The sequence below is a fragment of the Azospirillum sp. TSH64 genome (assembly GCF_003116035.1).
In the GTDB taxonomy this organism is placed as follows: Bacteria; Pseudomonadota; Alphaproteobacteria; order Azospirillales; family Azospirillaceae; genus Azospirillum.
In genome coordinates, this window is record NZ_LGQW01000015.1 from 3,532,065 (window position 1) to 3,589,735 (window position 57,671).

A 57,671-nucleotide genomic window follows, 5' to 3' on the forward strand; every position below is an offset into this window, starting at 1 on the left:
GTGACCGAGCCCGGTGCGTAGGTCGCGTAGGTCTTGCCGGTGAGGACACCCGGCGTCAGGCCGCCCAGCGTCGTGGTGGGCTGGTCGGCGGAATAGATCAGGAAGCGGCCGCTGGCGGTGCTGAGCGTTGCCGAGCCGCTGTTGTTGAAGACGCCGTTGTCGGCGGCCAGCACCAGCGCGTTGCCGGTCCCCGAGGCCGTGAGCGTGCCGCCGTTCAGCGTGATCCCGCTGTTGACGGACAGGCCCTGGTTGAGGACGCTGATCGTGCCGCCGGTGACGGTGTCCAGCGTGATGTCGCCCGACGCGCTGTTTGTCTTGCCGGCGCCCGTGCGCAGCTCGACCGACACCGCCCCGGTGCCGGCGTCGATTGCCGTGCCGCTGGCCATGGTGATGACGGCGTTGCCGGCGTCGCGCTGGGAGTCGACGACGCCATTGGCCGTCAGGTCGTTGCCGATCAGCGTCAGGGTGCCGTTGTCGGTGGTGATGTTGGCATTGACCAGGATCGAGCGCCCGGCCTGGAGCGTCAGCGCCCCGCCGTTGCCCGACGGGTTGTTCGCCGTGATCGCGCTGTTGATCGTGATGTCGTTGTTGGCCTGCAGCGTCACTGCCGTCCCGGTGTTCAGCACGCTGGTGATGCGCGACGGCGCCAGCGTCACCGTCTGGCCGGCCGCCATGGCATATCCCATCGACGACGGCGTCAGCATGACGTAGACCCGGCCGCCGATCCCGTCGCGGGGCGACGAGATGATGAGGGAGCCGTCGGCGGCGACGATGGGGCTATCGCTCCCCAGCCAGGCGCTGGCTTGGGAGCCGATGATGCTGTTGACCTCCGAGATCGTGCCGGAGAGGCCGCTCGTCCCGTTGCCCCAGGTCACAGCACCCGCGCTCGTCGCCGTGCCGTTGGCCCATTGATAGCTGGAGACGGCGTAATTTCCGTTGGCGAGCGTGGTCACCTGATAGCCGACACCGTCATAGGCGGAGGTGCCGACGAGGCTGTTGGCCGCGCTGATCGTGCCGCTCACGCCGGCCGTGCCGCTGCCCCAGGTCGCCGCACCCGCGCCGCTCGCGGTGCCGTTGGCCCAGTTGGTGGACTGGATCACGTAATTGCCGTTCGACAATGTGGTCAGGTTTGCCCCGACATAATCGCCGCTGGAGGTGCCGACGAGGCTGTTGGCGGCCGACACCGCGCCGGTGACGCCGGCCGTGCCGTTGCCCCAGGTGACGAAGCCGGCGTTGCTCGCCGTGCCGTTGTCCCAGAAGGTGCCGCGGACCACGTAATTGCCGTTGCTCAGCGGGTTGAGGATGAGGTTGAGGAAATCGCCGCTGGAGGTGCCGACGAGGCTGTTGGCGCTGGACACCGTGCCGGTCACCCCGGTCGATCCGTTGCCCCAGGTCACAGCACCTGCGCTGGTCGCGGTGCCGTTCTTCCAGGAGATGCTCTTGACCAGATAATTGCCGTTGGACAGCACGGTGATGCCGTCGCCGACCTTGTCGTTGGCGGATGTTCCGATCAGGCTGTTGGCGGCCGAGAGTGTGCCGGTCATGGCGGCGGTGCCGCTGCCCCAGGTGACCGCCCCGACATAGGTCACGGTGCCGTTCGACCAGCCGGTGGATTGCAGCACGTAGGCGCCATTGGCGAGCTGCGTCGCCTGTCCGCCCACCCCGGCGAATCTGCTGGTTCCGATCAGGCTGTTGCTGGCGGACACGACCCCGGTGACGCCGGCCGTGCCGCTGCCCCAGGCGATTGCCCCGGCAGCCATCACGGTCCCGTAATTCCAGTTGCTGGAGCCTGCCAGATAATTGCCGTTCGACAGGGTGTAGACGCTGGACCCGACACTATCGTTGGCGGAAGATCCCACCAGGCTGTTGCTGGACGAGACGCTTCCCGTCATGCCCGTCGATCCGTTGGCCCAGGTCACCGCGCCGGCATTGGTGGCCGTGCCGCTCTTCCAGAACCGGCTGATGAGCAGGTAATTGCCGTTCGCAAGGGCTTTCGCCTCGCCGATCTGATCGCCGGCACTGGTGCCGACGAAGCTGTTGGCGGCGGACACCACGCCGGTCACGCCCGCCGTGCCGCTGCTCCAGGTTGCTGCGCCCGCCGAGGTCATCGTGCCGTTGCTCCAACCATAGGCGGCGACGACGTAGTTTCCGTTGGACAGCGGGGTGATGAGCGAACCGACCTTGTCGCCGGCGGAGCTTCCCACCAAGCTGTTTGTGGCCGATACCACGCCGCTCACGCCGGCCGTGCCGTTGCCCCAGGTCACCGCCCCCGCGCTGGTCGCGGTGCCATTGCGCCAGCTCCCGGCCATCATCACGTAGTTTCCATTGGTCAGGGGCACCATGTTGGTCCCGACCCTGTCGCCGGTGGAGCTTCCCACCAGGCTGTTGGTGGCCGACACCACGCCGGTCACGCCGGCGGTGCCGCTGCCCCAGGTCGCCGCGCCCGCCGTGGCCGCCGTGCCGTTCGCCCAGCCCGTGGCCATCACGATGTAATTGCCGTTGGACAGGGTGTTTATGAGCGAACCGACGGCATCGTTGGCAGTGGTGCCGACGAGGCTGTTGGCGGCGGACACCGCGCCGGTCACGCCGGCCGTGCCGTTGCCCCATGTCACCGCACCCGCGCTGGTCGCGGTGCCGTTTGCCCAGGACGGGGACTTGACCAGGTAGTTGCCGTTGGACAGCGTTATATAGCCGATCCCGACGTAATCGCCGCTGGCGGTGCCGACGAGGCTGTTGGCGGCGGACACCGAGCCGGTGATGCCGGTGCTGCCGTTGGCCCAGGTCACCGCACCCGCGGCGGTCGCGGTGCCGTTGCTCCAGTTGTAGGACACGACCAGATAGTTGCTGTTGGACAGCGTGGTCCAGCTCGAACCGATCGAGTCGTCGGCGGCGGTGCCGACCAGGCTGTTGGCGGCGGAGATGACGCCGCTGACCCCCGTCACGCCGCTGCCCCAGGTGATGAACCCCGCCCCGCTGATCGTCCCGTTGTTCCAATAGGGATTGTTGAGGAGGAAATTGCCGTTGGCGAGCAGGGTTATGTCGGAGGGATTCTGTCCGATCCTGTCGTTGCTGTAGGCACCGGTCAGGGTGGAGATCAGCGCCCCGGTCAGGCCGTTGAACAGATAGACCGCCCCGGCGTCGGTCGCCGCGAAATCGTCCTGCGACGCGCTGACGACGATGTTGCCGGTCGACAGCGCCTTGACCACGGCGCCGAACTTGTTGCCGGCCGCCGGATTGGGGTCGTTGAGCTGGAACTGCGGGTAGCCGTTGGCGGTGCTGTCGATCACGATGTTCTTAGGATCGAGCAGCAGCGAGCCGGCGCGCCCGGCCGCCGCCGAGGCGTCGCCGGTCCCGGCGAAGGTCAATGTGTCGTGCGACGACACCTCGATCAGGCCGCCGTCCCCGCCATTCAGGCCGGCCTTGGCCGACGCGGCGCCGTAATAATCGGTCCGCGTCTCCGACCACACGATGATCCGGCCGCCGTCGCCGGCAGCGCCCGTCGCGTCGGCGCGCAGGCTGGTGGTCGGGCTGATGCGGGTGGAGCCCGCCTTCAGCATCGCGCCCGACCCCTGATAGTCGCCGCCGACCCGGATCGACCCGCCCTTGCCGCCGCCCGACGCGTCGGCCGACGCGTCCACCATCGTGACCGCGCCGGCGAACAGATCGACCGCACCGCCGGCCTGACCGCCCGTCGCATCGTGCCGGCCCGAGGTGAACAGCGTCGAGTCCGCCTGCGCGCCCGTCACCGAAACCTGCCCGCCGTCGGTCGCGCCGCGCGCCGACAGCGTCGAATTCGACGGCGCGATGTAGGTCTTGCCGAATTCAACCGCGACGCTGCCGCCCTTGCCGGCGGTGCCGTCGGCCGACAGCCGGCCCTGGTTCGACACCCGGTCGGCCTTCACCGTCACCGAACCGCCGCGGCGGCCGTTGGCCGACAGCGTGCCGGTGTGCATCGCCAGCCCGCCCGTCTTCACGGCTCCGGCCCCGGTGCCGGTGGTGACGGCGGTGGCCGCCACGCTGACGGTCCCGCCGTCGCCGGCCGCCGTCTTCGCCTCCACCGTGCCCGCCGTCGTGACGTTGCCGCCCGCCGCCGACAGCACCACCCGGCCACCGCGCGTCTCCACCCCGGTGGCGCGGACCAGCCCGCCATTGTTGCCGGCCAGCGCATAGACGTTGCCGCCGGCCGCCTTCAGCTCCGCCGTCGCCGCCTCGATCATCCCCGACGTCTCGACCTTGCCGCCGGCCGTCCCGACCCGCACCAGGACCCGCTCGCCGTCGGCCCCGCTCTCGCTGAGCAGCACCTCGGTCCCCGACGCCAGCGCCGCCGTTCCCTTCGGCGCGCTGATCCTGCCGGAATTCACCACCTCACGCGCGATCAGGACCACGTCGCCGCCGGTCGAGCTGATCTTGCCCAGGTTGGTGACCGTCGCGTTGCTGTCGCCCCGGAACACCAGGCTGCCGCCGGCCATGAAATGCTCGTTCAGCACGTCCATGGTGGAGGCGACGAAGCTGCCGCCGGTCACCACCACGCCGCTGTCGCCGATCACCACGCCCTGCGGGTTGATCAGGTAGAGCGAGCCGGTCGCCTTCAGCGTGCCCAGGATCTGCGACAGGTTGCCGCCGGTCACCCGGTTCAGCGTGGCGCCCGCGCCGTTGTTGACCTGGACGGTGGCGCCCTGGCCGATCGAGAAGTCCTTCCACTCGATGATGCCGCGCGCGGTCGTCTGGTCGACGGTCATGGTGGCGCCGGAGCGGCTGATGCCGCCGCGCCCCGCCACGAAGGCGCCCTCCACCGGCAGCATCGGCGCGGTCTGCGCCAGGACGGCGCTGGTGGGGAGGATGGCGACCGTGGAGAACAGCAGCACCCGCAGGGATCCGTAACGCATCGCACGCACCTTGTTCCAGGAAGATTTGCCGGTTGACTTGAGGGATATGAAGGCTTTGCCGGAGGTTCGGGACAGGCCCGGAACCCCGGCGCGGCGCGCCAGACCATGGCGGTCCTTTAGGGGGTGCAACCTAATGGTTGCTCATCACCATGTTCCATCGTCGAACCTTCGCCCGCAGTGGTTCCCGTGCCGCCGATCCGGTCGGGTTCCGGACGAACATCACGTGGGACTGTCGCCCTGTCTCAAAGTAATTACCTCATCCTGCTATCTTATAGAATTCGCTCAATGCCTGTGAGTCGGTAAATGAAACGAATTGCAACCTCTTGAACAGTTGGCTTTTCGTTATCTTTCACTATCTTTCACCTCCTTTCAGAAGTTTTCATCCCCCAATTAGTTGGAAGAAATTATGTTTCTTGCTCTACGTTCGATTCGTTCGACGCGGCTATGCTTCGGCTGACGAATGTCACGGTTGCGGGCGAGGGATTGCAGCACCGCTCCTCTTCCGAGGATGGCGTGTTCAATGAAGCGTTGCGGCAGCCGATTCGAGGCGGTGGCTTCCAGGAACACCACCCATGCCTCTCGAAATGAGCGCTTCCTGGCGGCAGTTATTTCAAAAGGCGGCAGCTACCAGTAATTGTCTCGAAGCGGAGTGGCCTGAGCTTTTTCCAGATCGAGCTTTCGAGCTTGCCGACGCCGGAATTCTTTTTGTTGGAGACGGGCGATAAGATCGCCCTAATATTTCATCCTGCTTTTATGTTTCACAATCTTTCATTTTCCGGCTGGCGGCTAGCCTGTATGGTGCCGATGGAAGCCAGAGTCCGGTCATCCTTGAAGGTCGAAAGCGGATCCTTATGGAGGCGAAACGGAAGGCCGCTCATCGACGGCGTGAGGCTTTCGCCGCCGGATGGCGGGAGAGAAACTCGTGGATCGGGATGTGCGGCGCGTGAAACGGCATTGGATCGCGGCGTGCAGCCTCATCGCCCTGTGCCTGAGCCTGGCCACCACCATGGTGCGGGCGGAACCCGTGCTGGTCGACGGCCGGGACCGTGTGGAGCTGTCGGATTTTTCCATGCGGCGCGATCCGGGTCGGCGACTGTCGATCGATGACCTGCGGGGAGGCGAGGCAGGCTCGTTCACGCCGTCTTCCCTCCTGTCCCAGGACTATAGCCTCGGAATCACCCGCGACGCCTTGTGGCTGCGGACCGAGATCGAGGTTCTTCCCGCGGCCGCCGGGCGCCGCATCCTCACCCTGGCGGTGCCCAACTTCGACCGGATGGAGGTGTGGGCCTCCTGGAGCGTGTCGCCGGACCCGGTCGCGGTCCTGGGCGACCGCGTTCCGCAGTCGCTGCCGGTCCGCCGCAATGCGGCCTTCATCGATCTGCCGGCGGGGCACCACACCCTGTGGTTCCGGGGGGTGACCAGCGGCTCGATGGCCGTCCCGCTCGATCTCTGGCGTCCTGGCGCCCTGATGCGGACCGAGCAGGTCGAGAACCTGATGCATACGGCGCTGATCACCATCGTCGTGCTGCTGGGGGTCGTCGCCCTGGCGCTGGCGGTGGCGCTGACCAGCGTGGCGCTGGCGTTCTACGGCGTTTCGGCTCTTGCGGCCGCCGGACACATCCTGGCGATGACCGGCCTGGACAGGCTGCTGTGGGGGCGGCACGTGCTGCCCGGTGACAACAATCCCTTCGTCTGGCTGGTCGTCTCGGGAGCGTTCGGCATCGGGTTCCTGTTCGCGGCGCTGCCGATGCGCCGCGATGTCCGGTGGATCGCCCCGATCCTGGCGACGCCGGTCCTGTTCGGTGTCCTGATGCTCGCGGTCTACGATCTGTTCATCGAGGGCGACCTGGAGCCGGACGTGATCCTGCGCCCGCGCAACCTTGCGCTGCTGATCCTGGTGACGGGTCTTGCCGCCAGCATCCAGTCCTGGCTGGCCGGCGGGCACCGGGCCGCGCGTTACATGATTGCCGGCTGGACGGTGCTCGCGGCCGGCAACGTGGTGACGGCGCTGCGCAATGCCGGCATCGTGCCGTGGGTGGAATCGACCTACTTCCTGCCGGTCTACGCGCCCATGGCCGAAATGCTGCTGTTCGGGGCGATGATGGCGGCGCAGTTGCGTCTGCTGCGGGTGGAGAAGGACAACGCCCAACGTGCCCTGGTGGTCGCCCTGCGCCGCAACGAGGCCGAACTGGCGGACCGGGTGACGCAGCGCACGGCGGCGCTCGATCACGCCAACATGGCGTTGCAGGATCGCGAAGCGCAGCTTCGCCGGACCCTGGAGGCGGTGCCGCTCGCCATCGTCATCAGCCACAGAACCCGCGTGACTCCCCTCTATGCCAACCGGCGCGCGCGGGAGTCGCTGGGGGGCAGCGATCTCTATCACGATCCCGCCGACCGCGACCGGCTGCTGACCCTGCTGGAGCGCGACGGGCGGGTGGAGAACGCCGAGATCGAGATGCTGGACGCGGCCGGGATCCGGTTCTGGGCGCTGGCATCGATGGTGCCGCTGGACTACCAGGGCCAGCCGGCCCGGCTGCTCGCCGTCAACGACATCACCAGCCGCAAGCAGCTCGAACAGGAGCTGACAAAGGCGAAGGAGATGGCCGACGCCTCCGTCGCGTTGGAACGGGCCGCCCGCGAGGCCCAGCGCCAATTCCTCGCCATGATCAGCCACGAGTTCCGGACGCCGCTGGCGGTGATCAGCACCGCTGCCCAGAACATGGCGCTGACGGCCGGGGACGAGGCCACCGTGCAGCGTGTGCAGCGGATCGAACGGTCGGTGCGCCATATGAACGGCATGATCGACGCCTGCCTGCTGGACGACCGTATCGAGGGGGCGGGCCTGATGCTGCGCTCCAACCGGTTCGATCCGGCAGCTCTGCTCCGCCGGATCGTGGAGGCGGCCGAAGGGGCGTCTCCGCATCACACCTTCGCCGTGAGGCTCGACGACGTGCCGGACCTGACCGGTGACGAACCGCTTCTGGGCATGGCGCTGGCCAACCTGATCGAGAACGCGGTGAAATATTCCGGCCCGGCCAGCGTGATCGAGGTCGGGCTGCGGCGGGAGGGGCAGGAGACCGTATTCTGCATCGCCGACCGGGGGCCGGGCATTCCGGAGGGCGAGCGTGAGCGCATTTTCGAGAAATATTACCGGGGAGCCGGCTCCGCACGTATTCCGGGAGCGGGGCTGGGGCTGCATCTGGTCCGCCATATCGTGTCGGCCCATGGCGGCACTGTCGGCATGCGGAACCGGCCGGACGGGGGGACGCTGTTCACGATCCGGCTGAACGTCCTGGAAGACCTGCCGGCGGATGGCGATGACGGATTCGGCTGGGGAAGCATCCCGGAGAGGGCGAAGAACGGAAATGGCTGAGACTGGAGGGCCCGCGGCGATGCTGGACGTGCTGGTTGTCGAAGATCATGCGGATCTGAGCGAGGAGATTGTATCCTATCTCCAGGCCCGCGGCATGACCGTGCGCGCTGCCGATTGCGGCCGGGCGATGGATCGGGCCATCGCCGAGCGTCGTCCCGACCTGATCCTGCTCGATCTCGGCCTGCCGGAGGAGGACGGCGTATCGATCGCCCAACGGTTGGCTGCCGGTGTCCGGCCCGGCGAACCCGAACTCGGCGTGGTGATGATCACGGCGCGCGGTCGTGTCGAGGACCGCATTCTGGGTTTGAATGCCGGTGCCGACATTTATCTGGTCAAGCCGCTGGACATGCGCGAACTGGAGGCTGCCATCGGCTCGGTGGTGCGTCGTCGCCGCGGTCCGGCCGGCCCCGCCGCGCTTGCCCAGCGCCCATGGCGTTTGGAAGCAACGCACTGGCGTCTGATGACGCCGGGCGGAAAGGCGGTCGCCCTCAGCGACGCCGAGGTCAAGCTTCTGGCGCCCTTCTTCGAGTTCCCCGAGCAGGTGATCCAGCGGCGCGTGCTGGCCGAGCGTCTGATGGTGGACGACCGCAGCATCGACCTGCTGATTCACCGGCTGCGCCGGAAGGTGGAGGGCGAAGCCGGGGAAAGCCTGCCGGTACGGACCTTGCGGTCTCGTGGCTATGCCTTCGCCGCACCTGTCGCACCTTGAGGAAGCGAGCAGGTCCCCATTTCCGGTTCACCCTCGCCGCCGGCGTCAGGACGAGGCAGCCGTCAAAGCGGCGCTCACTCTACCCTGGAGCAGCGGGCAGGCGGAGGGGCAGGTCAACAAGCTGAAGCTGATCAAGCGTCAGATGTACGGACGCGCCAGCTTCGATCCGCTGCGCCGTCGCGTCCCCCTTGCAGCCTGATCCACGCAAAGTGCGGGAGAACCGGAAAACGGGGACCATCTCACAGATCGGATTGGCGGCATAACCGGAACCAGAGCCAAGCTTGTTCCAGCCGCAAATCTGTCCGGGAAACCGGGACTGTCTCCCTATTCTTCGCGGAACGCTTTCCGGAAGCCGTCCTCGATGGGCTGCACGAGGTAGTGCAGCAGTGTGCGCTCCCCGGTGACGATCAGGGTTTCCACCGGCATCCCCGGCAGCAGACGGATTTCCGGGAGACGGTCGAGCTGGCCGGGATCGACGGCGACGCGGGCCTGATAATAGGGCTGTCCGGTCCGCTCGTCCGTCACCGCATCGGCAGAGACGCGGAACACCGTGCCGTCCAGCTGCGGTGTCGTGCGGCTCTTGAACGCGCTCAACACCACCTTGGCGGGCAGCCCGGTATGGACCACGTCGATGTCCGTCGGGCTGATGCGGGCGTCGACCACCAGGCGGTCATCCAGCGGCACCAGGTCCAGCACCGTCTCCCCCGGCGACACGACCGCCCCGGACGCGAAGCGGCGCAAGGCCATCACCGTGCCGGCCTCCGGTGCAAGCAGATCGCGCCGGTCCAGGCGGATGCGGGCGGCCGACAGTTTTTCCTCCGTCTCGGCACGACGGATCTGCACGTCGCGCAACTCCGCCGCCACCTCGCTCTGCCGGTCGTCGCGCAGGGTGAGGATCTCCTGCTCGGCCTGGGCGATGCCCTCGCGCGCTTGGGCAATGCGGTTCGCGAGGTCGCCCTGTCCACCTTCCAGATCGACCGCCTGCCGCATCAGGGCGAGCAGGCGCGGCTTGCGCTCCAGCCCCTTGTTGACCATGTCGGCGACGGCCTCGGTCTCTTCCCGGATCAGGGCCAGCTGCCTGAGCCCGGCCCGGCGCTGGTCCTCCAAACCGGCGATCTGCGCCTCCAGCTGCGCGATGCGCTGCCGGGTCATCAGGATGCGCCCGTCCAGGCTGGCTTTGCGGCTGGTGAAGATGCGTTCCTGCCCGGCGACGATCTCCGCCACCGCCGGATCGCCGGCGCCAAGGCGTTGCGCCAGGAGCGGGATCGGCGCAAGCGACAGGGCACCGTCGCGCTCGGCCAGCAGGCGGGCTTCCTGGGTCAGCAGGGAGCAGAGTTGCCCATCCAGCAGCGTCGCGGTGGACCGGGCCTCCAGATCGTCGAAGCGGATCAGGGGCTGTCCGGCGTTGACCCGGTCGCCGTCCCGCACCAGGATCGCCGCAATGACGCCGCCGTCCAGATGCTGCACGGCCTTGCGGTTGCTGTCCGCGGTGATCGTTCCGGACGCGACCGCGGCGCTGGCAAGCGGCGTGACGGCCGCCCAGGCACAGAAGCCGCCGAAGCCCGCCAGCGAGAGTGCCAGCCCTGCGGCGACAAGGCGCCCGACCAGCGGGCGCGCCAAGGGATCCCCGGTCATTCCGGCTCCACGCTGTGCAGTTTCGGCACCGGTGCCGCAGGAGGTCCAATCCGGTCACCCGCAGCGTCCGGTAGCGCCGGCCGGGCCGCCACCGGATGCATCGTCCGGCGTTTCAGAGCGTCCAGAACCTCGGCGCGCGGGCCGAAGGCTTCGACCCGGCCATCGCGCAAGGCCAGGATGCGGTCGACCTGGGCCAGCGTGCCGGGGCGGTGGCCGATGACGACCACGCAGGCCCCACGGTCCTTCAGGGCAGTGATCGCGCGGTTCAACGCCTGCTCGCCCTCGGCGTCCAGACTGGCGTTCGGCTCGTCCAGCACCACCAGCTTCGGAGCGCCGTACAGCGCGCGGGCCAGCGCCACCCGCTGGCGCTGGCCGCCGGACAGGAAGGCGCCGCCGTCGCCGACCTGGGTGTCGTATCCCTGCGGCAGGCGCAGGATCATGGCGTGGCAGTCGGCCTGGGTCGCAGCCTCCACCACGGCCCGGGGATCGGGGTCGCCCATCCGGGCGATGTTCTCCGCCACGCTGCCGGCGAACAGCTCCACGTCCTGCGGCAGATAGCCGATGTGCCGGCCGACGTCGTCGCGCCGCCACTGGAACAGGTCCGCCCCGTCGAGCCGCACCACCCCGGCAAGCGGCGGGTGCAATCCGACCAGCAGGCGCGCCAGCGTGGATTTGCCGGCAGCCGACGGCCCGATGACCGCCAGGGCTTCTCCCGGCCGCGCGTCGAACGAGATGTTGTGCAGCACGGCCCGCCCCGGCGTCGCGCCACCCGGTTCCCCGCCCTGTTCTCCTCCGCCGATGCGGAAGGCGACGTTGCGCACGGTGAGCTGTCCGACCGGCTCCGGCAAGGGCAGTCCGGGCACGCGCCGCCGTGGCCGCAGGAAGGCGGCGGACAGGCGCCGCCAGGCGTCCCGCCCGGCGCTGACCTGCCGCCAGCCGCCGATGGCCTGCTCCACCGGGGACAGGGCGCGCCCGACCACCAGGGAGGAGGCCATCATGGAGCCGGCGCCCATCTCGTGGCGCACCACCAGCCAAGCCCCGGTGCCGAGCAGGACCACCTGCACAAGCTGGCGCACGAACTTGGTGACGTTGAGCAAGACCGCACCGCGGCGATGGGCGCGGTCCTGCGCATCGAGGGCAAGGCTGTGGTCGCGGCCCCAGCGGCGGGCGAGCCCGGGCAGCAGATGCATGGCATCCACCACCTCGGCATTGCGCAAGGCGGCCTCGGCGGTGGCGACCGCGCGGTTGCTGGCAACCGTCGCGTCGCGCAGGCAGGTGCGGGTGACCCGGTCGTTGACCAGCGCCAGGGCGAACAGCAGCAGGGCGGAGGCCACCGCCAGATGCCCCAGCACCGGGTGGAGCGCGTAGATCAGCGCGAGGTAGACCGGGACCCACGGAACATCGAACAGGAAGGCGGCGCCGTTGCCGAGAACGCTGTGCAGCGTGCCGAGATCCTTCAGCATCGCTGTCCCGTCCCGCCGCCCGAGCAACGCCGCCTCGACCATGCGGTCCAGGACCGGTGGGGCGAGGCGGCGTTCCAGCCAATCGCCGAGCGTGCCCAGCAGACGGGCCCGCAGGAAATCGAGCGCGCTCAGCAGGGCAAGGGCGCCGGCGGTGATCAGCGACAGGAACAGCAATGTCGGCAGGCTGCCGGAGGGCAGCACACGGTCGTAGACCTGCATCATGTAGAGTGACGAGGCCAGCATCAGGATGTTGATCAGCAGGCTGAATCCCGTTGCCCAGACCAAGGGGGCCCGGCAACGGGACAGAAGGCCAGCCGTGTCCGTCACGTCGACGCCATCCGGAGGGCCGGACATGGCGGCTGTCGCACGCTCAGCCATCCTGAGGGTCGCGGGGGGCGGCCTTCTGCGAAGCCGCCGCAGTGTTGGTGCCCGTCTTCAGGGCCTGGAGCATGCTTTCGGCCGCACCGGTCGCCGACCCGGCGTCGGCCGACTCCGAGCTGTTGAACGGGCTGGCCTGCTGCGACGCCGAACGGGCGGTGAGCGCCGATTGCAGCATCGACAGGGCCGCCGCGGCGTTGGAGCGGTCGGCGGCGGGGCGCGGTTCGGCTGTGGCTGCGGCGGTTGCGGGCGTCGGCGGCGCATCGGGTTGCGAAGTGGCCTGGGGGGCGGAGTTGTGGGCGGCCTGGGAGGTCGCTTTCGCGGAGGCGGCCGGTTCGGCCCCGGCGGCATAGCGGGTAAAGGCGGACTGGTAGACCGACGCGTCGAAACCCATCGACGTCAGCTTGTCGTAAGCCTTGAACTCCTTCGACTGGGTGTCGTCGGTCGGCAGCTGATCCGCGCCCTGCTGGTCGGCGTACCGGTCCCGCCGGCTCGAAATGACGAAGCCCATGCTTTGCCCCATCTCTTCGAGGGCGTTCCCGCTGTCGGCGTATTTCGCCTGGGAGGCCTCGAACGCCTTGCCCGCCTGCCTGACCTGCACGGCATAGTCCGCGTCCGAGACCTGGCCCTTGCCGTGGGCCTGGTCGAGAGCGGACATGGCGGCAAGGGCGCGGTCGCCGGCCTGTCCCCGCTCGCCCACCTGCCGGCTCAGGTCCGCCATTTTCTGACCCGCCTGCGCTTCGCCTGCCGTCGCCGGGGATTGCGTCATGAAGCGGTCGAACCCTGCCGTCTTGGCAAGATGGTTCAGGCCGTCGACGACCTCGTCGGCACTCATCTTGCCCGAGGTCACCAGCCCTTCCAGCATCCCGCGGGCCTTCGGGTCCAGATACTGGAAGGCATCGGCCGCGGGACCTTTGAGCGCCTTGGCGAGCTTCCCCACGGACACGCTGTCGCCGGTCGGGGTGCCGGTGCCGGCCGAAACGGAGGATGGGGTGGTGGAGGGCGCCGCGTCCGCAGCGCGCCGGGTTCCACCTGCCGAAGACAACGGTGCGGGGGATCGCCCGATATGATCGATAGACATGGTCATTTCCCCGTCCTCCGGTTGATATTCTCTCCGGTCAGATTCCTTTCACAAGATTATTAGCGAAATGTTAAAATTCCATGGTTCATAATCAAATAGCATTAGGTCAAAAGAGTAGGAGAAAGAGAATAGAATTCTAATCGTTAGAATTCTAAGGAATTTTCAGTGAAACCCTTGTAACCATGCAATCTTCCGCATGAAAACGCGGGAAAAGATTTGAAACCAAACTAAGTTGATTAAAAATCTCTATATACAACCCTTTGGACGTAATTTATAAGCGTTACCACCGTCACGACATCGCGGCGCGTGCAAATGCAAGAAATTTTACTACCGGAAAGGCACCCAATGACGACGTGGTTTGGCGGTCCCGGGAACGATGTTCACGATGCTCTCCCGGATGAGACGACGCTCTATGGCGGTGCCGGTAATGACGATCTGCTTGGAACGACCAGCGCAGATCTCATCTCCGGCGACGATGGAAATGACACGCTGTATGGGTGGAGCGGAAACGACACCATCTATGGCGGAACCGGGGACGACCTTCTTTACGGCAACAATGAAAACGATCTGCTGGTGGGGGAGGCCGGAAACGACACGCTCGTCGGCGGCAACAACAACGATACGCTCTATGGCGGTGCCGGAAACGACCTGATCTACGGCGACGGCGGGGATGCGCTGGGACAGGATGTCCTGGCCGGCGGGGCCGGAAGCGACACCTTGTACGGTGGGGCTTACAACGACACCTATCTGTTCACCTTCAACGCCGATGGACAGGATTACATTTCCGACAGTTCAGGGGAGTACGACACTCTGAACATCGGCGGGGTCACGAACATCTCCGGCCTGGAGTTCCATCGGGCGACCTATTACAGCTCCAGCAACGATTCCAATGATCTCGTCGTCCAGCGGGTGGGGGACAGCGCCGTCAGCGAGTTCGTTTACATCGACAATTACTGGAGCGGGACGGCGCCGGGCGCCGGGCGCGTGGAGTATCTCTACGTTGGCGGAACCACTTACTGGTTCAACAGTGTCACGCAGAATCTTTGACCTTGCGCGCTGACGAAGCATTTCGCCGCTGACTTCGGTCCATTGGCGGTCATCGGTGCGATGGCCGCTTCAAAACATTCTCAAGGCTTGCCTGCCGCAGGAACGATCTGCCGGACAGGCCGCCGCAAAGGCAAAAAGGATTCAAAAATGAACGCCATTCTCAAGGGTGCCGTCGGCTTTGCGGTCGCGTCGTTCGTCTCGCTGGGGGCCGGCGCGGCTTCGGCGCAGTCCGCCGCGACGCTCACGCTGAAGGACAACACCGCCGTGTCCTTGACCTACCAGACCAGCAGCTGCGTCGGCACCCTCAATCAGTCCTGGCCGTCCTCGATCCTGGCCGGTTCGTTCGCCACCCGCACGGCCACAAGCTCGCTGACGTCGAACGGGTGCAGCGTCACCTATCAGCGGGCCGACAATGGCCGTTCCTGCCGCTTCGTCGCCACGCGGCTCCGCAGCTCGCTGACCGGCCCGTGGAATTACCCGACGGTCAACACGACCGCCAGCGGCAGCGGGATCACCTGCACCTACACCATCACCAGCGTCAGCTCGAACGGCGACTGGGCCGTGACGCTGAACGTGAACTGATCGTAGCCCGGGCGTCCGGCCGCATCGCGTGGCGGCCGGACGCCTCTCTTTTCCAAGGAGGGATGTTGCGATGATGATCTCCGGCCAGAGCGTGGCAAGCACCGCCGTCACGGTTAAAAGCGCGAAGGTCTCTGCGGACGCGCGCGCGAACGCGACGGCGGACGGCGGGGCCGCCACCGCCACCGCCACCGCCGGGGGGAGCGCGGTGAAGAAGGACTTCGCCACCGTCGCCAAGGACGCCCGTGCCACGCTCGATGCCGTTTACCAGCAGCGCGGCAAGGCCATGGACATGCACACGTCCGGCAAGGACTGGGAAGCCGCCTTCAAGGGCATGGACCGTCGCGCGCTCTATGCCGTCGCCAGCAATGCGGGCGGCCAGTTCAGCAAGGACGAGCAGGGCGCGGCCGACTTCCTGATGGGAAAGCAGGTGGAGCAGGCGCAGGGCATCGATTCGGCCAATCCCGCCAGCATCGCCGCCTTCCAGGGAAATCTTGCGAACGCGATGAAAGCCGGGGCCAAATTCCTCGACTCCGTCAGCGACGAGGAAAAGCAATCGGTGAACTGGGCCATGTCCCGCGCGTCGATGCAGCAGAGCCATGAAATGCTTGCGGAACGGGACGGGCAGCCGGTTGAGAACCTGGACAGCGACAATCCGCTGGTCAAGGTCATCAAGGCCGCGTTGAGCGCGGCAAAAGGCGACCCCGCCCGCGAGCGGAGCGAAGGCCGCATCGACAGTCTGGAAAGCCTGAAGAGCCAGCCCTGGGCGAAGGGCCTCGAAGCGCAGATCGACCAGGCCCACCGCGCCTCGACCAAACAGGGGGCCCTGCTTGACAGCAAGGTGTGACGGAAGGGGTGTGACGGAAAAGCCGTGACGGGACTGGGCAGGGCAGGCCGCAGGAAAGCCGCTCAGGGCGGCGCGACCACGACCCTGTCGCCCACCCGCACGCCGTCGCGGATTTCCACACCGGCCGGCGTCGCCTCGCCGAGGGTGACGGGAACCTCCTCCTCGGCACCGCTCGCCGGATCGCGCCGAAGCACCGCGGGTCCTGCGGCGGTGCGCCGCACCGCTTCGGGCGGCAGGACGATGCCGGCCGGGTTGTCGTGCAGGGTGATCGACAGGGCGGCCGACATGCCGATGCGCACGGGCGTGCGCTGCTCCTCCGTCAGCGACGGCAATTCCACCCGCAGGGCGAAAGACGCGCCCGGCGCCCCGTTCTCCGCCGGCGTCGCCTGATGCGCGACCCAGGCGAGGCGCCCATGCAGCGGGCCGCCTGGAAAAGCGTCGCCGGTCACCGTCACCGGCTGGCCGACGCGCAGGCGGTTGACGTCCATCTCGTCCACGCGCGCCGTTACCGCCACGCTTTCCAGTTCGGCGATCAGAAGCAGAATCTGGTTTCCGGTCACGCTGCTGCCGGTCTCCACGGCGGTGGCGCCCGTCTGGGCGGTTGTCGGCGGCTTCAACACCAGCCCGGATACCGGCGCCGCCACCGTGGCGCGGCCGCGCTGCTCCTGCAAATCCGCGAGCCGGGCAGTCGCGGAGGCGAGGTCCAAGTCCGCCAGGCGGCGGGCCTCCGCTCCGCCGCGGCGGAGCAGGGCGTCCAGATCCTCGCGCGCCGTCGCCAGGGCGGCGGCCTGGCCCTCCGCCTGATGGCGCAGATCCTCGTATTCCTGGCGAGGGATGATGCCCTGGTCGATCAGTGGCTTAGCGTCCCGCAGGCGCCGTTGCGCCTGGGCGGCGTCGCGTTCCGTGCCGGCGACCTGACGGCGGGCGCGGGACACCTCGGCGCCGCGGGACCAGTCGGCCAGTTCCCCGACCCGCTGCGCCGCCTTCAGCATGGTGGCTTCGGCGTCGCGCAACCGCAGATCCAACTCGAAGGAATCCATGACGAACAGCGGCTGGCCGCGCTCCACGCGCTCGCCATAGGCGAATCGCTTGTCCCGAACCATGCCGCCGAACGGCGCGATGACGTTCACCGTGCGGGCGGGCTCGATGGTGCCGACCAGGGAGAGGCGTGCCGTCACGGGCGTGGCTTGCGCGATGATGGTGGCGCCCGGCGCATGTTCCGGTGCTGCCTGTGCCACCATCGCCGGGCCGGACCTGTCCCCCCCGGGAAACAGGCCGGTGCCGGGCGAGGCGGCCCAGCCACCGAGCGCGGCCACCGCAGCCACTGCCGCCACCCCCACGACCTTCGCCATGCCGATCCTGGGCGATCCCGTCATGCCCGCAGCTTCCTTCATGGCTCACTCTCCCCGCAGGGCCTGGATTGGATCGAGGCGGGAGGCGCGCAGGGCCGGCAGGATGCCGAAGAGCAGGCCCACCAGCACCGACATGCCCAGTCCCAGCGGCAAGGCCGCGGCCGGCAGCGCGAAGGGCCAGCCGGCGGACCGCGCATAGACCGCCGCCGCCGCGATGCCGAGCGCGGTGCCGAGAATCCCGCCGCCCAGCGACAGGACGGACGCTTCGACCAGGAACATGCCCAGTATGTCGCGTGGCCGTGCGCCGAGCGCGAGACGGATGCCGATCTCCCGCCGCCGCTCCACCACGCTCATCAGCATGACGTTCATCACCCCGACGCCGCCGACGATCAGCGAAATCCCGCCGACCGCCGCGAGCAGCAGCGTATAGACCTGCATCTGCTCGGCCATGGCGGCGATCATCTGGCGGGCGCTCTGGACCACCACGGGGCGGGGATGGGGGGCATCGGCGAAATGCGCGGCCACGGCGTGCCGTGCCGACGTGTCGTCGGTGTCCGGTGCCATGCGGGCCACCAGCGCCGTCAATCCGGTGTCCGCGGCGATGCGCCGCAGGCCGGGGAGGGGAACGAGCGCTGCGCCGTTCAGGTCGACCGGAAGCAGCGGGTTGGGGAGCATTTCCTCCAGGATGCCGATGACCGTGTAGCGGTATCCGCCCAGGCGCAAATCGTCGCCGACCGCCGGACCTGCTCCATCCGGGCCATCATTCCAGCCGCCATCGCCGCCAAGCTTCCGGGCCAGCCCGCCGCCCAGCACCACGAAGCTTTGCGATCCGTCGAACGCGGACAGGAACCGCCCTTCGGCCATGCGCAGACGTGCCACCGCCGCAAGGTCGCCGGTCACCCCGGCCACGCTTGCCACCGCGCGGGCGCGTCCGTGCGCCAGTTCCATTCCGGTGACGGCGATGGGAGCGACCGCCACCAGTCCGGACCGCCCGAGCAGTGCCGAGGCGTCGCCTGGCATCAGCGGCGCCGGCCGGCCGGCCTGGGCGGTGTCCGCCTGGATCGCCAGCAGGTCGGTGCCCATCGCCCGGAACTGGCCCAGCGCCTGCCGCTTGGCGGCGTCACCGACGCCAAGCATGGCGATGACCGCCGCCGTGCCGATCCCGATGCCCAGCAGCGCCAGCAAGGATCGCTGCCGTACCGCCCGGAGGTTGCCGAGCGCGTCGGCCACCAGCGCACGCCACAGGCCGGGACCGCTGGCCTCCTCCAGCTCCGCCGCATCCGTTCCGGCAGGAAAAGAACCGGTCGTGGGCGATCCGGTCATGCGCTTGGCGTCCGGGATGCCGCGTCCTCCGGGGCGGCCACCCGGCCGTCCCGCATGAGGATGCGGCGCGGGCAGCGCGCGGCAATGGCCGGGTCGTGCGTCACCACGACGATCGTCACGCCAGTGTCGGCATTCAGTGCGGCGAACAGGTCGATGATCCGCCGGGCCGACTCGCTGTCCAGGTTGCCGGTCGGCTCGTCGGCCAGGAGCAGCCGGGGCTTGCCGACAATGGCGCGGGCGACGGCGACGCGCTGCCGCTGGCCGCCGGACATGGCATCGGGCCGATGATGCGCGCGGTCGGCCAGCCCCACCCGCTCCAGGGCCGCCATCGCCCGGTCGCGGCAGGAGCGCGGCGAAAGGCCCCGGTACAGGAAGGGCAGGGCCACATTGTCCAGGGCCGACAACCGGGGCAGCAGATGGAAGGATTGGAAGACGAAGCCGATGCAGCGGTTGCGCAGCCGGGCGCGCCGGTCCACCGATGTCGCGCCCAAATCCTCGCCGTCGAACAGGACGCGGCCGGCGTCCGGCCGATCCAGCAGCCCCAGCAGGTTGAGCAGCGTCGACTTGCCCGATCCGGACGATCCGGTGATCGCGCAAACCTCGCCCGCCCGGATGGCGAGCGACACGTCGCGCAGCACCGGGACCCGCGCCGCTCCGGTGCCATAGGTTTTGTGAACGCCCGTAAGGTCGAGCATGGGCAGGCCGTCCCGCTTCGATGCACCGCCCGGAGGCTGTGCAGCTTCTAGCCTGTACGCACATCGCTTGCAAGCATGGGTGGAGAAAACAATCGTCTTCCGTTAATCTTCCAACCCTGTTTCAAGGCGGATGGGGAAGGGCTGGGCGGTTTGGGAGCGGAGTTCGCAACGTGTGAGGGCCGTCTCGCGGCCTTGATCGCGCTGGCAGGTGCCTTGCTGGCCGCCGCCTCGCTTTGGGCCGGCACCGTCCGGGCGCAGACCGTGCCCGTGCGGTCCTATGCCCAGCCGGGCACGCCGGTGCCGGCGGTTGTTCCGGGCCCGGAGCTGCCCCTGACCCTGCCGGAAGCGGTCTATCTGGGCCTGCGCCAGAATTCGGCGGTGCGCGGCGCCTATCTGCAACGGGTCCTCGACAGGTTCAACCTGCGCGTCGCGGAATCGCTGTTCTCGCCGAAAGGCGTCCTCATCACGTCGGCGCTCATCGACCGCACCGGTTCCAGCCGGAACGGCGAACTCCGTGCGGCACCCACGGTGCAGTTGCTGACCCCGCTTGGCACCACCATCAGCTTCGGCTGGGATGTCGGCCAGCGGGCACGGCGCCAGACAGGAAACGGGCAGGTGGGCAACGGCATGCTGGCCGGCAGTTCCGACCTGACCCTGAGCGTGATCCAGCCTTTGCTGAGGGGCGCCGGCCCCGACGTGGCGACGGCGCCGCTCCGTCAGGCACGGCTTGAGGAACGCTACAACCGGCTCCGCCTGAAGAGCACCGTCGCCAACACGGTGACCGAGATCGTCGGCGCCTACCACCAGTTCCTCCAGGCCCGCCAGCAGATCGCGCTCGCCCGCACTGCGCTTGACCGCGCCCGCGGGCTGGAGACCACCAACCAGGCGCTGATCCGTGCCGGCCGCATGGCGGAGGCGGAGCTGGTCCAGGCGCAATCGACCGCGGTGAACCAGGAACTGGCGGTGTTGCAGGCCGAGAGCGGCTTCGACGCGGCGCGGCTCCGCCTGCTTGGCCTGCTGGCGCTCGACCTGAACACGCGGATCGTTCCGTCGGACCGGCTGACGGCCGAGCCTGTCCGGGTGGAGCTGGAGACCGCGCGGGCGCTCGCCTTCGAGAACCGTCCCGACTATCTGTCGCAGATCATCTCCAACGAGGCCGCCAAGATCGGGCTGGACGTCGCCCGGAACCAGCGGCTGTGGGACCTGACGGTGGTTGCAGGGGTCAGCCTGCCCGGCAGCGGCCGAACGGGGCTGCGCGCCAGCGAACGCCTGCCGAGCACCAAGACCGATCTGCGGGGCGGCATCCAGCTGAGCATCCCCATCAACAACCCGGCCATCGAGCAGCAGGAGGTGCAGGCCACCGTCGGCCTGCGCCAAGCCGAGGTGCAGCTCGACCAGTTGCGGATCCAGGTGGAGACGCAGGTGCGGGATGGCGTGCGCGACCTCGAGGCCTCCTGGCGCCGTTACACGCTGAGCCGGCGCTCACGGGACCTGGCGGAGCGGACGCTGGCGGTGGAAACGGTGAAGCTGCGGGCCGGGCGCTCCACCAACTTCCAGGTCGTGACGTTCCAGGACCAGCTGCGCGCCGCCGAGAGCGCGGAGCTGGGCACGCTGATCGCCTATCTGGACAGTCTGGTGGCTCTCGACCAACTGCTCGGCACCACGCTGGACACCTGGCGCATCGAGCTGAACGACGCCGCCCGATAAGGCCATCCCGTTGCTTTGGCCACCAGTTGCGACACCGTCAACTCGCCCCGGATCGCCTCCAGCGCCACCTTCGCCTCGAACTCCGCGGAATACCGCGTCCGTTTCCCCGTCATCGGGGCCGTTCTTCCTCGTGGCGAACCAAGCTTATCCGACTGTCCGGGAAACGGGGACCAGCTCAGGCTGCAATGAGCCCTGAGCTTCGGTAGCTTTCGATCAGCGCATCGAACACTGAGATGTCCGCTCGGCTTCGAGCAAGCAGTTGAGCTCCAGCGACGGCCGCAAAGATCGCGCGCGCCTTGGCTGCATTGGCTTCGACACGAGAGCCGTTCGCGGCGGCCAGCGTCCTTGCAAGCCAATCCACGTTGACATCGGTAAAAGCTTGGACCTCGGTCTTCACCGCATCGGGAAGATCATCGTACTCGGCGGACATGAAGCTGCAGAGGCATAGGCGGTTTTCGCGCTCCAGCGAGCGCCGGAAAATCCGGGAATAGGCCTGCAACGCCCGTGTCGGATCCCCGGTCTCGATCAAGAGCGCTTCAAGGTCGGACGCGGTGGTCTCCCAGTAGCGCTTCGCCACCGCGGCACCAAGGTCGGCCTTGCTTGGGAAATGATGATAAATGCTCGCCGCTTTGATGCCCACGGCACTGGCAAGCTCACGATAATTCATGCCGCCATAGCCATGCGCCTGCGCGATGTCGGTCGCCGCGGCGAGTATCGCCTCCCTGGAGTTCGTGCTCATCTTCGTCCCTTGGACCAATCGGCATTGTGACCTACCGGCTGTTAGTTAGGGCTTGACGGTCCAGAATGGAAGATCTAAATCTGCTACCTATCGAACGTTAGGTAGTTGCACCATGAGCGATGATGTCTTCTTTTCCGATGCCACCCGGCTTGCCGAACTGATCCGCACCCGCGAGGTCTCGCCGGTCGAGGTCGTCCAGACCCATCTCGACCGGATCGCGGCGGTAGATCCCAAAATCAACGCCATTGTCACCATTGCCGGTGGTGCACTCGATGCCGCCAAGGCAGCAGAGGCCGCGGTGCTGGCGGGCGAAGAGCTTGGCCCGCTGCATGGCGTCCCCTTCACGGCCAAGGATTCGATCGATACGGCTGGCGTAATGACGCAACGCGGCTCGCCGATCTTCAAGGGGCGCATCCCCGACATGGACGCGACCAGCGTTGCGCGGCTGAAAAAGGCGGGTGGCATTCTGCTCGCCAAAACCAACCTTCCTGAATTCTCGTATTGGATTGAAAGCGACAACCTGCTTTCCGGCCGTTCCAACAATCCCTGGGACCAGGAGCGGACGCCGGGCGGCTCAAGCGGTGGCGAGTCTGCGGCGATCGCGGCGGGCATGTCGCCGCTCGGTCTCGGCACCGACCTCGCCATCTCGGTTCGCGGCCCCGCCGCCCAGACCGGCATCGTGTCTCTCAAAGCAACGCACGGGCGCGTCCCGATGACGGGCATCTGGCCGCGTGCGCCGCGCCGTTTCTGGCACGTAGGCCCGATGGCTCGCAGCATTCGCGATCTGGCGCTCGCCTTCTCACAGCTTTCAGGCCCGGACGGTCACGACGCTTTCTCGACCAGCGCCGCCCGGTTCGACGCCGGCGTCGGTCGTCAGCCCTACCGCCAGCTGCGGGTGGGCTGGATGGTCGAGCCGGGCTTCGGGCCGGTCGATCCCGAGGTCGCTGCGACCGTCAAGGCGGCCGCCGAGGCTCTCGCGACCCTTGGCATCCATGTCGAGCAGGTACGGATCCCCGCGTTGGAGCGCGACTTCGCCCTCGACGTGTTCAACAAGCTCCATGTGATGGAGATGAAGCCCGCCTTCCGCATGGCGACGGCCGGCCGTCGCGACGACGAGCTTTACAAGATGGCCAAGACCATGCTGTCGCTGCCAGACACATCGATGGACGATTTCATCGAGGCTGAGCAGGCGGCGGAGCGCCTACGCGATGGCTACGCGGAATATTTCCGCGGGTATGACGCTCTGATCACGCACGTCCTGCCCATTCCTGCGCACAAGCATGGGCAGGACGAGTTCGTGATCAACGGCCAAAAGGTCGATGCAACCTACCTCCAGGGCGCGACCGTGCCGCTCAACATCACCGGCCTGCCTGGTATTGCGATGCGGTTCGGCACGAGCAACGAGGGCCTGCCGATCAATGTGCAGATCGTCGGAAGCTGGTTCGCGGAGTCGACGATCCTGCAACTCGCGACTCTGCTGGAGGGCGTAAGTCCCGTTCGCGGGGGCCACCCGACTCTTTGAGGTCAATCCGCACCCGGAAGCTGCATGCTTCCGGGTGAAATATTTCCGTTGATCGAGGAAAAGGAAAGCATGCGCTCCTCTTCAACGTGCAAATAGCGAGTTTTCGCATGTTGTCGGTCAAAGGGGCGATTGGCGGACACAATGAGAGGTGGTTCCCCGTTCCGGAGAACCACCTCGAAAGCGCTTCAGATCAAGCCGAGACCGGCCTGTGGGCTGGACGTCTCCTCGACCGCCGCCGGCTTGATGCGGAACCATGCCGCATAGAGAGCGGGGAGGAAGAGCAGGATCAGCACCGTGCCGACCGCCGTGCCGCCGATCAGCGTGTAGGCCATAGACCCCCAGAAGACCGAATGCGTGAGGGGGATGAAGGCCAGCACCGCGGCAAGAGCGGTCAGGATCACCGGCCGCGTCCGCTGCACCGTGGCTTCGATGACGGCGTGATAATCGTCGAGACCGGCCGCCTGGTTCTCCTTGATCTGTTCGGTCAGGATCAGTGTGTTGCGCATCAGGATGCCGGCCAGACCGATCAGCCCGAGGATGGCGTTGAAACCGAAGGGCTGGTTGAAGGCGAGCAGCATCGGCACGACGCCGACGACGCCGAGCGGTGCGGTCAGCAGGACCATGGCCATCATCGAGAAGGACCGCACCTGCAGCATGATGAAGACCAGCATGGCGGCGATCATGACCGGGAAGACCTTGCCGAGGGCGGTGTTGGCCTTGGCGGATTCCTCGATCGACCCGCCCGCTTCGATGCGATAGCCGGCCGGAAGCGAGGCGATCAGCGGCTGAAGGGCCGTCATGATCTGCTTGGAGACCTCCGGCGGCTGGGTCGCCTCGTTGTAGTCCGAGCGGATGGTGATGACGGATGTCCGGTCCCGGCGCTTCATCATCGGCTCTTCCAGCCTGATGTCGGCATGGCCGATCTGGTCGAGCGGGATTTGCTGGCCGGTGCGGCTCGTCAGCGAGAAGTCGGCAAGACGCGCCGGGTCCAGGCGTTCGCCGCCGGCGCTGCGCGCCACGATGGGAACGTTGCGGATGTCCTCGCGCACCTGGGTGACGGCGATCCCGGTCAGAAGGAACTGGAGTTGCTGGCCGACCTCGGCCGGAGAGAGACCGATGAGGTTCAGGCGATCCTGGTCGGGCGTGAAGCGGAGCACCGGCGTGCGGTTGCCCCAATCCCGGTTGGCCTGCCGGACATCCGGCACGCTCCGCATGATGGCGAGGGCCTTTTCGGAAATGTCGTAGAGCTTTGCCGGATCGGGGCCCATCACCCGGAATTCGACCGGGAACGGCGTGTAGGGGCCGAACACGAGCTGGGTGACGCGGACATAGGCCTCGGGCACCAATCCCTGCGCCACCGTCTGCCGCAGCCGGTGCTTCAGGGCCTCGCGCGTCTCGGCGTCCGGGGTGAGCACGACGATCTTGGCGAAGGCGGGATCGGGCAGTTCGGGCGACAGGGCGATGAAGAAGCGGGGAGCGCCCTGGCCGACATAGCTGGTGACGATCTTCGCCTCCGGCTGATCGGCCAGCCAGCGTTCGATCTTCTGGACCGAGGCCGTCGTCGTCTCGATGCTGGTGCCTTCCGGCAGGCGGACCTCCACCAGCACCTCGGGGCGGTCGGAGGTCGGGAAGAACTGCTGCTTCACGCCGCCCATGCCGACGATGGCGACGGCAAAGGCGAGGCCGACGACGACGCAGGTCACGATCTTGTGGCGCACGGCGAAGCCGATGATCCCCCGCAGGCGCCGGTAGTTCGGGGTGCCGTAGATCGCCTCGTGACCGCCGGCGACCGGTTTGATCGCCGGCAGCATCTTGACGCCCAGATAGGGCGTGAAGACCACCGCCACGATCCAGGAGACGATGAGGGAGAAGCCCACGACCCAGAAGATGTTGCCGGCATACTCGCCGGCGGTCGAGCGCGCGAACCCCACCGGCAGGAAGCCGGCGATCGTCACCAGCGTCCCCGACAGCATCGGCGCCGCCGTGTGGCTCCAGGCATAGGCGGCCGCCCTGATGCGGTCGACGCCCTCCTCCATCTTCACCACCATCACCTCGATGGCGATGATGGCGTCGTCCACCAGCAGGCCGAGCGACAGGATCAGCGCGCCGAGCGTGATGCGGTCAAAGAAGCGCCCGCTTTCCAGCATGATCAGGAAGACGACGGCGAGCGTCAGCGGGACGGCGGCCGCCACGACGATGCCGACGCGCCAGCCGAGGCTGAGCAGGCTGACCAGCAGCACCACGCCCAGCGCCATGGCGAATTTGATCATGAATTCGTCGACCGCCGAAGCGATGTTGACGGCCTGATCGGTCACCTTGTCGAGCGTCATCCCGAGCGGAAGCGACCGCGCGATGCCCGCCGCCCGGTCCTCCAGCGCCTTGCCGAGCGCCAGGCCGTCCCAGCCCTCCTGCATCACCGCCGCCAGCATGACGGTGGGTTCACCCTGGTGGCGGATGATGTAGGTCGGCGGATCCTCGTAGCCGCGGCGGACCTCCGCGATGTCCGACAGCTTCAGCGTCCGCCCGGCGGCGACGATCGGCGTGTCGGCGATCGCCTGCACGCCGTCATAGGCGCCGTCGATCCGGATGAAGACCTGCGGCCCCTGGGTGTCGATGGACCCTGACGGCGTGACGGTGTTCTGCCGCTGCAAGGCGGCGATGATGTCCTGGGCCGACACGCCGAGCGTCGCCAGCCTGGCATAGGAGAACTCGACGAAGATCCGTTCCGGACGCTCGCCCAGGATGTTGACCTTCTTGACGCCGGGCACATGCAGCAGGTCCTGGCGGATCGTCTCCGCCTGCCGGGCCAGCTCGCGCATCGGCAGGCCCTTGGCCTTCAGCGCATAGAGCGCGAAGCTGACGTCGGAATATTCGTCGTTGACGAAGGGGCCGAGCACGCCGGGCGGCAGGTTGCGCGTCTCGTCGCCCATCTTCTTGCGGGCCTGGTAGAACTCCTCCTGCACCTTGGCCGGCGGCGTGCTGTCCTTCAGCGTCAGGGTCATATAGGCGTAGCCGGGCCGGGTCGTCGTCTCCACCCGGTCGTACCAGCTCAGTTCCTGAAGGCGTTTCTCCAGCGGTTCGGCGACGAGATCCTGCATCTCGCGCGCGGTGGCGCCCGGCCACACGCTGGTGACGGTCAGGGTCTTGATGGTGAAGGAGGGGTCTTCCGCCCGGCCGAGCATGACGAAGGCGAAGGCGCCCCCCGCCGCCAGCAGGAGGATGAAGAACAGGGTGACGGCCCGTTCACGGACGGCGATGGCGGAAAGATTGAGGCTCATCACCGGCCTCCGCTCTCGGCGGCGGTCCTGACGCGGACCCCGTCCTGGAGAAGATGGGCGCCGAGCGACACCACCGGGTCGCCGAGGCCGAGCCCGGAGATCACGGCGGTGTCGCCGCTCACCCGGACCAGCCGGACCGGCTGGAAGCGCACCGTCGAACTGGCGCGGTCCAGGGTCCAGACACCGGTTTTCCGGCCATCGTCCAGCACGGCGCCCAGCGGCACCTGCATGTCCGCCTGACCTGTCCGATCCACTGCCCGATCCACTGCCCGATCCACTGCCCGATCCACTGCCGGATCCATTGCCCGGCCCGCCGTCCATCCGGCCAGCCTGATGGTGACCGTCGCGCCGAGCGGTGCCGAGGCGGCGTCGCCATCGAGCACGTAGCGCGCCTCGTAGGTGCGGGTCTGGGCATCGGCGGCGTCCGACAGCTGGCGCAGACGCGCACCGTAGCGCTGCCCGTCGGTGCCATAGAGGCTGGCCTCGGCCGGCGAGCCGATCTGCGGCCGGATGGTTTCGGGCAGCGCCACCACCGCCTCGCGCGGGCCGGCCTGGGCGATCCGGACGACGGTCTGGCCGGCGGCGACGACCTGTCCCGGCTCGCCCAGCGTTTCGACCACCGTGCCGTCGCTGTCGGCGACCAGGACCGAATAGGTCGCCTCGTTCTCGGCGACCCGCGCATCGGCTTCCGCACTGGCGAGCTGCGCCCTGGCGGTGTCCAGCGCGGCCTTCGCCTGTTCATGACGCTGCCGGGTGGCCCAGCCGTCATTGACCAGACTGGCGTAGCGCCGCTCGTCCGCCTGGGTCTGCACGGCCGTTGCACGCGCCGCGGCGACCGCGTTGCGCTTCGCCGTGAGGGCGAGGCGCAGGTCCGTCTCGTCGATGCGCATCAGCGGCTGGCCGGCCTTGACCGGCTGCCCGACCGTCGCCAGCCGCTCGATGATCTTGCCGGGGACGCGGAAGCCGAGATTGCTCTGCACCCTCGCCCCGACGACGCCGGTGAAGCCGCGCTCCGATCCGGCGACCGGAACCGCTGCGGCAAGCCGGACGATCGGCGCCTCCTGCCGGGGATCGCTCACCGCCGACGCCTCCTGTGTGTGCATGGACAGCGTCACGACCGCGGCAGCGCCGAGCGCCACCGTCAGAACGCCACCCGCCACGACCATGGGTCTCTTTTTCATGCCCGCCGCCTCGATCAAATTAGATTGCGTACGACATCTATATTGATTATAGAGGTCGAACGCAATCTAAATGACAGGGCACTCTTGCATGGCGGCACCGCCATCGGGGCGCTTCCGGGGCCCACCCCGACACGAGGAAGAAAGAGAGACATCGATGGCAAAGATCGAACGTGGCATCGCGCTGGTGACGGGCGCATCGTCCGGCATCGGCCACGCGGCGGCCAAGGCCCTGCAGGCCGCAGGATTCGATGTGTTCGGAACCAGCCGTCACGCGGATGCCGAAGGCCCCGAGGGCGTCACCATGCTGACCTGCGACGTCACCGACGACGCTTCCGTGGCCGCGCTGGTCGATGAGGTGCTGGACGACGCCGGCCGCATCGATCTGCTGGTCAACAATGCCGGCGTCGGGCTTTTCGGCGGTGCGGAGGAGTCCTCGCTCACCCAGGCGAAGGCGTTGTTCGACGTGAACATGTTCGGCGTCATCCGCATGACCAACGCCGTGCTGCCGATCATGCGGCGCCAGAAAAGCGGCAGGATCGTCAATCTCAGCTCGGCGCACGGATTCATTCCGGCCCCCTATTTCGCACTCTACGCGGCGACGAAACATGCGGTGGAGGGGTACTCCCAATCGCTTGACCATGAACTGCGCACGCTCGGCATCCGGGTGACGCTGGTCGAGCCCGCCTACACCCGGACCTCGTTCGACGGGAACCTCTTCAAGCCGGACCGCTCGCTCGACGCCTATGCGTCCGCGCTTGCCGGCGTGACCGTGGCCGTCGAGGACGCGATCGGGAAGGGCGACACGCCCGAGACCATCGCCGAAACCATCGTCAAGGCCGCGACGGACTCCGATCCGAAGCTGCGCTACCCGGCGGGGAAACTGGCCCGGCAGGTCAGCCTCCTGCGCCGCTTCGTCCCGGCCGCCGCCTTCGACAAGAGCCTGCGCAAGATGCTGCGGCTGCCGGTCTGATCCCGTTTTTGGGAACAAACCCGTCACATCCGCTGCAAGGAAGGAGAGACCATGACCGCCCTGTCCCGTCGGGAGGGTCCGGCGACGCCGGCGCCCACCTACAAAGTGCCGCCCGGCGTTCTCGACGGGCCGGTGGTGCCGACGATGCTCCGCCTGGCGGTCCCGACGACCCTGGTGCTGGTCGTCCAGACGCTGGTCGGGGTGGCCGAGACCTGGTTTGTCGGCTTTCTCGGGACCGATGCGCTCGCCGGAGTCGCCCTGGTCTTTCCCGTGCTCATGCTCATGCAGATGATGGCGAATGGCGGCATCGGCGGCGGCGTCTCCTCGGCCGTCGCGCGGGCCTTGGGGGCGAAACGCCACGAGGATGCCGAAGCGCTGCTCTGGCACGCGGTCGTCCTGGCCGGCGCATTCGGCCTGCTCTTCACCGTGGCGGCTCTTCTCGCCGGACCGATCCTCTATCGGGCGATGGGAGGAACCGGACCGGCGCTGACGGCGGCGCTCGCCTATTCCGGGGCCGTGTTCGCCGGCTCCATTCCGGTCTGGCTCACCGCCCTGCTGTCGTCGGCCCTTCGCGGTGCCGGGAATGTGAGGGTGCCGGCGCTCGTGATCTCGGCCGGCACCGTGCTCCTCCTCCTGCTGTCGCCGGTCCTGATCTTCGGATGGGGCCCCTTTCCCCGTCTCGGCGTTGCCGGCGGCGGGGTTGCGGTGGTCGTCTACTACCTGGTCGCGGCGCTTGCGCTGACACTGTATCTGCGCTCTTCACGGAGCCTGCTGAAGCTCAGGGCCGTTCCCCTGCGCGCCCGCCTGTTCAAGGATATCCTCGGGGTCGGCTTCCTGTCGGCGATCGGCACCGTCCAGGTCAATCTCACCGTCACCCTCGTCACCGCCGCGGTCGGCCGGTTCGGCGCCGATGCCATCGCCGGGTACGGCATCGCCTCGAGGCTCGATTACATCCAGATTCCGCTGATCTTCGGGCTCGGCACCGCCTTGGTCACCATGGTCGGCCACAACATCGGGGCCGGGCAGCCGGCGCGGGCGCGCAGCATAGCCTGGAGCGGTGCCGCCATCGCCTTCGGGATGACCGAGGCCATCGGCCTTGCCGCCACACTCTGTCCGCAAGCCTGGATCGGCCTGTTCAGTGACGAGCCCCAGGTACTGGCGATGGGCACCCTCTATCTGCGGACCGTGGCGCCGGTTTACGGCGCGGTCGGGTTGGGGCTGGCGCTCTATTTCGCCAGCCAGGGAGCCAAGCGCGTCCTGTTTCCCGTCCTGGCCGGCACCGTCCGCATGATCGTCGCCGCCGTCATCGGCTGGGCGGCGGTGATCTGGTTCGGTGCCGGACTGTCGACCCTGTTCCAGATCACCGCCCTGGCCGCGCTCTCATATGGGCTTCTGACGGCCGCCGCGATGATGGGGGGTGCCTGGGGCCGGCATCACGCGTCCCATCCGCCAGTTCGGAGACGTCCTGCGGAGTAGGTCGAGGTGGAGAATTGTGTCGGTCATCCATATCTCCTATAGATGTCAGTCGAAATCTAAATAGGAGCATACCATGCGTGTGAGTCGCGTTCAGGCTGAGGAAAACCGGCAGACCGTGATCAACGTGGCGAGCCGTCTTTTTCGGGAGCACGGTTTCGACGGCATCGGTCTCAAGGATTTGATGGAGGCGGCGGGCCTGACCCAGGGTGCCTTCTACAAGCAGTTCGCCTCTAAGGAGGATTTGGCGGCTCAGGCGTCGACGCGGGCGTTGGAGAGCGCTTACTGCCGATGGACGGCGGCGGCCACAGCAAATCCAGAGGATCCGCTTGGCCCGGTGATCGGCTTCTATCTCAGCGCCGGGCACCGCGAGGAAAAGACCGACGGTTGCCCAATCGTGGCGCTCGGTTCCGACGCCGCCAGACACGGCGCCGCGGTGAAGACGTCGTTCGAAGCCGGGATCAGGGCTCATCTCGACATCCTCGAACGGCTGATTTCGGAAACGCAGGGCGAAGAGTTCAAAAGCAAGGCGATGGCAATTCTTTCACTGATGGTCGGTGCGCTGACGCTCTCGCGTGTCGTCAACGATCCCGGCCTTGCTCAGGCCTTTCTGGATACGGCTGCTGCGCAGGTCCGAAATATTGCCGCCGCGTGACCGGGCATGACCACACCGTGAACTGGTCGATCGGAGGGTGTTTGACCATGCCAGCAGGTACATCCGCCCGGCGGACCGCAATCCTGACGATCGCCGGCAGAACCTTTCTTCGGCAGGGCTATGCCGATGCCTCGATGGATGGTATCGCCGCCGAGGTGGGCGGCTCCAAGAGCACCCTCTATCGGTATTTCCCTTCCAAAGCGGCGCTGTTCGCAGCCTATGTCGAGGAAATCGGGACGTTGACCTGGTCCGCCCTTGCCGCTGTACAGGTGGAGGAAAAGGGAACCGAGGCTGTGCTGGAGGACACGGCGCGGGCCTATCTGGACTTGATACTGTCTCCTTCAGCGCTTGCCGTGACCCGCCTCGTGATGGCTGAAACCGGTCGTTTCCCGGAGATCGGCCGCATCTTCTACGAGCGCGGAATTCGGCGCGCGGAGAGTCAGATCGCAGCCATATTGCAGCGTTTGGCAGAGCGGAGCGACAAACCCGGCTGGGACTTTCTGGCACTGCCCGGCGCTGCTGCTCATTTCCGGGCTCTCTGTGAAGCCGGTCTGCATGAGGAATGCCTGTGGGGTGTATTCGAATCGGCTTCCCCGGAGGATGTCGGCAGCGTCGCCCAGCAGGCGGTCGCCCGCTTCCTGCGAGGCTGTCTGAGACAAGTATATCTCTGATTTTCAAAATAATGAGAAGAAACGGACGGAATTTTCCCGTATATCCGTCAAAGGCTGATAGTGCGAACAGTCTGATCTGGAAAGACCGGAAAGTCGCGGAGGTGAGAGACAAGTGCCTGAAGCGGCAAGCTCGCCATCAGTCGGAAATGTGGGAGCCTACAGCCGAAATGCTCCACTTGCTCATGCCGGTTTCCGATGGTTTGGCGTCACTGAATTTACGATTGGTCATTACGTCAAAGACGACGGCAAGGTCATTGCCTGTGCTGGACTCATTTTTGAAATGAAACGGCAAAGTTCCGACACGCTAATCAATGATTTTGTGCCTTTATAGCCGTCAAAGCTTGGGACGGAACTCGCACTCTGGGTGCATAAAACACACACAGGCTGGCGGCCTGACACGAACCTGAAACAAGCTTATTCCAGCCGCCGAACTGTCCGGGAAACGGGGCCATCTCACATGAATACGGGATGTCCCATAGGTAGAACGGGCCATACACTCCTCCCCAAAATTGATGAAACCTATGCCGTCCGGATCATCCTGGCGGAGGCGATCATCGACGGCGGCTGAGCGAATGGGAGCGTCGGCAGCATGACCTGGAAGGGGTGGTTGAGCGTCATTCTGAGCACGAGCAGCTTGACCAGCCTGTTGGTCCTGAACGGCCCGCTGTCGGCGCAAACCCTTCCGACCGGCGGGGGATTCGTGGCGGGAAGCGGCGGCATCGCCACCACCGGCGCGACCATGACCGTCACCCAGCAAGGCAGCCGTGGCATCGTCAACTGGAACGGCTTTTCCATCGGCCAAGGCGCCAAGGTCGCGTTCGAGAATGGCAGCGGCGCCACCCTCAACCGGGTCGGCGGCGGCAATCCGTCGGCGATCGCCGGTTCGCTGACCGCCACCGGCTCGGTTTATCTGATCAACCCCGCCGGGGTGGTGGTCGGCCCCACCGGCACCGTGACCACCGGCGGCAGTTTCGTCGCCAGCACCCATGACGTGCCCAGCGACGATTTCATGTCGGCCAAGCCGTTGACCTTCAAGGGCGACAGCACGGCCAAGGTGGAAAATCTCGGCGCCATCTCTTCGTCCGGCGGCGACGTCCTGCTGATCGCCCGCGAGGTGTCCAACAAGGGAAGCTTGTCCGCGCCGAATGGAACCGCCGCCCTTGCCGGCGGACATGAGGTGCTGCTGACCGAAGGGGGCGACAGCCGGCGGGGACGGGTGCTGGTGCGGGCCGGAACCGGCCAGGTCGACAACCAGGGAACCGGAATCGGGCCGGACCGCCTTGCGTTGCTGTGCCACAGCCCCGATCATTTCAGTCATCTGAACAGCTATGGCGAGATCGACATCGCGCTCGATCCCATTCCCTACAACGGCACCACGACCACTTGCGAGGCGTTGTGGATGGGCGTGCCGGTGCTGACGCTCCCCGGTGATCGCCATGCCGCGCGGGTGGGCGCCAGCCTGTTGACCACCGCCGGTCTGACCGGCTGGATTGCCGCCGATGAGGAGGATTTCGTGGCCAAGGCGGTGGCTCTGGCTGCCGATCCCGATCATCTGGCGACGGTTCGCCAAGGACTGCGCGGTCGTCTGATCGCGTCGGATCTGTGCGATGCCCAACGATTTGCCGAGCGGTTCGAGGCGATGTGCCTTTCCGTGGTGCAATCTCGTTCGCAACAGGATTGAAGGGGCTGACGCTGCTCGAAGCGGAGAGGACCCGGCCGCGGACCGAGGCCGCGGCGGGCGGTTCACCCGCCGGGGCCTCTCCTTGCCCGCGTCGGGCGACGCCGGTGACCGGTCAGTTCTTCAGCTTGTAGCCCGTGCGGAAAATCCACCATACGACGGCAAGGCAGATCGCCAGCAACAGGGCGGTCATGCCGAGGCTCAATCCGACGGGCATGTCGGCGGCGCCGTAGAAGCTCCAGCGGAAGCCGCTCACCAGATAGACGACCGGATTGAATAGGGTGACCGTCTGCCAGAACGGCGGCAGCATGTTGATCGAATAGAAGCTCCCGCCCAGGAAGGCGAGCGGCGTCACGATCAGCATCGGCACGATCTGCAGCTTTTCCCAGCCGTCGGCCCAGATGCCCAGAATGAAGCCGAGCAGGCTGAAGGTCACCGATGTCAGCACGAGGAAGGCGACCATCCAGACCGGGTGGGCGATGGAGAAATCCACGAACAGCCGCGCCGTCAGCAGGATCAGCGTTCCAAGGATGAGGGACTTGGTCGCCGCCGCGCCGACATAGCCGATCACCGTCTCTAAGGCAGAGACGGGGGCCGACAGCAGCTCGTAGATCGTGCCGGAATAGCGCGGCATGTAGATGCCGAAGGACGCGTTCGACACGCTTTCCGTCAGCACCGACATCATGACGAGGCCGGGGACGAGGAACGCGCCGTAGCTGACGCCCTCGATCGATGCGAAACGCCCGCCGATCGCCGCCCCGAAGACGACGAAATACAGCGAGGTGGAGATCACCGGGCCGGCGATGCTCTGCGCCAGCGTGCGCCAGGTGCGGGCCAGCTCGAAGAGATAGATGGCCTTGATCGCATGAAGGTTCATGCCCGCTCCCTCACCAGATTGACGAAGATCTCCTCCAGGGAGCTTTCTTCGGTGCGCAGGTTCGTATAGGTGATGCCGTGGTCGCCCAGCTTGCGGAGAAGCCCGGCGATGCCGGTGCGCTCCTGTTGCGTGTCGAAGCTGTAGACCAGCTCCCGCCCGCCCTCCGACAGGGCCAGGGGATAGTCGGCGAGTTCGGCCGGGATGGCCCCCAGGGGGCTCTGCAATTGCAGGGTCAGCTGCCGCTTCCCCAGCTTCTGCATCAAGGCGGCCTTCTCTTCCACCAGGACGATCCGGCCGCCGGAGATCACGCCGATGCTGTCGGCCATCTCCTCCGCCTCCTCGATATAGTGGGTGGTCAGGATGATGGTGACGCCGCTGTCGCGCAGGCGACCGATCATCTCCCACATGCCGCGGCGAAGCTCCACATCCACGCCGGCGGTCGGCTCGTCCAGGAACAGGATGCGCGGCTCGTGCGACAGCGCCTTGGCGATCAGCACGCGCCGCTTCATGCCGCCGGACAGCGCCATGACCTTGGTGTCCTTCTTGTCCCACAGGGACAAATCCTTCAGGATCCGCTCGATCACCGCGGGGTTGGGCGGCTTGCCGAACAGGCCCCGGCTGAAGCTGACGGTCGCCCAGACGCTCTCGAACGATTCGGTCGTCAGCTCCTGGGGGACCAGGCCGATCAGCGACCGCGCGGCGCGCCAGTCGCGCCGGATGTCGTGGCCGTCCACCGTCACGCTGCCCGACGTCGCCCGGACGATGCCGCAGACGATGCTGATCAGCGTCGTCTTGCCGGCGCCGTTGGGACCGAGCAGCGCCAGGATCTCGCCGCGCCGGATGTCGAGATCGACTCCTTTCAGGGCCTGGAAGCCGGATGCGTAGGTCTTCTCCAACCCACGAATCTCAATTATAGGCTGCATATCTTTCCTCGGCTTGGGGCCAATTCCCGGCTGCGGACGCCACCAGGGCGGGGCCACCATAGCGCTCCGCGGCGCCCGGCGGAATTTTACCTGCGTGGTAGGACCCGGCGCAGGGCGACCTCGAACAGCGCGCCGCGGTCCGACGGCAGCAGGGCGATGCTTCCGCCATGGGCCTCCACCAGCCCCCGCGCGATGGTGAGACCGAGACCGGTGCCGCTGCGGTCGCGCGCGGTGGTGAAGAAGGGGACGAAGACGCGGTCGGCATTGGCCGGCGAGATGCCCGGCCCGTCGTCGGCAACCCGCAGGATCGCCCGCCCGCCCTCGGCCCGCAGGGTGACGGTCACCCGCGCGTCGGCGCCGGCATGGTGCCTCGCATTTTCGATCAGGTTCGCCAGGACGCTTTCCAGGGAGTCCTGCCCGATGGCGACCGGCAGCGAGGCCGGCAGCGACGCGTCCGCGCCATGACGCTCGGCCAGACGGGCGGCGACCGGCACGGCGTCGGTCACCGCGGCGTCGGTCACGGTCATCACGTCGGCACGGGCCAGCTCCAGTAGGCGGCGGACGAGGCGGGACAGCCGTCCGGCCTCGGCGTCCATGTTGGCGAGGAAGCGGTCGCGGTCTTCGGCCGGCATGCTGTCCATATGGTCGCGCAGCAACTCGACGGTGCCGCGGATGGTCGTCAGCGGCGTCTTGAACTCGTGCGAGACATGGGCGGCGAAGTCGCGGATATAGTCGGCCCGCTCCTCCAGCGTGCTGGCCATCCGGGTCAGCGCGTCCGACAGTTCGGCGACCTCGCGCACCACCGGGCGGGGCAGCGGGACCATCACGCCCCGTTCGCCGTCCGCCGTGCGCTTCGCCAAGCCCGTGACCGCGCGCAGCGGGCGGGCGATGGCGACCGTCCCCAGCCGCGCCAGCACCCCCACCGACACCAGCAGCAGCACCGCCAGCCCGGCGAGGTGCCAGCGCTTGCCGTAGAGGGTGTCGGCGATGCTGCGCGGCGTGCGCGACACCACCACCACGCCGACGACGCGCCCGTCGTCGAGCACCGGCTGGGCGGTGAAGACCCGCACCGACCGGCTGCGGTCCGGCACGGCCGGGCTGTCCGACCCGGACCGGTAGCTCACCCTGTCGTGACTTGTGCGTTCGCGCAGGACGCTGGCGGCCTCGCCGGCCAGGGCGCGGCGGACCTCGTCCTGCCGTTCCAGGGACAGGCCCATCTCCTCGCCGGTGCTGGCGACGACCACGCCCCGGCGGTCGGTGACCCGCATGCCGGCCAGGGTGATGCGCTGCGCCTCGCGCAGGATCGGGCCGAGCGTCGCTCCGGCCATGGCGGCGGACGGGTCGCTCGCCATCGCCGGGACCGGATCGGGGGCGGGGGGAAGGATCGGATCCTCGGCAAGGTCGAGGCTGGCGAACCGCGGCGTCCAGGGCGGATCGAAGCCCGGCGGGCGTGTCCAGGCCGGATCCACCGGGGGGCCGAGCGCCTCCGCCTGTCCGCCGGCCCGGCGCCAGGCGTCGCGGTAGAAGGCCGCCACCACCCCGGCCTGGGCGATCAGTTCGGATTCGGTCTGGCGGATCAGGGCGCTTTCGTAGAGACGCAGGATCCACAGGCCGCTCAGCGGCAGCACCAGCGCCGCCACCGTCATGACCAGCAGAACGGTTCCGATGGACGGCCGCCGCGCGGATGGCGACCTCCCGAAAGGCGACCTCATCGGCAGTCCGACAGCTTGTAGCCCAGCCCATGCACGGTCTCGACCGGAGCGCCGCCGACCGCCTGGAATTTGGCCCGGACCCGGCGGATGTGGCTGTCCACCGTGCGGTCGGCGACATAGCGTTCGGTGGCGTAGGCGCCGTCCATCAGCGCGTCGCGGCTGAACACCTTACCCGGCCGGTCGGCGAGGGTGCGCAGCAGGCCGAACTCGGTGGCGGTCAGCACCACCTCCGTCTCGTCCCAGAAGGCACGCACGCCGTCGAGGTCCAGGCGCAGGCGGTTGTGGCGGAGGACCGGTGCCGGAGCCTCGGGAGCCGGCGGCTCCGGCGGGACCATCCGGCGCAGCACCGCCTTGACCCTCGCCGTCAGCTCGCGCGGCGAGAAGGGCTTGGTGACGTAATCGTCGCCCCCCAGTTCGAGGCCGAGAATCCGGTCGATCTCGTCGTCGCGCGACGACAGGAAGATGATGGGGACCCGGCTCTCCCGGCGCAGCCGGCGGCAGACCTCGGTGCCGTCCATCTCCGGCATGCCGATGTCGAGCAGGATCAGGTCGGGGGAGTCCGCCTGGGCCAGCGCCAGCCCCCGGACGCCATCCCCGGCCTCGACCACGGCGAAGCCCTCCCGGTTCAGGGCGAAGCGGACGATGTCGCGAATGTGGGGATCGTCGTCGATCAGCAGGATCTTGGTCATGGCAGCGCAAGCCTATCCGATAATCTGCACAAGTTCTGCACGGAGATTCCTTCCCGGCTGCACAACCGCGTCATCGCCGCGGCATGCCGGGACGCCACGCTGGGGGCCTGTCTCCCTTCCCCTCGTGGAGTGTCCGAATGACCGTGCCGCCTGATTCCCCACCCAGTCCCGCGCCTGCTTCCCCACCCGCGCGCCGGAACCGCCGGTCCGTGAAGTTCCTGCAAATCGTCCTGCTTCTGGTGGTGACCCTCATCGCCGGCCTGCCGGTCTCCGGGATCATCGGCGAACGCTCCGACCGGCAGGCCGAGATGCAGGAGGAGCTGGCGCGGAGCTGGAGTCCCGAGCAGACCGTGCGGACGCCGGTGCTGGCGGTGCCCTATCTCGCCGCCGACGGCAAGACCCGCGGTTACCTGAAGATCGCGCCGGCGACCCTGGCGACGCAGGCGGCCCTGGCGCCCGAGCGCAAGAGGCGCGGCCTGTTCTCCGCGACCGTCTATACCGCGGCGCTGGAGATGACCGGCAGCTTCGCGGTCCCGTCCGCGTCCAGCCTGGAGAAGATGGTCGGGCGCGGCGGCTCCATCTCCTGGCAGGACAGCGTCTTCCTGCTCCAGCTGTCGGGGCTGGCCGGCATGACGGCCGAGGACCGCGTGGTCTGGAACGGGGAGACCATCCCCTGGCGCGGCTGCCAGGAGCTGGTCGCCCGCGCCGAGGATTGCTGGGGCGCCGCGCTCGCCGCCCGTCCGACGATGGCGGCTGCCCCCGCGGCAAGCGTGGAGATGAAGTTCCAGGCGACGGTGACCCTGCGCGGCACCGGGGCCTTCCACCAGACCCTGGACGGCCGGCAGGCGACGGCGGCCATCAGGGCGCCGTGGCCGACGCCGAGCTTCGTCGGCACCGTGCTGCCGTCCGACCCGACGGTGACCGCCGATGGCTTCGAGGCGCGGTGGACCGTCTCCGACTATTCCAGGCCGCCGCTCCGGTCCGACGCGGCGCTGCTGGACTCCGCCGAAGCCCAGTATCTCCCCTCGGTCGGCGTCGAGCTGCTGGAGGCGGTTCCCACCTACCGCATGATCAACCGTGCCTCGAAATACGCCAGTCTCTTCGTCGTGCTGTCCTTCACGGTCTATGCGCTGTTCGAGCTTCTCTCCAGCGTGCGCATCCACATCGTCCAGTATGGCCTGCTCGGGCTGTCGATGACGCTGTTCTCCCTGCTGCTGGTGTCCTTCGCCGAACCGTTCGGCTATGTCGCCGGCTATTGGATCAGCGCGGCGCTCGTCCTGGTCCAGGCGACGGCCTACACCGCGGCGGTCACCCGGCGCGCCGGTCCGACCCTGGTCTTCGCGGTGGCGCTGGCGGGCCTGTTCGCCTTCCTCCACCTCCTCATCGGGCTGGAAAACTACTCCCTGCTGGTGGGGACGGTTGCCCTGTTCCTGGTCCTGTCGGCGGTCATGGCCGTCACCCAGCGCGTGGACTGGCAGGGAGATGAGTCGTGAGGGCTTTCGTCTGGTGGGTCGGCGGCCTGCTGCTGGCTCTTGCCGGCGCCAACATCCACGATCCCTACCTGACCCCGGTCAAGGGCTGGTCGCTGCCCGTGATTGCGGCGGCCGGGCTGTGCGGCCTGCTGGTCCTGCGGCGGCCCCCGCTGCGGAAGGGCGTCGGCGGGCGGCCGGCGCTGGTACTGCTCTGGCTGGCGGTGCCGCTCTGCACGGTGGGGGCGGAGGCGGTGTTCCAGATCCGCAAGGCGCATGTCCTGGCGATGCAGGACCCGCTGGCGGCCGGGCTGGGGCGGCACTTCATCGTCGGCTACCGGGGGGTCGCGGAGGTCGAGGCGCTGGCGGCGCGCGGACTGATCGGCGGGGTGTTCGTGTCCCGGCACAATCTGGCCGGACGGTCGGCCGAGGAACTGCGCGACGAGATCGGCCATTTGCAGGAGATCCGGCGGCGGGCCGGGCTGCCGCCGCTGGTGGTGGCAGCCGACCAAGAGGGCGGCATCGTGTCCCGGCTGTCGCCCTGGCTGCCGCATCGCCCGGCCCCGGCGTCGCTGGCCGGCCTGCCCGCCGAGGAGCGCCGGGCCGCCGCGCGCGCGCTCGGGCAGGCGCATGGGCGGGACCTGCAATCGATCGGCGTGACCGTCAACCTCGCGCCGATCCTCGACCTGCGGCGCGACCGTCCGCCCGATCCGCTGGATTTCCACAGCCTCATCTCTCAGCGGGCGATTTCCGACGATCCGGAGGTGGTGGCCGAAGTCGCCGCGGCCTATGCCAGGGGCGTCACCGACGGCGGCGTCCGGCCGACGGCGAAGCATTTCCCCGGGCTGGGCCGGGCGCAGAGCGACACCCACCATTTCCGCGCCGTCATCGGCGAACCGCGCGAGGTGCTGGAGGCGACCGACTGGTTGCCCTTCCGCCGCGTGCTGGCCGGCGATCCGCAGACCCTTCTGATGGTCGGCCACGCCATCGTGGCGGCCGTCGATCCCGACCGGCCGGCCTCCCACTCGCGTCTGCTGATCGACGGGGTGATCCGCCGGGATTGGGGGTTCGACGGGCTGATCGTCACCGACGACATGGTCATGACGCCGGTCTATCAGTACGGTCTGTGCCGGGCCGTCGTCGAGGCGCTCAACGCCGGGGTCGATCTTCTGCTGTTCGCGCTCGACGGCAGCCAGTTCTACCGGGCCATGGCCTGCACCATGGACGCCGGGAAGCAGGACCGGCTGGATCGGGCCATGCTGGCGGCGAGCGGCAGTCGCCTGGAAGGCTCCGCGCTGCCCGGACCGGAGAGCCGTGATCTCGCGCTGGGCCGGTAAAGGGAATCGGCGGGGTTCTCACTGGGGAGCTTGGAGCTTGTTCGCGGCAGGCGCATCCCTGGCGGCGGGGCCGAGGCAGGCCCCGCGGCGCCAATGCCCTCTGCCGCGTCAGCGCGCCAGTTCGAAGCGGATCGGCTGCGCGCCCTGCCACAGGGTGCGCTTGCCGAGTTCCGCCAGGTTCTCCAGCCCGTCGGTGATGGTGATGAAATGGTTGCCGGCGAGCTGGCCCATCTTGCTGGAGAACTGGACGCCGCCATAGGCCAGCAGGATCTCGGTCTCGCTGATGCCGCCGGGATAGAGGATGATCTGGCCCGGCGCCGGGTGGCTGGTGTGGTTCTCGTAGCCGAGGCCGAAATCGGTGTCGCCCAGCGGAATCCAGACGCCTTCGCCGCTCCAGCGGACATGGACGATCTGGCCCTCGTAGGGCAGCAGGCTGCGGAATTTGGCGCAGGTCTTCGGCGCGGCGGCCGTCTCGAAACGGGCCCCGAAGGTGAAGGGGCCGGCGGTGATGGTCAGGGCGTCCATGCTGGATGATCCTCGCGTCTAAAATTCAAAAAATGGGCAATCGTCCTTTCAGGCGGCGCCGACCTTCGGCCGCGCCAGATCCGGGGTGTCGCAGTGCAGGAAGGCGCCGCGGCCGGGCTGCGCCACGCAGGTGCCCTTCTCCACCACCACCTCGCCGCGCGACAGCACGGTCTCCGGCCAGCCGGTCACCTCCAGCCCCTCGTAGGGGGTGTAGTCGACATTGTGGTGCAGCATGGCATTGGTGATGGTGACCTTGCGGTCCGGGTCGTAGATGACGATGTCGGCGTCGGCACCGATGGCGAGGCTGCCCTTGCGCGGGTGCAGGCCATACATCTTGGCCGGGTTGGTCGAGGACAGCTCGACGAAGCGCTGGAGGCTGATGCGGCCCTTCTTCACCCCTTCGGAAAACAGGATCGGCAGCCGCGTCTCGATGCCCGGCACGCCGTTGGGGATCCAGTTGAAGGGGGTGTCGGCGCCGTGCAGCATCTTGCCCTTGGGGTCCTGGTAGCGGAAGGGCGCATGGTCGGACGACACGATGTGGAAGGTGCCGCCGGCCAGCGCGTCCCAGACCGCCGCCTGGTTGGCCTTGTCGCGCGGCGGCGGCGAGCAGATGCACTTGGCCCCCTCCATGCCGTGGCCGTGCAGGTCATGCTCGGTCAGCACCATGTATTGCGGGCATGTCTCGGCGTAGATGCGCATGCCGCGGCCCTGCGCCCAGTGGATCTGCTCGATGGCCTCGCGGCCCGAGACATGGACGATCAGGATCGGCACGTCGGCCAGCTCGGCCATGGCGATGGCGCGGTGGGTCGCCTCGCGCTCCACCAGCATCGGCCGGGAATCGGCGTGGTAGCGCGGTGCCGTGTGGCCGGCGGCGAGCAGCTTGTCGGTCAGCCAGCCGATGAAGTCGGCATTCTCGGCATGGATCATCGCCATGGCGCCGTCGCGCCGGGCGACGCTGAGCAGCTCCAGCACCTGCCGGTCGTTCAGCTTCATGTCGTCGTAGGTCATGTAGATCTTGAACGACGTGTAGCCGTCCCGGATCAGCGCCGGCAAATCCTGGCCGAGCAGCTGGTCGGTCGGGTCGCTGACGATGAGGTGGAAGGCATAGTCGATCACCGCCTTGCCGTCGGCCCGGCGGTGGTAGTCAGTCACCGCGTCGCGCAGCGACTGGCCCTTGAACTGGCAGGCGAAGGGGATGACCGTCGTGGTGCCGCCGCAGGCCGCCGAGCGGGTGCCGGTCTCGAAATCGTCGGCCGACTGCGAGCCGTCGCTGGTCGGCTGGTCGAGGTGGCAATGGCCGTCGACGCCGCCGGGCATCACGAGTTTACCGGTCGCGTCGATCTCGCGCGCGCCCGGTCCCAGCCCGGCCCCGATGGCGGCGATGCGGCCGCCGATCACGCCGAGGTCGGCGGCGAACACGTCGGACGCGGTGGCCAGCGTGCCGTTGCGGATTACGGTGTCGAACTGCGGCATGGAACTCTCCCTCGGTCCCGAAGGACGGGTCTTGCGGTTGCCGGGATCACAAAAAAAACCGGGATTACAAAAAATAGCCTCCCGGATTGGCCTCGGCGGCGATGGCGCGGCGGGCGTCGTCCTGGAGGTTGCGCAGATGCGCCAGCATGGCGGCCTTGGCGGCGGCGGCGTCGCGCCGCTCCACCGCGTCCAGCACCGCCCGGTGCTCCGTGTCGATCTCGCCCTTGCGGTGGAAACTGCTGGAGATGCGGAACAGCCGGGCGACCACCCGCATGCGCGTGATGGTCTCGGCCAGCGTCGCGTTGCCGCTGACGCGGGCGAAGAAGCTGTGGAAATGGTTGTCGTAGAGCCAGTGCTGCATGTCGTCCTCGCCGTCCTCCAGCGCCTCGAGCCCGCGCCGCAGCTCGGCCAGATCGGCGTCGCCGACCAGCGGAACCGCGGTTTCGATGGCGTGGCACTCCAGCAGCTCGCGCATCTGCATGCATTCGAAGAACTCGCGGGCCGAGACGATGCGGACGCGGTAGCTGCGCTCGCTGGTGCGCTCCAGCAGCCCCTCGCCGACCAGCCGGACCAGCGCCTCGCGCATCGGCGTGCGCGACACGTTCAGCCGCTCGGCCAGCCGCCCCTCCGGCACCTCGGCACCGCCGGGGATCTCGCGGCTGAGGATCAGCTCGCGCAGGTGCGCGAAGGCGCGGTCGCCGAGGTTGGCGGTCCGGGAGGAGGGCGGGAGGGGAGGAGGGGGCGTTGGGGGGAGCGGAGGACTCATGGCCGAGCGCCCCTCATTGGCCGTCGACGATGGCGATGTTGCGGTAGGCGCGGCCGAAATGGCGCTCGATGCGGCGCTGGACGATGTCCCACAGCGAGGTCATCAGCAGGTAATAGAGGGCGGCCACCGTGAACAGCTCCAGCACCATGAAGCGCTCCTGGATGAGCAGCTGGGTGCTGCGCAGCAGCTCCTCCATCGAGATGACGGAGGTGACCGAGGTCGTCTTCAGCAGCCCGTTCACGCTGTTGCCGAGTGCGGGGATGATGATGCGGACGGCTTGCGGCAGCACGATGTAGGCCATCACCTGGGCCGAATTCAGGCCGAGCGCCCGGCCGGCGTTGCTCTGCCCGGCGGCGACGCCGAGGATGCCGCCGCGGATGATCTCGGCCAGATATGCCGCTTCGTTGAGGATCAGGCCGATCAGCGCGGATTCCGTGACCGACAGCTTGATGCCGATCTGCGGCAGGCCGGTGTAGATGATGATGAGCTGGACCAGCAGCGGCGTGCCGCGGAACACCCAGATGTAGGTCTGAGCCACCCGTGCCACCCAGCGGTAGGGCGACAGCCGCAGCAGCGCCAGCACGCAGCCGAGCACGAGGCCGCCGGCGATGCCCGCCAGCGTCAGCCACAGGGTGGTGATCGCTCCGCTGAACAGGTACCCGTTGAACAGGTACTCGAAGAAACCGTCCCAGTTCCAGCCACTGGTCATTCCGTCACCCTTTCACTCTGGTCCGATGCGCGGGCGGCGGCGGGAACGGGTCCCTGCCGCCGCCCGCGTTATGCGTCTCACATGCCGGGGCCGTTGACCTTGAAGGCGCCGTCGTTGGGCAGCAGGCCGTACTCGTCCATCAGCTTCTTGTAGGAGCCGTCCTTCTGCATGTCGTTGAGGACGCCGACCACGGCCTCGCTCAGCGTCTTGCTCTTCATCGCCAGGGCGACCGGGGTCGGGAACAGGCCGTGCAGGGCGCGCTCGAAATCGCCGCGCTTGGCGTATTCCGCCGCCGTCGGGTCGATGGCCACCGACGCCTCGGTCTGGCCGGCGCGCAGCGCCTGATAGGCGGTGGCGAAATTGTCGAAGGTCTTGATCTCGATGGGCTTCAGACCCTTGGCAACCACCATCTTGTCGAGTTCGCGCAGCTTGCGCTCCTCGAAGCCGCCCAGCTCGACGCCGACCGGACGGCCCGACAGATCCTCCGGCTTGGCGATCTTCAACGGGTTGCCCTTGGTCACCGAGATGCTGATCGCCTGCGATTCATAGTTGATCATCGGCATCATCTTGGCCCGCTCCTCGGTCCAGAAGATGCCGGTGTTGATCAGGTCCCAGCGGCCGGCCTGGAGGCCGGGGATCATCGCCGAGAACTCGATGCGGACATATTCCGGCGTCAGGCACAGGCGCTTGGCGATCTCGTTGCCCAGCGTGATGCGCATGCCCTTCAGCTGGCCGCTGCTGTCGACGAACTGCATCGGCGGCAGGGTCGGGTTGGTCGACATCACCAGCGTGCCGGGCTTGACCAGCTCGGAATCGGCGACCGCCGGCTTGCAGGCGGTCTGGGCTGCGGCAGGAAGAACGAACAGGGTCAGGCCGGCGGCGATCAGCAGCGTGCGAATGGTCATCGTAAACCCCTTTTCTCGTGTTCGGATCTCGGATGCGGGCGAAGCGGTCAGGCGAGGGAGTCGATCAGGCCGTAGGCCGCCAGATCGGCGCGCAGGGCCAGGGCGTCGGCCTCCGGCAGCGGCAGGCGCGGTGCGCGGGGGTCGCCGACCGGCAACCCCATCATGCCGAGCCCGGTCTTGGAGGCGGCGACGTAGCGGTGGCCGCCGACCCAGCGAACGATGGGCAGCATCTTCTTGTAGAGCGCCAGCGCCTGCTCCTTGTCGCCATGGTCGGCCACCAGCTCGAACAGGCGGGCGGAATCGCGCGGGATCAGGTTGGAGCAGACGGCGACCCAGCCCTGGGCGCCGAGCCAGAAGGATTCGTAGCCGAGGATGCCGGCGAACACCGTCATGCGGTCGCCGCACAGCTCGATGATGTCGCGGACCCGCGTCACCTCCAGCGTCGATTCCTTGATGTAGAGGACGTTGTCGATCTCGCTGAGCCGCGCGACGATGGGCGGGGTGAGGTCGACGTTGGCGGTCGCCGGGTTGTTGTAGATCATCACCGGCAGCGAGATCGCCTCGCCGATGCGGCGGTAATGCTCGAACAGTTCGTCGGGTGTCGGCGAGCTGTAATAGGGCGGGATCACCATCACCCCGTCGGCGCCCATGCTTTCCGCTTCCTTGGCCAGCGCAACGGCGTCGCGCGTCCATTCGGCGCCGGTGCCGATCAGCACGGGCACGCGGCCCGCCGCCTCTGTCACGCAGATTTCGATGACCTGCGCCCGCTCCTCCGGCGTCATCGACAGGAACTCGCCGGTGCTGCCGAGCGGGATCAGCCCGTGGATGCCCTGCTCGATCTGCCAGTTCACCAGCTTCTTCAAGGCCGGAACGTCCACAGCGCCGCCGTCGGCGGTGAAGGGGGTGATGAGGACCGTGTAGGTGCCGCGCAATGCCGTCATGGGTTCCCCCAAGCTCCTGCCTAATTTTTGACCTTGCCTAAATACTACTCGTATACTACCTGTATACAGGAATCCAGCGCTAATTGACGCAGCCTCGAAAAGCGCTTTCCACCGCACCCGGACAAAGCCGACCGCCCATGCGCCTCGAACATCCAAGCGTCCGCCGCGACGGCGCCCCCATCGAGATCACCTATGACGGCGAGCGGATTCCCGCGCTGGCCGGGGAGACGGTGGCGGCGGCCCTGGCGGCGCACGGCGTCGCCGCCTACCGCCACAGCCGCGACGGCGGCCGGCGCGGCCTCTATTGCGGCATGGGCGCCTGCTTCGAGTGCCTGGTGACGGTCGACGGCAAGGCGAGCCAGCGCGCCTGCCTGACCAAGGTGGCCGACGGCCAGACCATCCGCTCGCAGCCGCCGGCCGGCACGCCGGAGGATCCGCTGGTCGCGCTGGTGCCGCCGCCGGTGGGCGATGCGCCGGAGGAGCGGGTGGTCGATGTGCTGGTGATCGGCGCCGGGCCGGCCGGTCTGGCGGCAGCGACAGCGGCGGCGCGGCGCGTCGCGTCGGTGGTGGTGCTGGACGAGCGGCCGCAGAGCGGCGGGCAGTATTTCAAGCCGCTCGCCCCGTCGCACCGCGCCGGTCGGCCGACCGACCGCCAGTTCCGCGCCGGCCTCGCCCTGCTCGACGCGGCGAAGGCGGCGGGTGCTGCCATCGTCCAGGAGGCGACGGTGTGGGGTGCCCATGCCCCCGACGAGATTGTCGCCGTCGTCGACGGGCGCGAGACCGTCTACCGGCCGCGCCGGCTGGTGATCGCCGGCGGCGCCTATGAGCGGCCGGCGCCTTTCGAGGGCTGGACGCTGCCCGGCGTGATGACGACCGGGGCCGGCCAGACCCTGGCGCGCGCCTACCGCGTGGCGCCCGGCCGCCGGGTGGTGGTCGCCGGCAACGGTCCGCTCAACCTGCAACTGGCCTGCGAGTTGGTGGAGGGCGGCGTCGCGGTGGCCGCCGTGCTGGAAAGCGCGCCGCGCCCGTCGCCGGCCCAATGGCGGCAGATGCTGACCGCGCTGCGCGCCGCCCCCGGCCTGATCGGCGACGGCGCCCGCTATATGCTGACGCTGCGGCGCGCCGGGGTTCCGGTGCTGTGGGGGCATGGGGTGGTTGCGGCACGGGGGGAGGGCAGGCTGGAGCGGGTGCGCTACGCGCCGCTCGACGCCGATGGCGCGCCCCGCCTGAATGAGACCGTCACCGTTGCCGCCGATGCGCTGTGCCTGGGATACGGCTTCATCCCCTCGACCGAGATCGCCCGCGCGCTCGGCTGCGCCCATCGGCTGGTCGAGGACCGCCATCTCGGCTATCTCGCCACCGAGATCGCGGTGGACGGCGCCACCAGCGTGCCGGGTGTGTTCGCAGTCGGCGACGGCGTCGATCTCGGCGGGTCCAGGGTGGCGCAAGCGCGCGGGCGCCTCGCCGGCATCGCCGCCGCTGCCCAGCTCGGCCTGAGCGACAGTGACCCGGAGGAGGGCCGGCGGGCGCTGGCCGATCTGCGGCGGGCCGAGGGCTTCCAGGCGGCGCTGTGGTCGATCTACCAAGCGCCGCCGCCGCGGCTCGACATTGTGCCCGACGACGCCATGCTGTGCCGCTGCGAGGAGGTCACCTTCGGCCAAGTCCGCACCGAGATCGCCGCCGGCCATGACAGCCTCGCGGCGCTGAAGCGCAACACCCGGCTCGGCATGGGGCGCTGCCAGGGCCGCTATTGCGCCGCGACCGCCGCCCTGCTGCTGGAGCAGGCGACCGGCCGGCCGCGCTCCCCCGACCAGTATCTGGCGCCGCGCCTGCCGGCCAAGCCGACGCCGGCCGGCGCCTTCGCCTTCGAAAAGCCGGAATGGGGCGGCCACCAGCGCGCCATCACCCCCAACCTCGCCCGCCCGCTGGAGGACGGCCGGCTGCCCGACCAGGAGGCCGAGATCCTGATCGTCGGCGGCGGCGTGGTGGGATCCTGCCTCGCCTATTACCTGACCCAGGCCGGCCGCGACGTGCTGGTGGTCGAGCGCGGCGACACCAATTTGCAGGCCTCGGGCGCCAATGCCGGCAGCCTGCATGTCCAGCTGCTGTCCTTCGACTTCGGCGCCAAGGCCGAGGCGGGCGGCGGACCGGCGGCGGCGACGCTGACGCTCGGCCCGCGCTCCATCGCCTTGTGGCGGGAACTGGAGACGGCCTGCGGGGCCGATTTCGAACTGGCCGTCACCGGCGGGCTGATGGTGGCGGACAGCCCGGCCGGCATGGAGTTCCTCCGCGCCAAGGCGGCGCTGGAGCGGCGCTACGGCGTCGAGAACGCCATCATCGACGCGGCCGAGCTGCGCCGCCTCGCCCCCGCCTTGTCCGACGGGCTGATCGGCGCCGAATACGCCCCGCAGGAGGGCAAGATCAACCCGCTGCGCGCGACCTACGCCGTGCTGGAGCAGGCGCGCCGCCAGGGCGCCCGCTTCCTGCGCGGGGTGAATGTCACGGGCATCGCCGCTTTGCCGTCCGTCGAGGGCGGCGGCTGGCGGGTCGAGACCTCGCGCTGCCGCATCCGCGCCAAGCAGATCGTCAACGCCAGCGGCCCGTGGGCGCGCGAGACCGGGCGGCTGGTCGGCATTGACGTGCCGGTGCACAGCGCGCCCCTGCAGATGATCGTCACCGAGCCGGCGCCCAAGCTGGTCGGCCAGCTGGTCGCCCATGCCGACCGCCATCTCAGCCTGAAGCAGGCGGTCACCGGGGGCTTGATCATCGGTGGCGCCTGGACCGCCGTTTTCGACCCGGCGCGCCGCTTCAACACGGTGTCGCGCTCCAGCATCGAGGGCAACCTGTGGGTCGCCCGCCATGTGCTGCCGCAGATCGCCGGGCTGCATGTGGTGCGCGCCTGGGCGGCGATGAACATCAACATCGACGGCGCGCCGATCCTCGGCCCGGTGCCGGGGTTGCCGGGCTTCTTCAACACGGTGACCTCCAACGGCTTCACCCTGGCGCCGGTCGTCGCCCGCATGACCGCCGACCTGCTGGTCGACGGCCGCACCGACATCGACCCGACGCCCTTCCTGATCGACCGGTTCGGCTGAACCGTCCTCTCATCCGCCCCGCTCATCCGTCCAACGCCCCCATCGCCAAGAGAAGCCCCCATGATCGCCATCGAGAATGTCAGCAAGAGCTACGGCACCTTCCAGGTCCTGAAGGACTGCACGACCACCGTGCGCAAGGGCGAGGTGGTGGTGGTCTGCGGCCCCTCCGGGTCGGGCAAGTCGACGCTGATCAAGTGCGTCAACGGGCTGGAACCCTTCCAGTCGGGCCGCATCGAGGTGGACGGCATGGATGTCGGCGCGCCGGGCACGAAGATGTCGGCGCTGCGGGCCCGCGTCGGCATGGTGTTCCAGAATTTCGAGCTTTTCCCCCACCTGACCATCATGCAGAACCTGACCCTGTCGCAGCGCAAGGTGCTGGGCCGCCAGACGGACGAGGCCGTGGCGAAGGGCGAGGCGCTGCTGGCGCGGGTCGGGCTGGCCGCCCAGGCGCACAAGTTCCCCGGCCAGCTGTCCGGCGGCCAGCAGCAGCGCGTCGCCATCGCCCGCGCCCTGGCGATGGACCCCATCGCCATCCTGTTCGACGAGCCGACCTCGGCGCTCGACCCCGAGATGATCAACGAGGTGCTCGACGTGATGGTCGAGCTGGCGAACGAGGGCATGACGATGATCTGCGTCACCCACGAGATGGGCTTCGCCCGCAAGGTCGCCCACCGGGTGATCTTCATGGACCATGGCAGCATCATCGAGGACTGCACCAAGACCGAGTTCTTCGAGACCCGGCGCTCGGAGCGCGCCACCCAGTTCCTCGCCAAGATTTTGCAGCACTGATCCCGGTCCGGGCGCGGCACCGCCCCCCATCCTCCCGGTCAGGCCGATCAGAACCTTTGCAGGACAACGGTTCGTCTGCTTTGTTAGGGGAGAAGATCAGCGTCAGGTGGCAGGACTTGGTATGAGCATGGACATGGACGATTCCAAAGCCGCGACGCCGGCCGCAGCAGGGGCGACTCAGGCCGGTGCGACTCAGGCCGGCGTCAACCTGGCGAGCATGGCCTACCGCACCATCCTGGAGATGATCCTCGACCGCCGCATCCCCAGCGGCGAGGTGATCGTCGAAGACCGGCTGGCCACGGCACTCAGCATCTCGCGCACGCCGATCCGCGAGGCGCTGGTGCGGCTGGCGAGCGAGGGGCTGATCCGCAAGGAGTTCAACCGCCCCTACCGGGTGCGCGAGGTCTCCAACCGCGAATATTTCCAGAGCATGCGCCTGCGCGAGATCCTGGAGGGAGAGGCCATCGCCGCCGCCGCGTCCAGGGTCGATCCGGTCCGGCTGCAGGCGATGAAGGCCGAGATGCTGCGGCTGCGCGACGAGCCCAAGATCCGCTTCGAGGATCATTGGGCCGCCGACGAGGAACTGCACACCCTGATCGCCGAGGCGTCCGGCAACGCGGTGCTGGCGCAGATCATCCGCGACCTGCGGGTGACGACGCGCCTGTTCGAGCTGTCCGGCCTGCCGTCGCGCATCCGTCCCGACTGCGACGAGCATCTCGACGTCATCGCCGCACTGGAGAGCGGCGACCCGGCGGAGGCCAGGGCCGCCATGGAGCGGCACATCCGCAGCCTCGCCAAGGATGTGCTGGGCGAGATCGCCAAGAGCTGAGCGGTCCCCCTGGGCGGTTCACTCAGCCGCCAGACGCTGCGGCGTCGTGGAGCGGAACTGCGCCGGCCAGTCGCGCAAATCCATCTCCGCCTGGGCCATGGCCTTGTCCTTCACATGTCCATAGCCGCGGATGCGGTCCGGGATCCCGGCGATCCGCAAGGCCAAATCGAGCGTTTCCGGGGTGAGGCCGGCCAGCATTTCCGTGATGGCCCGTTCGTACTCCCCGATCAGTCGGCGTTCCGCCCGGCGCTCCGCGGTGCGCCCGAACGGGTCGAACGGCGTCCCGCGAAGTCCCTTGAGCCTCGCCAGCATTTTGAACACGGGCAGCATCCAGGGGCCATAGGCACTCTTCTTCAAATGGCCTGTCCGCTCGTCGCGCCCCGCAAGCAGGGGCGGAGCCAGATGGAAGCGCAGGCGGAAGCCGGCCTCGAACTGTCCGGCCAGCTGCGCGAGGAAGGCGCCGTCGGTGTAGAGGCGGGCGACTTCATACTCGTCCTTGTAGGCCATCGCCTTGTAGAAGGACCGCGCCACCGCCGCGGTCAGCCGGCTGCTGTCCGGCACCGCTGCCGCCTCGGCCCGGCGGACCCGGTCGACCAGCAGGCGGTAGCGCTCGGCATAAGCCGCATTCTGGTAGGAGGTCAGCTGTTCGACGCGCCGGGCGACCAGCCCGTCGAGATCGTCGGGTGGCGGAGCGGCCAGGCTTGAAGGCTTGGCCGGGTGCGCCGCCGCGAGCGCGCCGGGGTCGGCGGCCGCGCGGCGTCCCCAGGCGAAGGCCGACCGGTTGCCGGCAACCCCGGTGCCGTTGAGGAGGATGGCCGTGTCGATGGCCGCGGCCGACAGCGGAATCAGCCCCTTCTGCCACGCGTAGCCGAGCAGGAAGAGGTTCGCCATGATCGCGTCGCCGAACAGCGCGGTGGCGATGGCGGTGGCGTCCAGCGCATCGACCGCCGCCGGGCTGCCGCAGGCGTCGGCGACCCGGCGGACCAGCAGCGGCAGCGGCAGCCGTTCCTCCGGATTGCGGGTGAAGGCGCCGGTGACGGTCTCATGCCGGTTGAGCACCGCGCGGGTCCGGCCGGCCCGCATGCGGCTCAGCCCATCCTCGCCGGCCGCGACCAGCAGATCGCAGCCGAGCACGGCGTCGGCGCCGCCGGGGGCGATGCGGGCGGCATGGATCCGGTCGGCCCGACGCGCCAGGACGATGTGCGACATCACCGCGCCGCCCTTCTGCGCCATGCCGGTTTGGTCGAGGATCGAGCAGGCCAGCCCCTCCAGATGCGCCGCCATGCCGAGGATCGCGCCGATGGTCACCACCCCGGTGCCGCCGACCCCGGTGACGAGAAGGCGATAGGGTTGATCCAGTGGCGGTGCCACCGGGTCGGGCAATGCGTCGGGCAGGGGGGTGCCTGCATCGGGCGCCGGGGCGGCGGCGGGGCGTGCCTTGCGCAGCGTGCCGCCCTCCACCGTCACGAAGGACGGGCAGAAGCCGCTCAGGCAGGAGAAATCCTTGTTGCAGGAGGACTGGTCGATGGTCCGCTTCGTCCCGAACTCGGTGTCGACCGGCACCACCGACAGGCAGTTCGACTGGGTCGAGCAGTCGCCGCAGCCCTCGCAGACCCGCTCGTTGATGACGACGCGGCGGCCGGGGTCGGGCAGCTTGCCGCGCTTGCGGCGGCGGCGCTTCTCGGCGGCGCAGGTCTGGTCGTAGATCAGCGCCGACACGCCCGGCACCTCGCGGAACTCGCGCTGCACGGCGTCGAGATCGTCGCGGTGGTGGATGGTGACGTAGGGCGGCAGGCCGGCGGACAGGCCATACTTCTCCGGCTCGTCGCTGACCAATGCGATGCGCTGCACCCCCTCGGCGCGCACCTGCCAGGCGATGGCCTGCGGGGTGAGCTGGCCGTCGTGGGACTGGCCGCCGGTCATGGCGACGGCGTCGTTGAACAGGATCTTGTAGGTGATGTTCACCCCGCCGGCGACCGCCGCGCGGATGGCGAGCAGGCCGGAATGGAAATAGGTACCGTCGCCGATGTTCTGGAAGATGTGGCGGGTCGGCACGAAGGGCGCCAGCCCGACCCAGTTGGCGCCTTCCGCCCCCATGTGGGTGTAGGTGGCGGTGTCGCGGTCCATCGCCTGCGACATCCAGTGGCAGCCGATCCCGGCATGGGCCCGCGAACCCTCCGGCACCTTGGTCGAGCTGTTGTGCGGACAGCCGGAACAGAAATAGGGCGTGCGCTTGGCAACCGGGCCGCCCGGGCGGGCGGCGGCGGCGCCATTGCCAATGCTGTTTTCAAGGCGGGCCAGCGCGTCGGCGTCCAGCTCCACGCCGCAGCGGGCGAGCTGCTTGGCGATCGCCATGGCGATCTCGGCGACCGACAGCTCGTCGTGCGAGCGCAGCAGGGGAACGCCGGACCAGTCGTGCTTGCCGGTGACGCGCGGGCGCCGGTCCGCCGGCAGGCCGTAGAGGATGTCCTTGATCTGGCCCTCGATCAGCGGCCGTTTTTCCTCCACCACCAGGATCTCGTCGAGGCCGGCGGCGAAGCTGCGCAGGCTGTCCGGCTCCAGCGGCCAGGGCACCGCCACCTTGAAGACGGCGATGCCGAGCGCCGCCGCCCGGTCCTCGTCGATGCCGAGTTCCGCCAGCGCCTGCCGGACGTCGAGATAGGCCTTGCCGGCGGTGACGATGCCGAAGCGCGCGCCAGTACCCCCCAGGGCCACGCGGTTCAGGCCGTTGGCGCGGACATAGGCCAGCGCCGCCGGGATCTTGTGCAGGTGCAGGCGGGCCTCCTGCTCCTGCGGGCTGTCGGGCCAGCGGATGTTGAGGCCGCCGGGCGGCAGGACGAGGTCCGTCGGCTGCCGGATGACGGGCAGGGCCGGGTCGAGGGTCATCGAGACGCTGCGGTCGGTCAGGTCGGCCGTCACCTTCATGGCGGTCCAGCAGCCCGACAGGCGCGACAGCGCCCAGCCATGCAGCCCGTATTCGATCATCTCCGGGATGCCGGACGGGCTCAGGATCGGCATCATCGCATCGACCAGCGCATATTCGCTCTGGTGCGAGGTCGTCGAGGATTTGCAGGTGTGGTCGTCGCCGGCCAGGACGAGCACGCCGCCCCGCCCGGCCGAACCGGCAAGGTTGGCGTGGCGGAAGGCGTCGCCGGTGCGGTCCACCCCCGGCCCCTTGCCGTACCACAGGCCGAAGACGCCGTCCCACTCCGGCTGGTCCTGCAGATGGATCTGCTGGCTGCCCCACAGCGCGGTGGCGGCCAGATCCTCGTTGACACCGGGAATGAAGCGGATGTCGTGGGCATCCAGGAAGCCCCGCGCCCGGCCCATCTCCATGTCGATGGTGCCGAGCGGCGAGCCGCGGTAGCCGCTCACCAGCCCGGCGGTGCGCAGGCCGGCGGCGCGGTCGCGCCGTTTCTGGAGCAGCGCCATCCGCACCAGGGCCTGCGTGCCGTTCAGGAACACGCGGCCATGCTCGGCCAGATACTTGTCGTCCAGGGTCACCGCGCCCGTCATCGCCACGCCGTCCGGCATGTGCGTCCTCCCTCGGTGTCATTGTGTGTTCTGAAGTGTACACACTTTGCGGCGAGGGTCAACGCCGGTTCTGGGGCCGCTGCCGGGGGCCGCTGTCCGAGGCCGGTTCAGCTGGCCATGCGGCCCATGTAGATGCGCGCGAGCCCTTCCTTCATGGCGGACACCGCGTCGGCCACGCTGATGCCGATATGGTCCGACATGCAGGCCACCGCGCGGCCGCGGTCACGCGCCTTCAGCGCCTCGGCGATCGCCAGATGCTCGTCGAAGGTGGTGGTGCGGCGCTGGGGGTTCTCGATCTCGATGCGGCGGACGAAGCGGATCCGCGCGTTGATGCTCTCCAACATGCGGACCAGCTCGGGATTGCCGCCCATCGCGGCGATGCGGATGTGGAATTCCTCGTCGCGGCTGGTCAGCTCCTCGGCGTCCATCGCGGCGCGGCTCGCCCGCACACCGTTCCAGAAATCCATCAGTTCGGCGATGCGGACGTCGCTGGCGCGCTCGGCGGCCAGTTCGACGCTCAGCCGTTCCAGCGACGCCCGCACCTCGAACAGGCCGATGATCTGCTCGGCGTCGAAGGGGCGGCAGTAGAAGCCCTTGTTGGGCACCAGCGTGATCAGTCCCTCGATCACCAGCCGGTTCAGTGCCTCGCGCACCGGGGTCCGGCTGACGCCGAGGGTGGCGGCCAGCTCCACCTCGTTGATCCGTTGTTCCGGCCGGAATTCAAAATTCACCGCCATGCGCTGGATCGCGGCATAGACGCGGTTGACGCTGTCGGCGGCGCGCGGCGCGGGCGCCGCCCTGGGAGCTGCCTTGGGAGCCGCCTTGATGGTCTTCTTGCGCGGGGTTCCCGCCATGATCGTCCTATGTGCTTCCTGCGGTGCCGGTGGGACAACACCCGAATGCCAGTACCGGGTTCCGGCGATGGGCTGTCCGGCGACGCACCGTTGCGGCGCGCCGCGCGGGACCATAGCACCAGTGGAATATGCAGGCCAGTATACACAACTGCGACCAATTCGGCGGGACGGCGAGGATCAATGCACCGGGCCGGTTCCCAGATAGAGCTGGCCGACCGTTTCGTCCTCCAGGATCTCCCGGGCGGTGCCCTCGCGGTGGACCCGCCCCATCACCAGCACATAGGCGCGGTCGGAGACCTCAAGCGATTCCGCCGCGTTCTGCTCGACCATCAGGACCGAGACGCCCTCGCGGTCGCGGATGCGGCGGATGTGGGCGAACAGCTCGTCCATCATCAGCGGCGACAGGCCGGCCGACGGCTCGTCGAGCAGCAGGTGGCGCGGCCCCGGCATCAGCGCGCGGGCCAGCGCCAGCATCTGCCGCTCGCCGCCCGACAGGCTGTCGGCCCGCGCCCCGGCCTTGCGGCCGAGATTGGGATAATGCTCCAGCAGCTGTTCCAGCCGGGCCCTGCGGGCGGCGGGCGCGACGAACTGGCCGCCCAGCTCCAGGTTCTCGCGGATGGTCAGCGGGCCGAAGATGTTGTCGAGCTGCGGCACATAGGCGACGCCGCAGTCGCGGATCCGCCGGTGCACCGGGATGCCGGCAAGGTCGCGGCCGTCGGCGACCACCCGGCCGGCGCGCGGGCGGAGCTGGCCGACGACGGTCTTCAGCAGGGTCGATTTGCCCGACCCGTTGGGGCCGAGGATGGTGACGATCTCCCCTGGCTCTACCGTGATCGACAGGCTGTTCAGGATGTCGGCGTCCGGCACGTAGCCGGCGCGCACCTCGTGCACGGAAAGCGTCATGCTCTGGCTCCATTGGTCCTGATGTCGACCGTTCCTCCCACCGTTCCACCGGCGACGATCCGCAGCGGGACGCCGGGCCGGCGGCGGCCGAGATAGGCCTCGACCACCTGCTGGTTGCCGCTCAGCTCGTCGGGGCGGCAGTTGGCGATCACCGCCCCCTTGTCCAGGGCGAGGCAGCGGTCGCACAGGTCGCCGATGAAGCCCATGTCGTGCTCGACGATGACCAGCGCGGTGCCGCCCTCGCGGATGCGCCGCAGATGATCGGCCATCCGCCGGCGCAGCGAAGGGTTGACGCCGGCCGTCGGCTCGTCGAGCAGCAGCACCGCCGGGTCGTCCATCAGCACCGCCGCCAGCCCGAGCAGCTTCTGCTGGCCGCCCGACAGGCCGCCGGCCGGGTGGTCGGCAAGGCCGGCGAGGTCGACCTCGGCCAGCAGCCCCATCGCCTTGCCGATGAAGGCCGCCTCCTCGCGACGCACAGCTCCCGGCGTCAGCAGCGAGCGCCAGGGCGAGGCGCCGGCCGGCAGCCGTCCGCCGGCCAGCATCACCTCCAGCACCGACATGCGGGCCGGCAGCTTGGGAAGCTGGAAGCTGCGGCGCAGGCCGAGCCGGCTCGGCTGCCAAGCGCGCCGCGCGCTGACCGTGGTGCCGTCGAAGCGGATCTCGCCGCTGGTCGGGGCGAGGAAGCCGCTCAAGAGGTTGAGCAGGGTGGTCTTGCCGGAACCGTTGGGGCCGACCAGACCGACGATCTCGCGGGGCCCGATCTCCAGGCTGACATGGTTGACCGCGGTCAGCCCGCCGAAGCTGCGGGTGACGTCATGGGCGCTGAGCATGGAGCCTCCGCAGCCGTTCGGGGACCAGCCCCTGGGGTTTCAGCATCAGGACGGCCAGCACGATCGAGCCGATGGCGAAGACGCGCAGGCTGCCGGTCAGGTCGGACGGAAGGGCGACGGCATCCTTCAGGAAGGGAATGCCGGCATAGAGCGTGGTGACCAGCATGGCGCCGACCACCGCCCCCGCCACGTTGCCGAGCCCGCCGAGCACCACCATCGTCCAGATCAGGAAGGTCTCGAAGGGCAGCAGCTGGTCCGGCCCGATGAAGGCGAGGTAGAGGGTGTAGAGCCCGCCGGCCAGCCCGGCCATCGCGCCGCCGATGGCCAGAACCTTGACCTTGCAGGCGACGATGTCGTGGCCGAGTGCGGTGGCGAGGTCGGGATTCTCCCGCATCAGCCGCAGCACGCGGCCGAACTGGGTTTGCCCAAGCCGCCGCGCCATAAGCGCGGTGCCGAGCAGCAGCAGCGCCGCCAAGGCCAGGGTGGCCAGCGCGCGCGCCACGCCGTCGAGGCCGGGGAACAGTCCGACGATGCCGCCGATGCCCTGCGGACCACCGGTCAGCCAATCCTCGTTGAGGGCGACCAGCCGCACCAGCTCGGCCACCGCCAGCGTCGCCAGCGCCCAGTATTCCGCGGCGAGGTCGCGGCCGAGACGGCCGATGGCGAAGCCGCCGAGTGCCGCGGCAGCCATGCCGGCGGGCAGGGCGGCCGGCCAGGGCAGCCCGGCGCGGGTCAGGATGGCGACCGCATAGGCGCCGATGCCGAACAGGGCGATCTGGCCGAAGTTCAGCAGGCCGCCGGTGCCGGCCTGGAGGTTGAGGCTGACCGCGGCGATCCCGAAGATCGCCGACATGATCAGCACATGCAGGCAGAACTCAAGCACGGCGTCCTCCCCGGCTCAGCAGCCCTTCCGGGCGGTATACGAGGGTCACGACGATGAGCGCGAAGCCGATGCCGGTCAGGTAGCCGAGCGGCAGGTAGCGCGGCCCGTCGGCGGCGAGCAGGCCGAAATCGATGCGCATCACCAGCGTCTCGGCAAGCGCGATGGCGAAGGCGCCGATCACGGCACCCGGCAGGCTGCCGAGCCCGCCGACGATGGCGGCGGCGAAGACCGGCAGCAGAAGCATCTGACCCATGCCGATGTCGAGCTGGGTGACCAGCGCCAGCAGGATGCCACCGATGCCGGCCAGCGTGCCGCCGAGGAAGACGGTCACCAGCGTGACGCGGCGGGCGTCGATGCCCGACGCGGTGGCCAGCGCCGGATTGGCG

Annotated in this window: 44 protein-coding genes (1 of these 44 only partly in view); 18 read left to right on the top strand and 26 right to left on the bottom strand. The window is 68.4% G+C overall.

Annotated features, from left to right (window positions below; genetic code table 11):
• Positions 1–4,886: filamentous hemagglutinin N-terminal domain-containing protein (locus tag TSH64_RS35925; protein ID WP_199237588.1), on the bottom strand; the 4,886-nt coding region annotated here is incomplete at its 3' end.
• 943 nt (positions 4,887–5,829) lie between these two features.
• Between TSH64_RS35925 and TSH64_RS17475 the strand changes: the two genes are divergently transcribed.
• Complete coding sequence (locus TSH64_RS17475) at positions 5,830–8,259, top strand: sensor histidine kinase (RefSeq protein WP_158285387.1); 2,430 nt, start codon at positions 5,830–5,832, stop codon at positions 8,257–8,259.
• Between the two features lie 19 nt (positions 8,260–8,278).
• Positions 8,279–8,968: a response regulator transcription factor gene (locus tag TSH64_RS17480; protein ID WP_158285388.1), complete on the top strand. Its 690-nt coding sequence runs from the start codon at positions 8,279–8,281 to the stop codon at positions 8,966–8,968.
• A gap of 324 nt (positions 8,969–9,292) precedes the next feature.
• On the opposite strand, the gene TSH64_RS17490 is transcribed toward TSH64_RS17480, so the two are convergent.
• Genes TSH64_RS17490 through TSH64_RS17500 form a run of 3 tightly spaced genes read right to left on the bottom strand, consistent with a single transcriptional unit; the run spans position 9,293 to position 13,525 of the window.
• Positions 9,293–10,603, bottom strand: coding sequence for an HlyD family type I secretion periplasmic adaptor subunit (locus TSH64_RS17490; RefSeq protein ID WP_109446805.1), 1,311 nt, complete (start codon positions 10,601–10,603; stop codon positions 9,293–9,295).
• Complete coding sequence (locus TSH64_RS17495) at positions 10,600–12,393, bottom strand: type I secretion system permease/ATPase (protein ID WP_247873001.1); 1,794 nt, start codon at positions 12,391–12,393, stop codon at positions 10,600–10,602. Before TSH64_RS17495 ends, TSH64_RS17490 begins: the two co-directional genes overlap by 4 nt.
• A 43-nt stretch (positions 12,394–12,436) precedes the next feature.
• The gene (locus tag TSH64_RS17500) at positions 12,437–13,525 is read right to left on the bottom strand and encodes a hypothetical protein (protein WP_146208045.1); all 1,089 of its coding nucleotides are present in this window, start codon (positions 13,523–13,525) and stop codon (positions 12,437–12,439) included.
• A gap of 345 nt (positions 13,526–13,870) precedes the next feature.
• Here TSH64_RS17500 and TSH64_RS17505 point away from each other — a divergent pair, with 345 nt between their 5' ends.
• The 3 genes from TSH64_RS17505 (at position 13,871) to TSH64_RS17515 (ending at position 15,998) form a co-directional block, all read left to right on the top strand.
• Positions 13,871–14,572 carry a calcium-binding protein gene (locus TSH64_RS17505; protein ID WP_199237589.1) on the top strand — a complete coding sequence of 234 codons (702 nt, stop codon included), beginning with the start codon at positions 13,871–13,873 and terminating at the stop codon, positions 14,570–14,572.
• Between the two features lie 147 nt (positions 14,573–14,719).
• Entirely contained in the window at positions 14,720–15,154 is a 435-nt protein-coding gene (locus tag TSH64_RS17510; RefSeq protein WP_109446809.1) for a hypothetical protein, read from the top strand.
• A 70-nt stretch (positions 15,155–15,224) separates the two neighbouring features.
• Positions 15,225–15,998, top strand: coding sequence for a hypothetical protein (locus TSH64_RS17515; RefSeq protein WP_247873002.1), 774 nt, complete (start codon positions 15,225–15,227; stop codon positions 15,996–15,998).
• A gap of 62 nt (positions 15,999–16,060) precedes the next feature.
• On the opposite strand, the gene TSH64_RS17520 is transcribed toward TSH64_RS17515, so the two are convergent.
• The 3 genes from TSH64_RS17520 to TSH64_RS17530 are packed head-to-tail and all read right to left on the bottom strand — an operon-like array spanning position 16,061 to position 19,368.
• Positions 16,061–17,392: an efflux RND transporter periplasmic adaptor subunit gene (locus TSH64_RS17520; RefSeq protein WP_109446812.1), complete on the bottom strand. Its 1,332-nt coding sequence runs from the start codon at positions 17,390–17,392 to the stop codon at positions 16,061–16,063.
• Between the two features lie 3 nt (positions 17,393–17,395).
• Positions 17,396–18,673, bottom strand: coding sequence for an ABC transporter permease (locus TSH64_RS17525; RefSeq protein ID WP_109446814.1), 1,278 nt, complete (start codon positions 18,671–18,673; stop codon positions 17,396–17,398).
• Positions 18,670–19,368 (bottom strand): ABC transporter ATP-binding protein, encoded by a 699-nt coding sequence (locus tag TSH64_RS17530; protein WP_109446816.1) that lies wholly within the window; start codon positions 19,366–19,368, stop codon positions 18,670–18,672. The genes TSH64_RS17525 and TSH64_RS17530 overlap by 4 nt, the downstream gene beginning before the upstream one ends.
• 192 nt (positions 19,369–19,560) lie before the next feature.
• Here TSH64_RS17530 and TSH64_RS17535 point away from each other — a divergent pair, with 192 nt between their 5' ends.
• Complete coding sequence (locus TSH64_RS17535; protein WP_247873003.1) at positions 19,561–21,075, top strand: TolC family protein; 1,515 nt, start codon at positions 19,561–19,563, stop codon at positions 21,073–21,075.
• 175 nt (positions 21,076–21,250) lie between these two features.
• Here TSH64_RS17535 and TSH64_RS17545 read toward each other — a convergent pair whose 3' ends face one another.
• Complete coding sequence (locus TSH64_RS17545; protein ID WP_109446822.1) at positions 21,251–21,814, bottom strand: TetR/AcrR family transcriptional regulator; 564 nt, start codon at positions 21,812–21,814, stop codon at positions 21,251–21,253.
• 112 nt (positions 21,815–21,926) lie between these two features.
• Between TSH64_RS17545 and TSH64_RS17550 the strand changes: the two genes are divergently transcribed.
• A complete protein-coding gene (locus TSH64_RS17550; protein WP_109446824.1) occupies positions 21,927–23,336 on the top strand; it encodes an amidase in 1,410 nt (469 codons plus the stop codon).
• Between the two features lie 185 nt (positions 23,337–23,521).
• Here the strand turns inward: TSH64_RS17550 and TSH64_RS17555 are convergent, their stop codons facing one another.
• Complete coding sequence (locus tag TSH64_RS17555) at positions 23,522–26,614, bottom strand: efflux RND transporter permease subunit (RefSeq protein ID WP_109446826.1); 3,093 nt, start codon at positions 26,612–26,614, stop codon at positions 23,522–23,524.
• Positions 26,614–27,795 carry an efflux RND transporter periplasmic adaptor subunit gene (locus TSH64_RS17560; RefSeq protein ID WP_109452768.1) on the bottom strand — a complete coding sequence of 394 codons (1,182 nt, stop codon included), beginning with the start codon at positions 27,793–27,795 and terminating at the stop codon, positions 26,614–26,616. Before TSH64_RS17560 ends, TSH64_RS17555 begins: the two co-directional genes overlap by 1 nt.
• Positions 27,796–27,949: 154 nt before the next feature.
• Between TSH64_RS17560 and TSH64_RS17565 the strand changes: the two genes are divergently transcribed.
• The 6 genes from TSH64_RS17565 (at position 27,950) to TSH64_RS35665 (ending at position 33,245) form a co-directional block, all read left to right on the top strand.
• Positions 27,950–28,765: an oxidoreductase gene (locus TSH64_RS17565; RefSeq protein ID WP_109446828.1), complete on the top strand. Its 816-nt coding sequence runs from the start codon at positions 27,950–27,952 to the stop codon at positions 28,763–28,765.
• 51 nt (positions 28,766–28,816) lie between these two features.
• Positions 28,817–30,241, top strand: coding sequence for an MATE family efflux transporter (locus tag TSH64_RS17570; RefSeq protein WP_109446830.1), 1,425 nt, complete (start codon positions 28,817–28,819; stop codon positions 30,239–30,241).
• 73 nt (positions 30,242–30,314) lie between these two features.
• Positions 30,315–30,893 (top strand): TetR family transcriptional regulator, encoded by a 579-nt coding sequence (locus TSH64_RS17575; RefSeq protein WP_109446832.1) that lies wholly within the window; start codon positions 30,315–30,317, stop codon positions 30,891–30,893.
• 47 nt (positions 30,894–30,940) lie between these two features.
• Positions 30,941–31,564: a TetR/AcrR family transcriptional regulator gene (locus TSH64_RS17580; RefSeq protein ID WP_247873004.1), complete on the top strand. Its 624-nt coding sequence runs from the start codon at positions 30,941–30,943 to the stop codon at positions 31,562–31,564.
• 112 nt (positions 31,565–31,676) lie between these two features.
• The gene (locus tag TSH64_RS35370) at positions 31,677–31,895 is read left to right on the top strand and encodes a hypothetical protein (RefSeq protein WP_146208046.1); all 219 of its coding nucleotides are present in this window, start codon (positions 31,677–31,679) and stop codon (positions 31,893–31,895) included.
• A 276-nt stretch (positions 31,896–32,171) separates the two neighbouring features.
• Positions 32,172–33,245, top strand: coding sequence for a filamentous hemagglutinin N-terminal domain-containing protein (locus tag TSH64_RS35665; protein ID WP_199237590.1), 1,074 nt, complete (start codon positions 32,172–32,174; stop codon positions 33,243–33,245).
• A gap of 112 nt (positions 33,246–33,357) precedes the next feature.
• On the opposite strand, the gene TSH64_RS17590 is transcribed toward TSH64_RS35665, so the two are convergent.
• From TSH64_RS17590 to TSH64_RS17605, 4 genes are all read right to left on the bottom strand, one after another.
• Entirely contained in the window at positions 33,358–34,119 is a 762-nt protein-coding gene (locus tag TSH64_RS17590; RefSeq protein ID WP_109446834.1) for an ABC transporter permease, read from the bottom strand.
• The gene (locus TSH64_RS17595) at positions 34,116–35,042 is read right to left on the bottom strand and encodes an ABC transporter ATP-binding protein (RefSeq protein ID WP_109446836.1); all 927 of its coding nucleotides are present in this window, start codon (positions 35,040–35,042) and stop codon (positions 34,116–34,118) included. The genes TSH64_RS17590 and TSH64_RS17595 overlap by 4 nt, the downstream gene beginning before the upstream one ends.
• Before the next feature lie 86 nt (positions 35,043–35,128).
• Positions 35,129–36,754, bottom strand: coding sequence for a HAMP domain-containing sensor histidine kinase (locus TSH64_RS17600; RefSeq protein WP_109446838.1), 1,626 nt, complete (start codon positions 36,752–36,754; stop codon positions 35,129–35,131).
• On the bottom strand, positions 36,751–37,443 hold the full coding sequence (locus TSH64_RS17605; protein ID WP_109446840.1) for a response regulator transcription factor: 693 nt from the start codon (positions 37,441–37,443) through the stop codon (positions 36,751–36,753). Before TSH64_RS17605 ends, TSH64_RS17600 begins: the two co-directional genes overlap by 4 nt.
• A 209-nt stretch (positions 37,444–37,652) precedes the next feature.
• Between TSH64_RS17605 and creD the strand changes: the two genes are divergently transcribed.
• Both creD and TSH64_RS17615 read left to right on the top strand, forming a co-directional pair.
• Complete coding sequence (gene creD, locus TSH64_RS17610) at positions 37,653–38,936, top strand: cell envelope integrity protein CreD (RefSeq protein WP_247873005.1); 1,284 nt, start codon at positions 37,653–37,655, stop codon at positions 38,934–38,936.
• Positions 38,933–40,249: a glycoside hydrolase family 3 N-terminal domain-containing protein gene (locus TSH64_RS17615; RefSeq protein ID WP_109446844.1), complete on the top strand. Its 1,317-nt coding sequence runs from the start codon at positions 38,933–38,935 to the stop codon at positions 40,247–40,249. The genes creD and TSH64_RS17615 overlap by 4 nt, the downstream gene beginning before the upstream one ends.
• A 108-nt stretch (positions 40,250–40,357) precedes the next feature.
• On the opposite strand, the gene TSH64_RS17620 is transcribed toward TSH64_RS17615, so the two are convergent.
• The 6 genes from TSH64_RS17620 to dapA all read right to left on the bottom strand — a co-directional run bounded on the left by TSH64_RS17620 (position 40,358) and on the right by dapA (position 45,568).
• Positions 40,358–40,774: a DUF3830 family protein gene (locus TSH64_RS17620; RefSeq protein WP_042700347.1), complete on the bottom strand. Its 417-nt coding sequence runs from the start codon at positions 40,772–40,774 to the stop codon at positions 40,358–40,360.
• 48 nt (positions 40,775–40,822) lie between these two features.
• A complete protein-coding gene (gene hydA, locus TSH64_RS17625; protein ID WP_109446846.1) occupies positions 40,823–42,247 on the bottom strand; it encodes a dihydropyrimidinase in 1,425 nt (474 codons plus the stop codon).
• A gap of 64 nt (positions 42,248–42,311) precedes the next feature.
• Complete coding sequence (locus TSH64_RS17630; RefSeq protein WP_109446848.1) at positions 42,312–43,013, bottom strand: GntR family transcriptional regulator; 702 nt, start codon at positions 43,011–43,013, stop codon at positions 42,312–42,314.
• Between the two features lie 13 nt (positions 43,014–43,026).
• On the bottom strand, positions 43,027–43,722 hold the full coding sequence (locus tag TSH64_RS17635) for an amino acid ABC transporter permease (protein ID WP_098737327.1): 696 nt from the start codon (positions 43,720–43,722) through the stop codon (positions 43,027–43,029).
• A 77-nt stretch (positions 43,723–43,799) separates the two neighbouring features.
• The gene (locus tag TSH64_RS17640; protein WP_199237591.1) at positions 43,800–44,627 is read right to left on the bottom strand and encodes an ABC transporter substrate-binding protein; all 828 of its coding nucleotides are present in this window, start codon (positions 44,625–44,627) and stop codon (positions 43,800–43,802) included.
• 47 nt (positions 44,628–44,674) lie between these two features.
• Complete coding sequence (dapA, locus tag TSH64_RS17645; protein WP_109446850.1) at positions 44,675–45,568, bottom strand: 4-hydroxy-tetrahydrodipicolinate synthase; 894 nt, start codon at positions 45,566–45,568, stop codon at positions 44,675–44,677.
• A gap of 137 nt (positions 45,569–45,705) precedes the next feature.
• Here dapA and TSH64_RS17650 point away from each other — a divergent pair, with 137 nt between their 5' ends.
• From TSH64_RS17650 to TSH64_RS17660, 3 genes are all read left to right on the top strand, one after another.
• Positions 45,706–48,663: an FAD-dependent oxidoreductase gene (locus TSH64_RS17650; protein WP_109446852.1), complete on the top strand. Its 2,958-nt coding sequence runs from the start codon at positions 45,706–45,708 to the stop codon at positions 48,661–48,663.
• A 60-nt stretch (positions 48,664–48,723) separates the two neighbouring features.
• Entirely contained in the window at positions 48,724–49,452 is a 729-nt protein-coding gene (locus TSH64_RS17655; RefSeq protein WP_109446854.1) for an amino acid ABC transporter ATP-binding protein, read from the top strand.
• A 133-nt stretch (positions 49,453–49,585) separates the two neighbouring features.
• Positions 49,586–50,281 (top strand): GntR family transcriptional regulator, encoded by a 696-nt coding sequence (locus TSH64_RS17660; protein ID WP_247873006.1) that lies wholly within the window; start codon positions 49,586–49,588, stop codon positions 50,279–50,281.
• 18 nt (positions 50,282–50,299) lie between these two features.
• Here TSH64_RS17660 and TSH64_RS17665 read toward each other — a convergent pair whose 3' ends face one another.
• The 6 genes from TSH64_RS17665 to TSH64_RS17690 form a co-directional block, all read right to left on the bottom strand.
• Entirely contained in the window at positions 50,300–53,815 is a 3,516-nt protein-coding gene (locus TSH64_RS17665) for an indolepyruvate ferredoxin oxidoreductase family protein (RefSeq protein WP_247873007.1), read from the bottom strand.
• A gap of 107 nt (positions 53,816–53,922) precedes the next feature.
• Complete coding sequence (locus TSH64_RS17670; RefSeq protein ID WP_109446858.1) at positions 53,923–54,669, bottom strand: GntR family transcriptional regulator; 747 nt, start codon at positions 54,667–54,669, stop codon at positions 53,923–53,925.
• A gap of 177 nt (positions 54,670–54,846) precedes the next feature.
• A complete protein-coding gene (locus TSH64_RS17675) occupies positions 54,847–55,572 on the bottom strand; it encodes an ABC transporter ATP-binding protein (protein ID WP_109446860.1) in 726 nt (241 codons plus the stop codon).
• The gene (locus TSH64_RS17680; protein WP_109446862.1) at positions 55,569–56,402 is read right to left on the bottom strand and encodes an ABC transporter ATP-binding protein; all 834 of its coding nucleotides are present in this window, start codon (positions 56,400–56,402) and stop codon (positions 55,569–55,571) included. The genes TSH64_RS17675 and TSH64_RS17680 overlap by 4 nt, the downstream gene beginning before the upstream one ends.
• Positions 56,386–57,285 carry a branched-chain amino acid ABC transporter permease gene (locus tag TSH64_RS17685; protein WP_199237592.1) on the bottom strand — a complete coding sequence of 300 codons (900 nt, stop codon included), beginning with the start codon at positions 57,283–57,285 and terminating at the stop codon, positions 56,386–56,388. The genes TSH64_RS17680 and TSH64_RS17685 overlap by 17 nt, the downstream gene beginning before the upstream one ends.
• Positions 57,278–57,671, bottom strand: partial view of a branched-chain amino acid ABC transporter permease gene (locus TSH64_RS17690; protein WP_109446864.1) — the 3' portion only. 506 nt of this gene lie beyond the right edge of the window; the window shows 394 of its 900 coding nt (coding positions 507–900); its start codon lies off the right edge, out of view; the stop codon is at positions 57,278–57,280. The genes TSH64_RS17685 and TSH64_RS17690 overlap by 8 nt, the downstream gene beginning before the upstream one ends.

Excerpts from the sequence above, each read along its gene's own strand:
- TSH64_RS17680 (WP_109446862.1), bottom strand. The coding sequence starts at position 56,402 with ATGCTCAGCGCCCATGACGTCACCCGCAGCTTCGGCGGGCTGACCGCG.
- TSH64_RS17640 (WP_199237591.1), bottom strand. The coding sequence starts at position 44,627 with ATGACCATTCGCACGCTGCTGATCGCCGCCGGCCTGACCCTGTTCGTT.
- TSH64_RS17480 (WP_158285388.1), top strand. The coding sequence starts at position 8,279 with ATGCTGGACGTGCTGGTTGTCGAAGATCATGCGGATCTGAGCGAGGAG.
- TSH64_RS17555 (WP_109446826.1), bottom strand. The coding sequence starts at position 26,614 with ATGAGCCTCAATCTTTCCGCCATCGCCGTCCGTGAACGGGCCGTCACC.
- TSH64_RS17505 (WP_199237589.1), top strand. The coding sequence starts at position 13,871 with ATGACGACGTGGTTTGGCGGTCCCGGGAACGATGTTCACGATGCTCTC.
- TSH64_RS17550 (WP_109446824.1), top strand. The coding sequence starts at position 21,927 with ATGAGCGATGATGTCTTCTTTTCCGATGCCACCCGGCTTGCCGAACTG.
- TSH64_RS17530 (WP_109446816.1), bottom strand. The coding sequence starts at position 19,368 with ATGCTCGACCTTACGGGCGTTCACAAAACCTATGGCACCGGAGCGGCG.
- TSH64_RS17565 (WP_109446828.1), top strand. The coding sequence starts at position 27,950 with ATGGCAAAGATCGAACGTGGCATCGCGCTGGTGACGGGCGCATCGTCC.
- TSH64_RS17515 (WP_247873002.1), top strand. The coding sequence starts at position 15,225 with ATGATGATCTCCGGCCAGAGCGTGGCAAGCACCGCCGTCACGGTTAAA.
- TSH64_RS17595 (WP_109446836.1), bottom strand. The coding sequence starts at position 35,042 with ATGCAGCCTATAATTGAGATTCGTGGGTTGGAGAAGACCTACGCATCC.
- dapA (WP_109446850.1), bottom strand. The coding sequence starts at position 45,568 with ATGACGGCATTGCGCGGCACCTACACGGTCCTCATCACCCCCTTCACC.
- TSH64_RS17560 (WP_109452768.1), bottom strand. The coding sequence starts at position 27,795 with ATGAAAAAGAGACCCATGGTCGTGGCGGGTGGCGTTCTGACGGTGGCG.
- TSH64_RS17580 (WP_247873004.1), top strand. The coding sequence starts at position 30,941 with ATGCCAGCAGGTACATCCGCCCGGCGGACCGCAATCCTGACGATCGCC.
- hydA (WP_109446846.1), bottom strand. The coding sequence starts at position 42,247 with ATGCCGCAGTTCGACACCGTAATCCGCAACGGCACGCTGGCCACCGCG.
- TSH64_RS17570 (WP_109446830.1), top strand. The coding sequence starts at position 28,817 with ATGACCGCCCTGTCCCGTCGGGAGGGTCCGGCGACGCCGGCGCCCACC.
- TSH64_RS17520 (WP_109446812.1), bottom strand. The coding sequence starts at position 17,392 with ATGAAGGAAGCTGCGGGCATGACGGGATCGCCCAGGATCGGCATGGCG.
- TSH64_RS17600 (WP_109446838.1), bottom strand. The coding sequence starts at position 36,754 with ATGAGGTCGCCTTTCGGGAGGTCGCCATCCGCGCGGCGGCCGTCCATC.
- TSH64_RS17650 (WP_109446852.1), top strand. The coding sequence starts at position 45,706 with ATGCGCCTCGAACATCCAAGCGTCCGCCGCGACGGCGCCCCCATCGAG.
- TSH64_RS17490 (WP_109446805.1), bottom strand. The coding sequence starts at position 10,603 with ATGACCGGGGATCCCTTGGCGCGCCCGCTGGTCGGGCGCCTTGTCGCC.
- TSH64_RS17620 (WP_042700347.1), bottom strand. The coding sequence starts at position 40,774 with ATGGACGCCCTGACCATCACCGCCGGCCCCTTCACCTTCGGGGCCCGT.
- TSH64_RS17665 (WP_247873007.1), bottom strand. The coding sequence starts at position 53,815 with ATGCCGGACGGCGTGGCGATGACGGGCGCGGTGACCCTGGACGACAAG.
- TSH64_RS17655 (WP_109446854.1), top strand. The coding sequence starts at position 48,724 with ATGATCGCCATCGAGAATGTCAGCAAGAGCTACGGCACCTTCCAGGTC.
- TSH64_RS17630 (WP_109446848.1), bottom strand. The coding sequence starts at position 43,013 with ATGAGTCCTCCGCTCCCCCCAACGCCCCCTCCTCCCCTCCCGCCCTCC.
- TSH64_RS17510 (WP_109446809.1), top strand. The coding sequence starts at position 14,720 with ATGAACGCCATTCTCAAGGGTGCCGTCGGCTTTGCGGTCGCGTCGTTC.
- TSH64_RS17660 (WP_247873006.1), top strand. The coding sequence starts at position 49,586 with ATGGACGATTCCAAAGCCGCGACGCCGGCCGCAGCAGGGGCGACTCAG.
- TSH64_RS17500 (WP_146208045.1), bottom strand. The coding sequence starts at position 13,525 with ATGTCTATCGATCATATCGGGCGATCCCCCGCACCGTTGTCTTCGGCA.
- TSH64_RS17525 (WP_109446814.1), bottom strand. The coding sequence starts at position 18,673 with ATGACCGGATCGCCCACGACCGGTTCTTTTCCTGCCGGAACGGATGCG.
- TSH64_RS17590 (WP_109446834.1), bottom strand. The coding sequence starts at position 34,119 with ATGAACCTTCATGCGATCAAGGCCATCTATCTCTTCGAGCTGGCCCGC.
- TSH64_RS17635 (WP_098737327.1), bottom strand. The coding sequence starts at position 43,722 with ATGACCAGTGGCTGGAACTGGGACGGTTTCTTCGAGTACCTGTTCAAC.
- TSH64_RS17670 (WP_109446858.1), bottom strand. The coding sequence starts at position 54,669 with ATGGCGGGAACCCCGCGCAAGAAGACCATCAAGGCGGCTCCCAAGGCA.
- TSH64_RS17605 (WP_109446840.1), bottom strand. The coding sequence starts at position 37,443 with ATGACCAAGATCCTGCTGATCGACGACGATCCCCACATTCGCGACATC.
- TSH64_RS17675 (WP_109446860.1), bottom strand. The coding sequence starts at position 55,572 with ATGACGCTTTCCGTGCACGAGGTGCGCGCCGGCTACGTGCCGGACGCC.
- TSH64_RS17545 (WP_109446822.1), bottom strand. The coding sequence starts at position 21,814 with ATGAGCACGAACTCCAGGGAGGCGATACTCGCCGCGGCGACCGACATC.
- TSH64_RS17575 (WP_109446832.1), top strand. The coding sequence starts at position 30,315 with ATGCGTGTGAGTCGCGTTCAGGCTGAGGAAAACCGGCAGACCGTGATC.